The 56680-nt window shown below is 69.7% G+C and carries 48 protein-coding genes, 1 tRNA gene and 2 pseudogenes (2 of these 51 running past the window's edge); 29 read left to right on the top strand and 22 right to left on the bottom strand.

The features are described 5' to 3' along the window. Positions 1 to 1418 carry the 5' portion of a serine hydrolase domain-containing protein gene (locus D0Y53_RS06805; RefSeq protein WP_158550597.1) on the bottom strand. The gene continues 88 nt to the left of window position 1, outside the view, so 1418 of the gene's 1506 nt are visible here — the first part of the coding sequence; its start codon is at positions 1416 to 1418; its stop codon lies off the left edge, out of view. Between the two features lie 369 nt (positions 1419 to 1787). Between D0Y53_RS06805 and D0Y53_RS06800 the strand changes: the two genes are divergently transcribed. Further along, the gene (locus D0Y53_RS06800) at positions 1788 to 2423 is read left to right on the top strand and encodes a hypothetical protein (RefSeq protein ID WP_147319027.1); all 636 of its coding nucleotides are present in this window, start codon (positions 1788 to 1790) and stop codon (positions 2421 to 2423) included. 218 nt (positions 2424 to 2641) lie between these two features. On the opposite strand, the gene D0Y53_RS06795 is transcribed toward D0Y53_RS06800, so the two are convergent. Next, on the bottom strand, positions 2642 to 2971 hold the full coding sequence (locus tag D0Y53_RS06795) for a hypothetical protein (protein ID WP_147319026.1): 330 nt from the start codon (positions 2969 to 2971) through the stop codon (positions 2642 to 2644). Between the two features lie 244 nt (positions 2972 to 3215). Here D0Y53_RS06795 and D0Y53_RS13090 point away from each other — a divergent pair. From D0Y53_RS13090 to D0Y53_RS06785, 3 genes and pseudogenes are all read left to right on the top strand, one after another. Then, positions 3216 to 3293 (top strand): annotated as a pseudogene (locus D0Y53_RS13090) (transposase); the annotation flags it as partial. Next, positions 3259 to 3570 (top strand): hypothetical protein, encoded by a 312-nt coding sequence (locus D0Y53_RS06790; protein WP_117202448.1) that lies wholly within the window; start codon positions 3259 to 3261, stop codon positions 3568 to 3570. The pseudogene D0Y53_RS13090 and the gene D0Y53_RS06790, both read left to right, overlap by 35 nt. Before the next feature lie 120 nt (positions 3571 to 3690). After that, positions 3691 to 4494, top strand: coding sequence for an acetoin reductase (locus tag D0Y53_RS06785; protein ID WP_233511691.1), 804 nt, complete (start codon positions 3691 to 3693; stop codon positions 4492 to 4494). Positions 4495 to 4601: 107 nt separating this feature from the next. Here D0Y53_RS06785 and D0Y53_RS12640 read toward each other — a convergent pair whose 3' ends face one another. Next, positions 4602 to 5102 (bottom strand): hypothetical protein, encoded by a 501-nt coding sequence (locus D0Y53_RS12640; RefSeq protein ID WP_147319025.1) that lies wholly within the window; start codon positions 5100 to 5102, stop codon positions 4602 to 4604. Positions 5103 to 5210: 108 nt separating this feature from the next. Then, on the bottom strand, positions 5211 to 6110 hold the full coding sequence (locus tag D0Y53_RS06775) for a hypothetical protein (protein ID WP_117202445.1): 900 nt from the start codon (positions 6108 to 6110) through the stop codon (positions 5211 to 5213). Between the two features lie 226 nt (positions 6111 to 6336). Between D0Y53_RS06775 and D0Y53_RS06770 the strand changes: the two genes are divergently transcribed. Continuing rightward, positions 6337 to 7539 carry an FG-GAP-like repeat-containing protein gene (locus D0Y53_RS06770; RefSeq protein WP_233511690.1) on the top strand — a complete coding sequence of 401 codons (1203 nt, stop codon included), beginning with the start codon at positions 6337 to 6339 and terminating at the stop codon, positions 7537 to 7539. Positions 7540 to 7669: 130 nt separating this feature from the next. Here D0Y53_RS06770 and D0Y53_RS13190 read toward each other — a convergent pair. The 7 genes and pseudogenes from D0Y53_RS13190 to D0Y53_RS06735 form a co-directional block, all read right to left on the bottom strand. Then, positions 7670 to 7795, bottom strand: a pseudogene (locus tag D0Y53_RS13190) (DUF1153 domain-containing protein); the annotation flags it as partial. Positions 7796 to 8206: 411 nt separating this feature from the next. After that, positions 8207 to 8674 carry a hypothetical protein gene (locus tag D0Y53_RS06755; protein ID WP_117202544.1) on the bottom strand — a complete coding sequence of 156 codons (468 nt, stop codon included), beginning with the start codon at positions 8672 to 8674 and terminating at the stop codon, positions 8207 to 8209. Positions 8675 to 8986: 312 nt separating this feature from the next. Continuing rightward, a complete protein-coding gene (locus D0Y53_RS12635; protein WP_147319024.1) occupies positions 8987 to 10483 on the bottom strand; it encodes a P-loop ATPase, Sll1717 family in 1497 nt (498 codons plus the stop codon). 35 nt (positions 10484 to 10518) lie between these two features. Beyond that, positions 10519 to 14259 (bottom strand): methylmalonyl-CoA mutase family protein, encoded by a 3741-nt coding sequence (locus D0Y53_RS06750; RefSeq protein WP_117202443.1) that lies wholly within the window; start codon positions 14257 to 14259, stop codon positions 10519 to 10521. 73 nt (positions 14260 to 14332) lie between these two features. Further along, the gene (locus tag D0Y53_RS06745) at positions 14333 to 14803 is read right to left on the bottom strand and encodes a cupin domain-containing protein (protein WP_117202442.1); all 471 of its coding nucleotides are present in this window, start codon (positions 14801 to 14803) and stop codon (positions 14333 to 14335) included. Beyond that, on the bottom strand, positions 14800 to 15609 hold the full coding sequence (locus D0Y53_RS06740; protein ID WP_117202441.1) for an MBL fold metallo-hydrolase: 810 nt from the start codon (positions 15607 to 15609) through the stop codon (positions 14800 to 14802). The genes D0Y53_RS06745 and D0Y53_RS06740 overlap by 4 nt, the downstream gene beginning before the upstream one ends. Then, positions 15606 to 16292, bottom strand: a complete 687-nt coding sequence (locus tag D0Y53_RS06735) for a glutathione binding-like protein (RefSeq protein ID WP_117202440.1) — start codon at positions 16290 to 16292, stop codon at positions 15606 to 15608. The genes D0Y53_RS06740 and D0Y53_RS06735 overlap by 4 nt, the downstream gene beginning before the upstream one ends. 109 nt (positions 16293 to 16401) lie before the next feature. Between D0Y53_RS06735 and pdxR the strand changes: the two genes are divergently transcribed. Then, the gene (gene pdxR, locus D0Y53_RS06730) at positions 16402 to 17817 is read left to right on the top strand and encodes a MocR-like pyridoxine biosynthesis transcription factor PdxR (RefSeq protein WP_233511689.1); all 1416 of its coding nucleotides are present in this window, start codon (positions 16402 to 16404) and stop codon (positions 17815 to 17817) included. 28 nt (positions 17818 to 17845) lie between these two features. On the opposite strand, the gene D0Y53_RS06725 is transcribed toward pdxR, so the two are convergent. Next, positions 17846 to 19420, bottom strand: a complete 1575-nt coding sequence (locus D0Y53_RS06725) for a tetratricopeptide repeat-containing sulfotransferase family protein (RefSeq protein WP_117202438.1) — start codon at positions 19418 to 19420, stop codon at positions 17846 to 17848. Between the two features lie 313 nt (positions 19421 to 19733). On the opposite strand from D0Y53_RS06725, the gene D0Y53_RS06720 reads away from it, so the two are divergent. From D0Y53_RS06720 to D0Y53_RS06710, 3 genes are read left to right on the top strand one after another with little or no spacing between them, the layout of a single operon-like run. Next, positions 19734 to 20837, top strand: a complete 1104-nt coding sequence (locus D0Y53_RS06720) for a Glu/Leu/Phe/Val dehydrogenase dimerization domain-containing protein (RefSeq protein WP_117202543.1) — start codon at positions 19734 to 19736, stop codon at positions 20835 to 20837. A gap of 58 nt (positions 20838 to 20895) precedes the next feature. Further along, positions 20896 to 22053, top strand: a complete 1158-nt coding sequence (locus D0Y53_RS06715; protein WP_117202437.1) for an acyl-CoA dehydrogenase family protein — start codon at positions 20896 to 20898, stop codon at positions 22051 to 22053. A gap of 16 nt (positions 22054 to 22069) precedes the next feature. Then, positions 22070 to 22663, top strand: a complete 594-nt coding sequence (locus D0Y53_RS06710) for a GNAT family N-acetyltransferase (RefSeq protein ID WP_117202436.1) — start codon at positions 22070 to 22072, stop codon at positions 22661 to 22663. Between the two features lie 53 nt (positions 22664 to 22716). Here D0Y53_RS06710 and D0Y53_RS06705 read toward each other — a convergent pair whose 3' ends face one another. After that, positions 22717 to 25668, bottom strand: a complete 2952-nt coding sequence (locus tag D0Y53_RS06705; RefSeq protein WP_158550596.1) for an autotransporter serine protease — start codon at positions 25666 to 25668, stop codon at positions 22717 to 22719. Between the two features lie 144 nt (positions 25669 to 25812). On the opposite strand from D0Y53_RS06705, the gene D0Y53_RS06700 reads away from it, so the two are divergent. The 6 genes from D0Y53_RS06700 (at position 25813) to D0Y53_RS06675 (ending at position 30761) form a co-directional block, all read left to right on the top strand. After that, positions 25813 to 26988, top strand: a complete 1176-nt coding sequence (locus D0Y53_RS06700) for a thiolase family protein (protein ID WP_117202434.1) — start codon at positions 25813 to 25815, stop codon at positions 26986 to 26988. 130 nt (positions 26989 to 27118) lie between these two features. Next, positions 27119 to 27445 (top strand): hypothetical protein, encoded by a 327-nt coding sequence (locus D0Y53_RS06695; protein ID WP_117202433.1) that lies wholly within the window; start codon positions 27119 to 27121, stop codon positions 27443 to 27445. Positions 27446 to 27632: 187 nt separating this feature from the next. Next, the gene (locus D0Y53_RS06690; RefSeq protein ID WP_117202432.1) at positions 27633 to 27992 is read left to right on the top strand and encodes a hypothetical protein; all 360 of its coding nucleotides are present in this window, start codon (positions 27633 to 27635) and stop codon (positions 27990 to 27992) included. Positions 27993 to 28128: 136 nt separating this feature from the next. Next, positions 28129 to 29754, top strand: coding sequence for a carboxyl transferase domain-containing protein (locus D0Y53_RS06685; RefSeq protein WP_117202431.1), 1626 nt, complete (start codon positions 28129 to 28131; stop codon positions 29752 to 29754). 132 nt (positions 29755 to 29886) lie between these two features. Then, positions 29887 to 30402, top strand: a complete 516-nt coding sequence (locus tag D0Y53_RS06680; RefSeq protein WP_117202430.1) for a bactofilin family protein — start codon at positions 29887 to 29889, stop codon at positions 30400 to 30402. Continuing rightward, the gene (locus D0Y53_RS06675) at positions 30399 to 30761 is read left to right on the top strand and encodes a hypothetical protein (protein WP_117202429.1); all 363 of its coding nucleotides are present in this window, start codon (positions 30399 to 30401) and stop codon (positions 30759 to 30761) included. The genes D0Y53_RS06680 and D0Y53_RS06675 overlap by 4 nt, the downstream gene beginning before the upstream one ends. Before the next feature lie 22 nt (positions 30762 to 30783). On the opposite strand, the gene D0Y53_RS06670 is transcribed toward D0Y53_RS06675, so the two are convergent. Next, positions 30784 to 32721 carry an FTR1 family protein gene (locus D0Y53_RS06670; protein WP_117202428.1) on the bottom strand — a complete coding sequence of 646 codons (1938 nt, stop codon included), beginning with the start codon at positions 32719 to 32721 and terminating at the stop codon, positions 30784 to 30786. Between the two features lie 115 nt (positions 32722 to 32836). Between D0Y53_RS06670 and D0Y53_RS06665 the strand changes: the two genes are divergently transcribed. From D0Y53_RS06665 to efpL, 7 genes are all read left to right on the top strand, one after another. Further along, a complete protein-coding gene (locus tag D0Y53_RS06665) occupies positions 32837 to 33628 on the top strand; it encodes an enoyl-CoA hydratase-related protein (protein WP_117202542.1) in 792 nt (263 codons plus the stop codon). Next, entirely contained in the window at positions 33628 to 35643 is a 2016-nt protein-coding gene (locus D0Y53_RS06660) for an acetyl/propionyl/methylcrotonyl-CoA carboxylase subunit alpha (RefSeq protein WP_199492013.1), read from the top strand. Before D0Y53_RS06665 ends, D0Y53_RS06660 begins: the two co-directional genes overlap by 1 nt. Position 35644: 1 nt before the next feature. Further along, positions 35645 to 36556 carry a hydroxymethylglutaryl-CoA lyase gene (locus D0Y53_RS06655; RefSeq protein ID WP_199492012.1) on the top strand — a complete coding sequence of 304 codons (912 nt, stop codon included), beginning with the start codon at positions 35645 to 35647 and terminating at the stop codon, positions 36554 to 36556. Further along, positions 36553 to 39129 carry a sensor domain-containing protein gene (locus D0Y53_RS06650; protein ID WP_233511688.1) on the top strand — a complete coding sequence of 859 codons (2577 nt, stop codon included), beginning with the start codon at positions 36553 to 36555 and terminating at the stop codon, positions 39127 to 39129. Before D0Y53_RS06655 ends, D0Y53_RS06650 begins: the two co-directional genes overlap by 4 nt. After that, positions 39126 to 39617: a GNAT family N-acetyltransferase gene (locus D0Y53_RS06645; protein WP_117202427.1), complete on the top strand. Its 492-nt coding sequence runs from the start codon at positions 39126 to 39128 to the stop codon at positions 39615 to 39617. The genes D0Y53_RS06650 and D0Y53_RS06645 overlap by 4 nt, the downstream gene beginning before the upstream one ends. 337 nt (positions 39618 to 39954) lie before the next feature. Then, positions 39955 to 40725: an SDR family NAD(P)-dependent oxidoreductase gene (locus D0Y53_RS06640; protein WP_117202426.1), complete on the top strand. Its 771-nt coding sequence runs from the start codon at positions 39955 to 39957 to the stop codon at positions 40723 to 40725. An 8-nt stretch (positions 40726 to 40733) separates the two neighbouring features. Beyond that, the gene (gene efpL / locus D0Y53_RS06635) at positions 40734 to 41300 is read left to right on the top strand and encodes an elongation factor P-like protein EfpL (protein WP_117202425.1); all 567 of its coding nucleotides are present in this window, start codon (positions 40734 to 40736) and stop codon (positions 41298 to 41300) included. Positions 41301 to 41873: 573 nt separating this feature from the next. Here efpL and D0Y53_RS06630 read toward each other — a convergent pair. Further along, positions 41874 to 42458 carry an NUDIX hydrolase gene (locus D0Y53_RS06630; RefSeq protein WP_233511687.1) on the bottom strand — a complete coding sequence of 195 codons (585 nt, stop codon included), beginning with the start codon at positions 42456 to 42458 and terminating at the stop codon, positions 41874 to 41876. 166 nt (positions 42459 to 42624) lie between these two features. Between D0Y53_RS06630 and D0Y53_RS06625 the strand changes: the two genes are divergently transcribed. The 6 genes from D0Y53_RS06625 (at position 42625) to D0Y53_RS06600 (ending at position 47516) form a co-directional block, all read left to right on the top strand. Beyond that, on the top strand, positions 42625 to 44193 hold the full coding sequence (locus D0Y53_RS06625) for an amino acid permease (RefSeq protein WP_117202424.1): 1569 nt from the start codon (positions 42625 to 42627) through the stop codon (positions 44191 to 44193). A 101-nt stretch (positions 44194 to 44294) separates the two neighbouring features. Beyond that, the gene (locus D0Y53_RS06620; protein ID WP_117202423.1) at positions 44295 to 44939 is read left to right on the top strand and encodes a methylthioribulose 1-phosphate dehydratase; all 645 of its coding nucleotides are present in this window, start codon (positions 44295 to 44297) and stop codon (positions 44937 to 44939) included. Continuing rightward, entirely contained in the window at positions 44936 to 45496 is a 561-nt protein-coding gene (locus tag D0Y53_RS06615) for a 1,2-dihydroxy-3-keto-5-methylthiopentene dioxygenase (RefSeq protein ID WP_117202537.1), read from the top strand. Before D0Y53_RS06620 ends, D0Y53_RS06615 begins: the two co-directional genes overlap by 4 nt. Positions 45497 to 45512: 16 nt before the next feature. Continuing rightward, positions 45513 to 46211 carry an acireductone synthase gene (mtnC, locus tag D0Y53_RS06610; RefSeq protein ID WP_199492022.1) on the top strand — a complete coding sequence of 233 codons (699 nt, stop codon included), beginning with the start codon at positions 45513 to 45515 and terminating at the stop codon, positions 46209 to 46211. A 50-nt stretch (positions 46212 to 46261) separates the two neighbouring features. Then, complete coding sequence (locus tag D0Y53_RS06605) at positions 46262 to 46699, top strand: hypothetical protein (protein ID WP_147319023.1); 438 nt, start codon at positions 46262 to 46264, stop codon at positions 46697 to 46699. Continuing rightward, a complete protein-coding gene (locus D0Y53_RS06600) occupies positions 46692 to 47516 on the top strand; it encodes a hypothetical protein (protein ID WP_147319022.1) in 825 nt (274 codons plus the stop codon). Before D0Y53_RS06605 ends, D0Y53_RS06600 begins: the two co-directional genes overlap by 8 nt. Positions 47517 to 47592: 76 nt before the next feature. Here D0Y53_RS06600 and D0Y53_RS06595 read toward each other — a convergent pair whose 3' ends face one another. The 3 genes from D0Y53_RS06595 to hisS are packed head-to-tail and all read right to left on the bottom strand — an operon-like array spanning position 47593 to position 52357. Then, a complete protein-coding gene (locus D0Y53_RS06595) occupies positions 47593 to 49221 on the bottom strand; it encodes a calcineurin-like phosphoesterase C-terminal domain-containing protein (protein ID WP_117202419.1) in 1629 nt (542 codons plus the stop codon). After that, positions 49221 to 51008 carry an HAL/PAL/TAL family ammonia-lyase gene (locus tag D0Y53_RS06590; protein WP_117202418.1) on the bottom strand — a complete coding sequence of 596 codons (1788 nt, stop codon included), beginning with the start codon at positions 51006 to 51008 and terminating at the stop codon, positions 49221 to 49223. Before D0Y53_RS06590 ends, D0Y53_RS06595 begins: the two co-directional genes overlap by 1 nt. After that, complete coding sequence (hisS, locus tag D0Y53_RS06585) at positions 51005 to 52357, bottom strand: histidine--tRNA ligase (RefSeq protein WP_117202417.1); 1353 nt, start codon at positions 52355 to 52357, stop codon at positions 51005 to 51007. Before hisS ends, D0Y53_RS06590 begins: the two co-directional genes overlap by 4 nt. Before the next feature lie 124 nt (positions 52358 to 52481). Between hisS and D0Y53_RS06580 the strand changes: the two genes are divergently transcribed. Then, positions 52482 to 52558, top strand: a tRNA-Pro gene (locus D0Y53_RS06580). A gap of 579 nt (positions 52559 to 53137) precedes the next feature. Here D0Y53_RS06580 and argH read toward each other — a convergent pair. The 4 genes from argH to D0Y53_RS06560 form a co-directional block, all read right to left on the bottom strand. Continuing rightward, complete coding sequence (gene argH, locus D0Y53_RS06575) at positions 53138 to 54424, bottom strand: argininosuccinate lyase (RefSeq protein ID WP_117202416.1); 1287 nt, start codon at positions 54422 to 54424, stop codon at positions 53138 to 53140. Between the two features lie 106 nt (positions 54425 to 54530). Continuing rightward, complete coding sequence (argC, locus tag D0Y53_RS06570) at positions 54531 to 55544, bottom strand: N-acetyl-gamma-glutamyl-phosphate reductase (protein ID WP_117202415.1); 1014 nt, start codon at positions 55542 to 55544, stop codon at positions 54531 to 54533. Beyond that, positions 55537 to 56145, bottom strand: coding sequence for a GNAT family N-acetyltransferase (locus D0Y53_RS06565; RefSeq protein WP_117202414.1), 609 nt, complete (start codon positions 56143 to 56145; stop codon positions 55537 to 55539). Before D0Y53_RS06565 ends, argC begins: the two co-directional genes overlap by 8 nt. Further along, positions 56142 to 56680, bottom strand: partial view of an acetylglutamate kinase gene (locus D0Y53_RS06560; protein ID WP_233511686.1) — the 3' portion only. The gene runs 823 nt beyond the window's last position; only the last 539 of its 1362 coding nucleotides appear in the window; its start codon lies off the right edge, out of view — the gene reads right to left on this strand; its stop codon occupies positions 56142 to 56144. The genes D0Y53_RS06565 and D0Y53_RS06560 overlap by 4 nt, the downstream gene beginning before the upstream one ends.

The raw sequence follows: 56680 nt of genomic DNA, 5'->3' as shown, positions 1-56680 counted from the left end.
AGGGTCCCATCGGCCGCTGCGAACAACCCCGGCCGCACAGGCTCGAGCACGAGATGCCGGGCGCCGATGTCCGCGGTGAGTCCTTCGGCGCCGCTGCGCACCCAGAGGGTGCCGAACAGGTCGTCGTGGAAGCGACCCGTGCACGCCTGCAAGGCAGCCGCGTCCGGCTGCCAGGTCGACCCTGCTCCCGCCGCATCGGCACGCGACTCGACGAGGGCCTTCTTGCGCTTCGTCACCAGCGCCGCCAGCCGCGCCGGAAACGCGCTCACCGCTGCATCCAGGCGCGCGCCTTCGCCCTCACCGCCCGTCGCCAGGCCGATGAATGCCTTCATGACCTCCAGCTCGAAGCCTTCCATCGCGCTATCGCTGTTGACCACCAGCGACAGGCCGGCACGTGCGGACGGCACCAGTACGGTCATCGAGACCGTGCCCACGTAGGCACCCCCATGCATCAGGGCGTGTTGACCCTTGTAGGTGCACGTGTACCAGCCCAGGCTGTAGCCGCTGCAATCGATCTGGCCATCGGACAGCCTGGCGTCGGCGACGGGTTCCTGCGCCCGTGCGAAATCGCCTGGCTGCAGCGCGTCGCCGGCATCGGACAGCCCAAGATTGGCCTGCATCCACCGCGCCATGCCGTTCGCCGAGGCGAACAGCCCGCCGGCGGCGTGCATCAGCGCATCGGACTTGGGCGCGACGGGATGCCATGCATGTCCATCCCACTGGTAGTTCGAGACGATTCGCGCCGGCACGACCTGCGACGGCCGCGATGTCACCTCGTTCTGCAGCTGCAGCGGCGCGAGGACCGCTTCATTCAACCAGTCGTGCCAGTTGCGGCCGGTATGCGCCTCCAGCGCCGCCCCGTAGATGAGGTCGCCGATGTTCGCATAGCGGAAACCCGGGTCGCGCACCTGTACCTCGCTCTCCAGCCAGCGCGGATAGTCCGCTGCGGGGATGTCGCGCACGTAGGCAGTGACGAAGTTGAGCGTGTGGGTGGTCAGGCCTTCCTCGTGGGAAAGCAGGTCGGCTAGGGTGATCCGCCGGGGATCCGCCGGCGCGGGCAAGCGCAGGGACGGCCAGACCGCAGCCAGTGTCGTGTCCAACGGCAGCACGCCCCTACGGTCGAGCACCGCGCCGAGCAGGCCCATGAATGACTTGGTTTGGGACGCAATGTAGAACAGTGTGCGTGCGTCGGCCGGTGCAGCATCGCCGGGCCGGACCGGCCCGCGCACATGGAACCACGGCGGTGCATCGCCCTGCACCACCACGGCTGCGACGGTGGGATAGCTGCCAGGCATGCGCTGCACCGCATCCAGCGCTTTCGCGATCGGGGCGGTGATCGCAGGGTCTACTGCATTCCGCGGCGGGACGGCCGCCGAAAGCGGGAACATGGCACAGCCGGCAAGCAGACCGGCCAACATGGCGCAAAGGGTGTGAACAGACATGAGCGAACCGAATCCAGGCGAGCGGAGGTTCCTTCATGGATACCCTGCCCGGCCCATCGGTTGCAGCGAAGTAAAACTGCAGTCCACCCTTGCGGCCTGCGGCGCGGCCGCGGCGGAGTGGATGTCGGTGCCCGCCTCGCTGCTTCCAGCATGCGCGCAGGCTAACGCAGTGCAGTCTCAGGTCAAGAATGGGGTCGGGTTCCAGAATTAGCGCCCTGATCCCTGTTTTCGGGGTCAGGTTCCAGAATCAGCGCTCCGACCCCTGTTTTCGGACCCCTGTTTTGTTTTGCCGCCAGGCGGTTACAGTGGCCACGGTCTACGGCAAGACACAAGGGGAAGACGTCGATGTCGAAACATCTGGCCATGTGGGTCTTTGGACTGCTGCTGCTCCCGGAATTCGCATCGGCGCAATCGCAGTGCCTGATCCCGGAGCTGCCCGATACCGAGGTGGGCGGCTGGTATCAGAGCGAGTCCGGCAACACCGTCGTCGGCAGGGCGCGCTATCGCCTCGTTTCGGTCGCTTCCGAACACGGCACGGCCACGCTCGGGATCGCCTTCAGCCACACGTCCAACGATGAGTCGCACGCCACCGCCAAGCCCTCGGTCGGCGAACTTCCGGCACTGATGACCGCCAGCCTGCAGATCCGCCACACGCCGCAAGCCGGTGGTCCATCGCGCCGCTGGAGTGCCGATGCCGTGGATGTCCTGCTGGATGGCAAGCGGTTTCCCGGGCAGTTGAACATCGACGATCCGAAGGACGGAACCAGGCCTGTCGTGATTGGCTGGGAAGTCTGGTTCGGCGATGAGGACCTGTTTGCGGCGATGGAAACCGCGCGCCAGATGGAGGTCCGGCTGCGCAACACCGCCGCAGGCTCGCAGGTCGCGTTCCGCTTCGATATCTCGTCGTTCAAGGGCGTCCGCGCCCGCCTGGTCCAGTATTGGCGCTGCACCGCTGCGCCGCACCACGAACATCCGCATTGAACTGGCGAACGGGGCTGGCGAGACGCACCATGCTGGATCTGCAGAAGATCGGACGGCCGGGGAAGTCGGCGAAGGCCCAGCAAGAAAGTCGACTCTGACCCCTGTTTCTCGCGGCGCACGCCGCCCTCCTCGTCCTCGACGAGGATGCGGGGACCTGCTTCGAACAGCGGATGCGAGGGACCGCGTGGTCGCGCCGGGCGGCCATGCGCCCCTGCAGTTCAGTTCGCGGCCTTCCAGGTCACGTCGCTGCTGTCGCCCGTGCGCGACACCATGATCTTCTCGATCCTGGCCGAGCAGGCCTCGGTGGCCGCAGCGACGAGCTGCTTGCGCAGGCCGGGCACCTTCGTCGGGTCCTTGACGTCGAGCACGCGATGCACGTCGTCCATGGTCATCTCATCGGGCGTCTTGCACGACACCGTCACGAACTCCTCTGGCCCACCGTGCATCGCCACGACCCGCACTGCCGCCAACTCCGTGGGTTCGGGCTGCTGGGCCAGCGCCATGCTCGCCATCAGCAATGTCGGAATCGCAAATGCCCACCTGTTCATACCGTCCTCCATGTGATGGGCGGCGATCCGCCGCCCGTTCCGGTGGACCGGACCCGGCCCATCCAGTGGGGGCAACGCACGATATGGGACGCATCGGACGCAGGCGGCCGCGTCCGTCCCCGGGCTAACCCGGTAACCCGGGGTCAGAGTCAGCTTTTCCCGACACCAACCTGCGCTACCGCCTGATCGACGCAAGACGCCCCCATCACGAACCTGCGCTGTCCCTCCAGGCAGGCCAGCCCGAATGCCCCGCCCCCGCCGCATCGATCTCCCCGGCATCCCGCAGCATGTCGTCCAGCGGGGCAACGATCGCCAGCCCTGCTTATCTGGAACAGGCGCGCGCACAGGCCCGATGGCTCGCCGACTACCTCCGCGGGGAAACCGGAGAAGCGACGGCGGTCATCCCCGTCGTCTGCCTGCCCGAATGGTTCGTCCAAGCGAACAAGGAAAGCCTTGCCAGCGACGTGTGCGTCATCAATCCGAAGATGACCAGCCTGTTTACCGACGCCGGATCGCAACCGCAACTGGATTCCCGTCGCCGCAATCGCCTCAGCAACGCCTTGCAGAAGCGCTACCCGGATCTGGATCTTACGGATTAGAAAGACGCCGTGTTCACGGCTCGCGACGGATTCTCGCCCCTCCCCCGCCGGAGGTGTGCCGTGAACATGCCCAGCAACCCGACACAGGATCAGGCAGGCACCCGCAGCGCCCATCGCGCCGTGCAGAGAGCCGCCCGCGCGCAACCGGATACCCAGCGCGTCGCGGTGATCACCGGCGGCGCGGCCGGGCTGGGCAAAGGCATCGCCACGCGCCTGGCCGCCGACGGCCTCGCGGTGGTGTTGTCCGACATCGACGCGGACAAGCTCGCAGCCACGCGCAAGGCGTTCGAAGCGGCCGGCCACGCGGTGGAAACCTTCCAGGGCGACGTGTCCAAACGGGAGGACCAGCAAGCGCTGGTCGCCAAGGCCGTCGAGGCGTTCGGCCGGCTCGACGTGTTCGTCAACAACGCCGGCATCGAGCAGGTCAAGCCGCTGGACGAGGTCGGGCCGGACGATCTGGACCGAATCTTCCGGATCAACGTGCACGGCGTGCTCTACGGCATGCAGGCGGCGGCCGCGCAGATGCGCAAGCAGGACGACGGCATCGGCAAGATCATCAACGCCTGCTCGATCGCCGGGCACGAGTCCTACGAGATGCTGGGCATCTACTGCGCCACCAAGCATGTGGTGCGCTCGCTGACCCAGACCGCGGCCAAGGAGTACGCGCGCGACGGCATCACGGTGAACGCCTACTGCCCCGGCGTGGCCGGCACCTCGATGTGGGACCGCATCGACGCAGCGATGAGCCACTACCTGGGCACCGCGCCGGGCGAGGCGTTCGAGAAGTTCGCCGCCGGCATCCTGCTAGGCCGCACCCAGGAGCCGGAGGACGTGGCGAACCTGGTGTCCTTCCTGGCCTCGCCCGACTCGGACTACATCACCGGCCAGGCCATCATCACCGATGGCGGCATGGTCTTCCGTTAGGCGGGCGCGGCATTTCGCTGCGCGGCCATCGCCGGGGATCGGCACCGGCACCATTTTCATCGTGAGCAATCAGTACTCTGACCCCTGTTTCGCCTGTTTCGACGGTTTCACTTGACCCCTGTTTCACCCACGGTGGCAAAGTTGTACATCACCCGCACCTGGCCGGTGCCGCCCGAAGCCATTGCCAAGGTCGCGCTGCGGTCCCCCTTGCGGTAGTACATGCTCGCGCCGCCGCGCGTGTCGATCGGCGAATAGTGGCTCTCGGTCCAGCCTGCGGCCAGCATCGCGGCCCGCGCCTGCTCGGCAGTGGCGAACACCTCGCCGTGGGTCCGCAGTTCGACCGCGTGCGCGCCCCGGTCTTCGTTGACCTCGGCGACCACATGCTCCGCGGGCAGGTAGACGTCCGCGGGGAACCACCCGGGAAGGGCGGCGGGGACGGCCTCGGGCTCTGCAGCGACCACCTCCGCGGCGCCGACGGGGACCGCGGCGTCCGCGCCCGCGCCTGCGGCGTCCGGTGCCGCGCCCGCGACATCGGTGGCCTCCATGCGATCGCCGCCACAGGCGCCCAGGGCCACCGCCACCGCCAGCACGAGGAAATATGGACGCATGTTCGGACGGCTCGGTGAAAGGGTCCGGTGTTTCGCGCGCTTACGTGTAGGGGATACAACGTCGCGCGTTCAGGGGGGCCGGCCAAGGCGGCCCCGATCCGGCCCGGCTCACGGGCTGTCGTAGCGCAACTGCGCACGGAAGCTGGTGAGCGGGTCGTTCCCGGCGTCACGGGCAGGATCGCGCTGGACGCTCAACGGCACGTACAAGACTTCGAAGCTCAGGCGCCAGCGGTCACCAAGGTCGCGACCAGCCCCGGCCGCCACGTACGGAAGGACATCCCGCGCGACCAGCCGGGAGCGATCGCGGACCGACCCGATCAACAGCGCGTCGACCTGCACGAACGGCTCCATGCGCGCCACCCCCAAAGTCGCATGCCCGTGCCAGGGAGCGGTCCCCCAGGCGGCCGTCATGTCGGCGCCGTAATGCCGCAAGGCGATCCGATCCCGTGACGGCGCCACGCAGCCAGCCGGATTGATCTCGGGGTCACTCACGCCGACCACTTCCGCAGGGCAGGTGATGTCGCCTTCCGCCTCACCGTGCTGGCCGAAAACCCGGGCAGAGAGACTGAAGGAATCGGTCGCATACAGGTGTCGGCTCAACGCAATGGCGACCAGATTGCGCGTGCGTATGCCGTTGATGGCCAGCGGTGGCGTCCACCCGGCTTCGGCGACCCAGCCACCCTGGAGTCCAATCGCGATTCGCGCCCGGCCGAACACCGGCGACTTGTTGAGGTCTTCCTGCTTGGAGCCGCGAAACCCGACGCGCTGCTGCTCTTCGCTGAGGCTGGGGATCGAGCCGGCATCCAGCGCGCCGCTCCATTGTCCTGACGCCAATGCCGGAGTTGCGCCGAACGCCGTCATGAGCGTCGCCGCGCCGACGTAGTTCATCGCCCAGGCTTCGGGGCGGTCCGACGCGAGCAACTCATCTCCTGCCGTGAAAACCTGCGCGCTCACCGGACGCGCCAGCAGCAGACATGTCACACCGGCCACAAACCAGGACTTCCGCATGTCGAAGGCTCCGGGCGCGAGATGGCCGATAGTACGCCGGCCCCTGGACGAACCCGGCTCCAGGCCTGTTTTTTTCACGCAATTGCAACCCCGGCGCGACTATCGTTAGGTAGCGAGTAAGACGCTATTGCCCCGCTTTGGATTGGAGAATTCCATGAAGACTATGCGGTGGGCGCTTTTGACAGTTTTTGGGTGCTGCGGAGCCGCGTCGGCGGCCAACCACACGGTGACCGCGCAGCCCAACATGACCTTCTCCCCGAGCACGCTCACCATCGCCGTCGGCGATACGGTGACGTTTCGAAACGCCGGCGGGTTCCACAACGTCGAGTCACGTGCCCCCTCGGTGACGGTCTTCCGTTGCGCCAACGGCTGTGACGGCGCCGGCGGTAACGGCGATCTCAGCTCCAATGCCTGGTCGGCGACCGTCGCGTTCCCCACGGCGGGAAACGTCGACTACTTCTGCAATGCGCACGGCGCGCCGGGCGTTGGGATGTCCGGCAGGATCACGATCACCGGTGCGCCGCCGCCGGTCGCGGCCAGGCGGCACGATTTTGACGGTGACGGAAAGTCCGATGTCTTCTGGCGGAACACCAGCAATGGCGCCAACATGATCTGGAGGTCGGGCAACATCGCGACATCACAGACGACGACCGGCGTCGTCGACCAGAACTGGAAAGTGGTTGGGGTGGGTGACTTCAACGGCGACAGCAAGGCCGATGTGCTCTGGCGCAATGCCCTGAGTGGGGCGGATGCGATCTGGCGGTCGGGCAGCGCCTCCACGCCGCAGGCGATGACCGCCGTTACCGATCGGAACTGGAAGATCGTTGGTGTGGGGGACTTCAATGGAGACGGAAGGGCGGACGTGTTCTGGCGAAATACCGCCAGTGGTGCCAACACGATCTGGAAGTCGGCTACGTCTTCCACCCAGCAGGTGACAACTGGCGTCACGAACCAGAATTGGAAAGTCGTCGGGGTTGGCGACTTCAATGGCGATCGCAAGTCGGATGTGCTTTGGCGCAACACCAGCAGTGGGGCCAACGCAATCTGGCTGTCCGGCATCGCGTCTACGCCCCAGGCAATCGCCAGTGTGACCAATCTGAGCTGGAAAGTCGTCGGAGTAGGCGATTTCAACGGTGATGGCAAAGCCGATGTGGTCTGGCGCAACATCGCGAGCGGTGTCAATGTCATCTGGAAGTCCGCGAACGCAGCCACTCCGCAGGCGATGACGGGTGTCACCAATCAGAATTGGAAGGTCGTTGCCATTGGCGACTTCAATGGAGACGGCTCAGACGATGTGTTCTGGCGCAACACCAGTACCGGGGCCAACACGATCTGGAAGTCAGGACTGGCGACGGCTCAACAAGCCACTGCAACTGTGAGCAGTCTGGCGTGGACCGTGGTCCCTTACGAGGGCCAATTGCTTCAGTAATGGCCTTTGAGCGTCGCCTGGTTCCATTTGACAGGTCTGCGCTTGCGCGATTATTTGGACAAGCCGAAGCCGCTTTGCGGCTCGGCTTTTGAAACAAACTCAGCCCTCGCTTGCCCTCGTCGACCCAGCTTTCGATCTCCGAAGGCGTCAGATCGAACTGCCGGCTCGCCTCGGCCACCGTCGTCTTGCCCTGGATGATCTCCAGCACCAGCGCCGACTTCCGCCGGGCCGTCCAACGCTTGATCTCTTCTTCCATCACTTGGCTCATAAGTGCTCTCCGTGAAAAGTAGGCACCTGAGCAGGAAATCACTGGGTCATTACACTCCGAGCCTCGCGTTTGAGGGCTCCGAGGCTGGCGTTTGAGGCCCCGAGACTGGCGTTTGAGGCTCCGAGCCTCGCGTTGGAGGCTCCGAGCCTGGCGTTTGAGCCTCCGAGTCTCGCCTTTGAGGCTCCGAGCCTCGCGCTTGAGGCTCCGAGCCTCGCCTTTGAGGCCCCGAGCCTCGCGTTTGAGGCTCGGAGCCTCGTGTTTGAAGCCCGGAGGCTGGCGTTTGCGGCCCGGAGCTTCGGGCGCCAGCGGTTTTGCCTCGGCGGCGGAGCGCGGGGCTTCGAGGGGCAGGAAAAAAGCCCCGTCGCCGGGGCTTTTCGGGTCGCCGGCGGGCGCCGCTGCTCAGGCGGGTTCGGCTTCCGGCTGGCGGCGCCGGCCCTTGAAGCGCGCCGACAGGCTTTCGCGCAGGCCTTCCAGGCCCTGGTTCTTGCCGGCCACCTTGAGCAGCGCGTAGCCCTGCAGGGCGGTGCTGATGACGTCGCTGCCCAGCGCGGTTTCCGTGTCGGTCATGCGCTCGGTGAGCCGCTGCAGGCGTGCCAGCCGCGGGCGCAGCTGGTCGATGGCGGCCAGGTCGGCCTGCGCCTCGGCCAGGCCCAGGCTGGGCGGCACCACCTGCGGGTTCTGCGCCAGCAGCGTCAGGGCCTGCCGGCAGAAGGCCTCGGACTTGTCGCCCATCTTGTAGAGGTTGCGGCGCGCGTCGGGGTCGAGCGCGATCAGCTCGGCGCAGGCGCTTTCCAGCTGCTCCAGCGCCTTGTCGATGGCGGTCAGTTGGGCGGGGTCGAAGGACAGCGAAATCAGGTTCTGGCTCACATGCGTCTCCATGCATTGGGTTGGGAACATCCGCCGTATTCCGGGCGGACTCCTGCATGGTTGGGACGCGGCGCGCGGATTGCCGTCAGGCAACGCCGGGGCGTGGGGTAGGAAATTTCTGATGGGGCGGGAGGCCGCCGACCGCTCAACCGGCGATGCAAGGTGTGAGGGTTAAACGCGCAATGGCGCGAGCACCCGATCCTTTATCCGATTGCTTTGCTACGAGCCGACGAAATTAGCTACTCCACCCCTCTTCCTCGTGTGGAATTAGCACTCTGACTCCTGTTTTCAGACCCCTGTTTTCCCTGTTTTCTAGCGTGGCATCCTACGCGCGGCGTTACTCAGTTGAAGCGCTTGCCTGAAGCACGATGGAATTTCCCAACTTGCGCCAAGATCGTTTGCCCCGTCAGAGAGCAAAGTCGGCTCATCGAAGAACGAATAGTGGCGATAATCACCGCTTGAAAGTTCGCGCCTAGCGGTTAGAAAACCAATCTGAAAAAGAAAGCGAATCATCTCAGCTTCGGACGGTTTCCCTGAAATTCCGGCGATTCGCACATCACGCCCACTCAAATTGTTCTTCATGTGCCTAACAAGCTCGTCGGTACGAAAGCGCTCAGGCTTGCCCTTGAAAGACTGGATCATGAGCTCAATTTTGTCACACTGAGCGCGGAACTCCGCAATCAGGTCGTCAATTCGAGTTTTACCGAAATCCTCAAGCTTGGCAGTTAGGTCATCAAGCCCTATTTTTTGCTGCCTTCGTTTGATAGCGTTTGATGCCGCCAGCTTGCAGAGCTCGATCATCCAACGCGGCCGATAGCGTGCAAGTGTCGAAATGACCACTGCGGGCGAACGCTTTTTGTCGGCATGCTCATCATCAACCGCATAGCCCTTATCAATCTCTTTCTTTCCCCAAGGCATTGGGTCATCAAACGCAATGGCTACAAACTGTTGAGCGCTCATGCTGGGAATTTTCCCGCTAACAACAGCCGGCCCGTTATTGCGCGAAAGGTAGGACTTCACACGAGCAGCAAGCATGAGCTCCAGCTGTTCGCGAGACCACTGCAAATCCACAACATAAGGTTCGACTTTGGAAAGGGCCTCGTACTTTCTCTTGATGATGGCCCAAGTACTAGGACGGACCGAAGCTCTGAACCTTAATTCCTTGACCTCGTTGCAAAGCTGTCTCATTGCAACAAGCGCTGACATCACTTTCAAGCAATCACTTTCGACGTCTCGAAAGTTCTCATCCAAGTCATCAATAACAAGCCAAATCTGCAGGTCATTGGCACCAGCGATCCTTTGTAGAGCTGCAGCCGGGTCTGCCGCCCCAACGTTGCCAGGCTCACCAGGAAGTTTGCGGAGGCGAGCTAGGACCGCCGCGACAAATCCCCGCTCAACGTAGCCACCTCTTTCAGCTTCCTCCCGCAAAGATAAGACATCGTCGCTAAATTTAAAATCCAGCCGAGCACCAACCGCGGCAGCCGCCACCCTGATAAATGACTCTTTCCAAAGACGGATGCACTCAGCTTCTGACGCACCCGCAAGATTTGGTGCCAGCGAGTTCGCGTACGCGTTATGTGCGATGACGTTCTTGAACTCGCGCAGCTTCAGAAACGTCCACCGAAGTAGAGCTGACTTGCCTTCTCCCTTATAAGCCCGAACAACCTTGAGTTTTGTTGCAGGATTCAGGAAAGATTGAAATTCAACTCTCTCATAGGCGTAAGAAGTGAAAAGCCGCTCCTCTTCGTCTTCGGCCATCTCATTGCCGAATAGTTCTTCGTCAGACAGATCGACCAGCCAGTCACTCATTCCCGCCCCCTTTCCCAAACCTCTTTTTTCAGGAGTTACATATTCCGCCGATACTCCCCACCCACCTCATACAACGCATGGCTGATCTGCCCCAGGCTATGCGTCTTCACCGCTTCCATCAGCGATTCGAACACATTGCGGCGCTCGCGGGCGGTGGCCTGCAGGTAGGCCAGGCCCTTCGACTCTGCGCCTGACCCTTCGACTCCGCCCTGCGGGCTACGCTCAGGGCGAACGGTTGTTGAAAGGTCGTTGCGGTTGCGCTGGAACACGGCCACGTTAGCGATCTGCTGGGCCTTCTCTGCCGGGGTGGAGCGGATCAGTTCGATCGTGGTGGCCACGTCGGATTGGCCGTCCTTGCCGAGGAAGGTGTTGACGCCCACCAGCGGCAGGCTGCCGTCGTGCTTCTTGTGCTCGTAGTACAGCGATTCTTCCTGGATCTTGCCGCGCTGGTACATGGTGTCCATGGCGCCGAGCACGCCGCCGCGCTCGCTGATGGCCTCGAACTCCTTGTACACGGCTTCCTCCACCAGGTCGGTGAGGTAGTCCACGGCAAAGCTGCCCTGCCAGGGGTTCTCGATGAAGTTGAGCCCCAGCTCCTTGTTGATGATCATCTGGATGGCCACGGCGCGGCGCACGCTTTCCTCGGTCGGCGTGGTGATGGCCTCGTCGTAGGCGTTGGTGTGCAGGCTGTTGCAGTTGTCGAACAGCGCGTACAGGGCCTGCAGCGTGGTGCGGATGTCGTTGAACTGGATCTCCTGCGCGTGCAGGGAGCGGCCGCTGGTCTGGATGTGGTACTTCAGCATCTGGCTGCGGCTGGAGGCGCCGTAGCGCTCGCGCATGGCGCGCGCCCAGATGCGGCGGGCGACGCGGCCGATGACGGTGTACTCCGGGTCCATGCCGTTGGAGAAGAAGAACGACAGGTTGGGCGCGAAGTCGTCGATCTTCATCCCGCGCGCCAGGTAGTACTCGACGATGGTGAAGCCGTTGCTCAGGGTGAAGGCGAGCTGGCTGATCGGGTTGGCCCCGGCCTCGGCGATGTGGTAGCCGGAGATCGACACCGAGTAGAAGTTGCGGACCTTGTGGTCGACGAAGTACTGCTGGATGTCGCCCATCATCCGCAGCGCGAACTCGGTGCTGAAGATGCAGGTGTTCTGCGCCTGGTCCTCCTTGAGGATGTCGGCCTGCACGGTGCCGCGCACGGTCTTCAGCGTGTCGGCCTTGATCTGCGCGTAGACCTCCGGCTCGACCAGCTGGTCGCCGGTGACGCCCAGCAGGGCCAGGCCGAGGCCGTCGTTGCCGTCCGGCAGCGGGCCGGCGTACTCGGGGCGCTGCCTGCCCGCGAACAACTGCTCGATGCGGGCGTGGGCGGCGTCCCAGCGGGCCTGGTCGGCGCGCAGGTACTTTTCCACCTGCTGGTCGACGGCGGTGTTCATGAACATCGCCAGGATCATCGGCGCCGGGCCGTTGATGGTCATCGACACGCTGGTGGTGGGCGCGCACAGGTCGAAGCCGGAGTACAGCTTCTTCATGTCGTCCAGGGTGGGGATGTTGACGCCGGAGTTGCCGATCTTGCCGTAGATGTCCGGGCGCTCGGCCGGGTCTTCGCCGTACAGGGTGACGGAGTCGAAGGCGGTGGACAGGCGCGCGGCCGGCTGGCCGAGGCTGAGGTAGTGGAAGCGGCGGTTGGTGCGCTCGGGCGTGCCTTCGCCGGCGAACATGCGGATCGGGTCCTCGCCGCTGCGCCGGTAGGGGTACACGCCGCCGGTGTAGGGATAGGCGCCGGGCAGGTTTTCCTTCTGCAGGAAGGTCAGCAGCTCGCCCCAGGAACGGTAGGTGGGCGCGGCGATCTTGGGCACCGACTGGTGCGACAGCGTTTCGCGGTAGTTGTCGACGCGGATGGTCTTGCTGCGGACCTGGTATTCGTTGACGTCGGCGGTGATGGATTGCAGCCGCGCCGGCCACTCGCGCAGCAGCTTGAGCGCCTCGGCGTCGAGCGACTGCAGGGCGTCGTTGTAGCGCTGGCGCAGGGTGAGCAGCGAGCGGTCGGGGCCAGGAGCGCCCCTCATCTGCCCTTCGGGCATCTTCTCCCCGCTGGCGCGGGGCGAAGCAACGTCAACAGCGCCCCTCATCCGCCCTTCGGGCACCTTCTCCCCGCTGACTGGGGGCGAAGGGAGGCCTTGTGCCTTCTCCCCGCTGGCGCGGAGCGAAGAGGAAGTATCGGTGGCCCGGGGTGCGTCGGCACTGCCCTTCGCCCCGCTTGCGGGGAGAAGGTGGTCCGCAGGACCGGATGAGGGGCCGAGCAGGTCGCCGGAATCGTAGAGGTCCAGCGCCTTGGGCAGCTTGTCGTCGCCCAGGTCGCGCAGCGACTGCCAGTAGGACTGCGCGCGGTCGGCGACTTCGGCCTGGGTCTCGATCTGCCGGTTGATCGCCCGGCCCTGCTCGGCAATCTCGGCCAGGTAGCGCACGCGGGCGCCGGGGATCAGCACGGTGGCGCGCGGCTCCTTCAGCGAGGTGTCGAGCTGCGGTGTCCACAGCTCCGCCGGCAACTGCAGCTTGTCGCGCAGCACCCGGCACAGGTTGACGAACATCCAGCTGATGCCGGGGTCGTTGAACTGGCTGGCGATGGTCGGGTAGACCGGCACGTCCTCGTCGGCGACCTTGAAGGCGACGTGGTTGCGCTTCCACTGCTTGCGCACGTCGCGCAGCGCGTCCTCGGCGCCGCGCTTGTCGAACTTGTTGAGCACGATGAGCTCGGCGAAGTCGAGCATGTCGATCTTCTCCAGCTGGCTCGGCGCGCCGAAGTCGCTGGTCATCACGTACATCGGGAAGTCGACCAGGTCGACGATCTCCGAATCGGACTGGCCAATGCCGGCGGTCTCCACGATCACCAGGTCGTAGCCCAGCGACTTGAGGAAGGCGATGCAGTCCTTGAGCACCACGTTGGTGGCCGCGTGCTGGCGGCGGGTGGCCATGGAGCGCATGAACACGCGCTGGGAGCGCAGCGAGTTCATGCGGATGCGGTCGCCCAGCAGCGCGCCGCCGGTGCGGCGGCGGGTCGGGTCGACCGAGATCACCGCGATGTGCATCTGCGGGAAGCTGGCGAGGAAGCGGTTGAGCAACTCGTCGGTGACCGAGGACTTGCCGGCGCCGCCGGTGCCGGTGATGCCGACCACCGGGGTCTTGCCACCGGCCAGCTGCCACTGCTTGCGCAGGCGCGCGAGCTCGGCCTCGTCCAGCGCCTGCTCCTCGATCGCCGAGAGCATGCGGCCGATCTCGATCTCGTTGTCGAACCCGACCTGGTGCGGGGTGTCGACCGGCTGGCGCGCGGCCGCGGCGCGCCGCACCACGTCCTCGATCATCGCCACCAGCCCCATGTGCATGCCGTCGTTGGGGTGGTAGATACGCTCCACGCCGTAGGCTTCGAGCTCGCGGATCTCCTCCGGGGTGATGGTGCCGCCGCCGCCGGCGAACACCCGGATGTGGCCGGCGCCGCGCTCGCGCAGCATGTCGACCATGTACTTGAGGTATTCGATGTGGCCGCCCTGGTAGGACGACAGCGCGATCGCGTCGGCGTCCTCCTGCAGCGCGGCGCGGACCACGTCCTCGACGCTGCGGTTGTGGCCCAGGTGGATCACCTCGGCGCCCTGCGACTGGATCAGCCGGCGCATGATGTTGATCGCCGCGTCGTGGCCGTCGAACAGGCTGGCGGCGGTGACGAAGCGCAGCGGCGTGGTCTCCGGTTGCGGGCTCGGCAGGTGGGCGGCGGGGGTGCTCATGGGGCGCGCTCGGATACGGAAATTGTCGATTCCGCATTGTAGCGCGCGGGTTTCGGCCGCCCCAGCGGCCGGGTCAGCGCTCCGACAGGTCCTGCGGCAGCAGTCCGTGCGCGCGGCAGTGGCGCGCGTAGTCGGCGCGCTGCGTCCGCACGTCGGCGCGGGAACGGACCTCGCCGCCGGGGCCGAGAAACTCCACCGTGCCCATGACCACGGCCAGCGCCAGCAGGTCCTCGTCGCCCACCGCCTGCCACCAGTCCACGTTGCCGGCCGGCTCGAACACGTAGTCGCCCGGGCCGAGCAGCTCGCCGCTGCCCAGCCGCCGCCGGCCCGCGAGCTGGTACACGTGCACCTCGCCGGTGTGGCGATGCAGCGGCATGAGCGTGCCCGGAGTCATGCGCAGCAGCTCGACGAAGCCGCGCTCGCCGAGGAAACGCAGCGGCTTGGCCCACTTGCCGGGCGTCGCCGCCGGGATCCACGGCAGCGCGTCCAGGGCCAACGTGTGCGCCGGCATCCGCCCGGGCCCGGTCTGCGGCAGGCCGTTCATGCCGCCACCTGCTGCAGGTAGCGCGCGAACGAGGCATCCACCGCCGCGCGCCCGCCGCCGAGGATGTTGCGCCCCCAGCTGTAGCCGTACACGTCTTCGAACGCCAGGCCCTCCAGCAGCACCCGCATGCGCCGCACGTCCGTCGGCGGCATCGGGATGTGGTTCGGGTAGCTGTACATGAAGGCGACGTGGCGGCGGTCCTGCGCCACCTGCGGCGCGTCGCCCGGGAACAGCGCCCCGCCCGGCCGCGGACCCGCGCGCCAGTGCAGCGCGGTGCTGCCGGGGAAGTGCCCACCGACGTTGAGCAGGGTGACGTCGTCGGACAAGCGCAGGCGCGTGCCCGACCAGAAGCGGACCCGGCCGGAGCCGCGCAGCACCCAAGCGCGGTCCGCCTCGTGCAGCAGGATTTCCGCGCCGCCGAGCGCCTCGCTCCACTCCACCATCGCGCTGTAGAAGTGCGGATGCGAAATGACGATGCGGTCGACCCCGCCGCGCGCGCGCAGCGCCGCGACCGCCTCGTCGGTCACCAGGCTGAGGCACTCCCACAGGATGTTGCCGGCGTCCGTGCGCAGGTGCACGGCCCGCTGCGGGATGGCGAAGCCGCCGGCGATGGCCAGGCCGAACACGCCGTCGTCGTCGCCCAGGCGCAGGCGATGGCGCGCCGCCAGTTCGGCCATCGTCGTCCATTGCTGCCCGTTCCAGCCGACGTACTGGCGTTCGTCCTCGCAGATCCGGCAGGCCGCGGGCGGCGTTGCGGACGGCGCGTACTGGGTGCCGCAGGTGGCGCAGATCCAGGCGCTGCTCATGCCGTCACCTCCCTCGCCGACGGGTGCCGGACGCGTGCGTAGGGATCCGCGTAGCCGACCAGGGCGCGCTGCGTGGCGGGGCGCCGGCCGACGGCGCGGAACCAGCGTGCGAGCGCCGGGAACTCGTCCAGCGCCTGCCCGTGACCCGCGTGCGAGAGCACCCACGGCCAGCAGGCGATGTCGGCGATCGAATACGCGTCGCCGGCGATGACGTCGCGACCGGCCAGGCGCCGGTCGAGCACGCCGTACAGGCGGCGCGTCTCGCGCACGTAGCGCTCGGCGGCGTAGTCGTCGCGCTGCGGGGAATGCACGCGGAACCAGCCGGCCTGGCCGGCCATCGGCCCGAGCCCGGCCACCTGCCAGGTCAGCCACTGCAGCACGTCCCAGCGCGCGCGCGGCGCCGCCGGCAGCAGTCGCCCGGTCTTGTCCGCGAGGTACTGCAGGATCGCGCCGGATTCGAACAGCGACAGCGGCGCGCCGCCGTCGGCGGGCGCGTGGTCGACGATCGCCGGGATCTTGCCGTTGGGGGAGATGGCGAGGAACGCCGGCGCCTGCTGCTCGCCGGCCGACAGGCGCACGGGGAGCAGGCGGTGCGGCAGCGGCGCGCCGAGGTCCGCCAGTTCTTCCAGGAACAGGCGCGGCTTGAGGCCGTTGGGGGTGGCGGCGAGATAGACGTCCAGCATGGGGGCTCCGGAGACGGTGTGCGGAGCGACAGGGTGCGCGTAATCTGGCCCCCTGTTTGGACCAGTTTCCGGAGGAAATGTGGAGCCAGTCCTGTCCGTTCCGCTGACCTTGCCCGCAGGCGCCGGCCGCAGCCGGCACCTGCACCGGCAGTTGCGGGCCGCCATCCTCGATGGCCGGCTGGCGACGGGCACCCCGCTGCCCTCGACCCGGGCGCTGGCCGCCGACCTCGGCGTGGCCCGCAACACCGTCGCCACCGCCTACGACCTGCTGGTCGCCGAAGGCTACGTGCTGCCGCGGCGCCGCGCGCGGCCGGTGGTCGCCACGCTGCCCGCGCGGCACGGGCCGACGCCGCCGCCCGCGGGCGGGGAGCACCGCCTGGCCCCGTTCTGGCGCACGCCGTTCCACGCCGCCGGCGCCCTGCCGCCCGCCGCCAGGCCGGACTTCCGGCTCGGCGTGCCGGACCATCGCCATTTCCCGCACGCGCTGTGGCGGCGGCTCACCGCGCGGGCGCTGAGGCAATTGGCGCGGCAGCCATTCGCCTATCCGCCGTCCGAGGGTCTGCCGGAGCTGCGCGCGGCGATCGCGGGGCACGTGGCTTTCGCGCGTGCCGTCGCCTGCGACGCCGACGCGGTGGTCGTGACCTCGGGCGCGCAGCAGGCGTTCGACCTGCTCGCGCGCCTGCTGGTGACGCCGGGAACGACCCGCGTCGCGGTCGAAGAGCCGGGCTATCCGCCGCTGCGCGCGGCCTTCGCGGCGGCCGGGGCGCGGCTGGTGCCGGTGCCGGTGGACGGGGAAGGCCTGGTCGTCGCGCGCCTGCCCGACGACGTGCGGGTGGTGAGCGTGACTCCCTCGCACCAGTCGCCGACCGGCACCGTGCTGTCGCAGCGGCGGCGGATGGCGCTGCTGGCGTTCGCGCGCGAGCGCAACGCCGTGGTGATCGAGGACGACTACGACGGCGAGTTCCGCTTCGGCGGGCGGCCGCTGGACGCGCTGCAGACGCTCGACCGCGAAGGCCGGGTCTTCTATGTCGGCACCTTCTCCAAGAGCCTGTTCCCGGCGCTGCGCAAGGGCTTCGTGGTGGCCCCGGCGTGGGCGCGCGCGCCGCTGGCCGCCGCCAAGCACTGCGCCGACGCGCACAGCGATGCGCCGACCCAGGCGGTGCTGGCCGCCTTCATCCGCGACGGCCACCTCGCCCGCCACGTGCGCCGGATGCAGGCGCTGTACGCGGCGCGGCGCGCTGCGCTGCTCGAGGGACTGGCCGCGCTGTCGCCGTGGCTGCTGCCGATCCCGTCGGAAGCGGGCCTGCACCTGGCGGCGCAGCTGCGCGATCCGGCACAGGAGGCCGCCCTGCTCGGGCTGCTGCGCGAGCACGCGCCGGGGGCGCAGTCCTGCGCGGAGTACGCGCTGGCGCCCCTGCCGCGGCCGGCCGTGGTCTTCGGCTACGGCGCGATCGAGGTGGACGCAATCCGCGCGGGATTGACGGCGCTCGCCGCCGCGCTTCGCGCGCGCTTGCCGCCGCGGTGACGGACAGCCGCAGCGCGCGGTGGGGCAGTCAGTAAGCGAGCGCGCCGAGGCGTTCGCGCAGCGGGCCGAGATGGTTTTCGTAGCGCCGCCACTGCTCCAGGAACCGCTGGTGGATCGGCTCGCGCACCTGCGCGGCGCTGGCGGTGGCGACGGTGCCGGTGCGCTCCTCGATCGCCGTCATGCCCTCGTGCCAGGGCAGGTCGCAGAACGCCAGCACCTCGCGCACGACCTTCTCCGGCTCGGTGACCAGCTCGTCGTAGCGCACATCCAGGATCCGCCCCGGATACAGCGCGCGCCAGTGCGCCATCAACGTGCGGTAGCGGCGGTAGTGGTCGGCCATTTCGGTCTGGTCGTAGCTGTGCGGATAGGCGCCGGCGAACCATTCCTTGAGGTTGGAGAAGCAGGTGTCCATCGGCCCGCGCACCATGTGCAGGATCCGCGCCTGCGGCAGGGCGCGGGCGATGTAGGACACGTTGAGGAAGTTGGGCGGCATCTTGTCGGTGTACACGGCGCGGCCGCGCGCGCGCCATTGCGTGTGCGCCAGGTAGCGGCGGCCGAGCTCGGCGAAATCGATGGCCTCGGCGCGCTGCGCCAGCGGCAGGTCCAGGTGGGACGCGCCGCCGAGATCGCACATCCAGCGCAGCTGCCGCACCAGGTCGCGCAGCTCGCCGGCGTCGGCGACCTCGGGGTGGTTGCCGAGGATGCGTTCCAGCAGGGTGGTGCCCGAACGCGGCATGCCGACGATGAACACCGGCCGCGGGCCGTCATCGACGTGGCCCCGGGTCGGTGCCGGTTTCAGCGCGCCGAGGTAGTCGAACAGCGCCTGTTCGGCAGCGCTGTCGTAGCGGACCTGGCTGCGGCGCAGGCGCATGCCCTCGGCCAGCACCTGCCAGGCGGGCTCGATCTCGTCGCGGCGGTCGAGTTCGGCGAACAGCGCGTACAGCAGCATTGGGGCGTCTGCGTGCTCCTTGCCGATGCGTCCCAGCACCGCTTGCAGTCGCTCGACGCAGCCATCGCCATCGCCCGGGCGGCGCCGCAACCTGGTCAGCGCACGCAGCGCCGGCACCGAATCGGGGTTGCCGCGCAGGCTGGACTCCAGCTCGCGCTCGGCCACCTCGTCGTCGCCGGCATACATCCGGCACAAACCGATGAGGTAGTCCAGGGTCGGATTGCGGAAACCACGGGCACGGGCGCCTTCGAGCAATTGCAGGGCATCGTCCGGGAAATAGGCGTTGGCCAGCATCCTGCCCAGTTCGGCCAGCACCGGCACATTGCTGCCGCGCAATATGGACGGGTCGCTGGCGCAGGTCAGCATCGCCTGCGACTCGCCCAGATACGCCAGCCGCCTGGCCAGGCCCTGCAACAGATCCGGCTCGGCGATGCGGGTCTCGAACGCGGCCATTGCCTCGTCCACTGCGTCGCGATATCGCCTCTTGGTTCCGGCCAGCAGCGACAGCTGCAGGTGCGCGGCAGGCGCGAGTTGTCGGTTGTGGAACAACTGGCGGTAGATCGCGGCGGCGGCGTCCGATTGCCCGGCGGCGAACAGGCGTTGGGCCTCATGCCAGCGCAGCAGGTCGTCGGATTGCGAAATTGGGGTCGACATTCGGGAGATTGCTCCGACAGCCTGCCGATCCGGCACGCCTGGATGGGGAGTTTGTTTGCAGCGACGACTTAGGATAAGCGCAACCCCCTAATGCCAGTCCGTAGCCTGGCTGCGTCCTGCAGTAAGGGTCTCCGTACCGGTTTCCGAACCGTCGGGTACGGGCTTTTGCCGGCGCAGGCGCGTAAAATACGGCGGCTGCGGTCGGGAGAGAGCGCCCGTCACGCCGTAGACTTCCGCTTAATCAAAGACTTACCAAACATTGTTGGCGTCGCTCGCGATGCGCGATCCGGCCGCCGGCGTTCTGGAGCACGTGATGATTTTTGAAACCCTCGACACCTTCGGCCACGAGCAGGTCGTGTTCTGCCACAACAAGGATGCCGGCCTGAAGGCCATCATCGCGATCCACAACACCGTGCTCGGGCCGGCGCTGGGCGGCACCCGCATGTGGCCGTACAAGACCGAGGCCGACGCGCTCAACGACGTGCTGCGGCTGTCGCGCGGCATGACCTACAAGAACGCGGTCGCCGGGCTGGACATCGGCGGCGGCAAGGCGGTGATCATCGGCGACCCGGCCAAGGACAAGTCCGAGGCGCTGTTCCGCGCCTTCGGCCGCTTCGTGGACTCGTTGGGCGGCCGCTACATCACCGCCGAGGACGTGGGCATCGACGTCAACGACATGGAGCTGGTGTTCCGCGAGACCGAATACGTCACCGGCGTGCACCAGGTGCACGGCGGCTCGGGCGATCCGTCGCCGTTCACCGCCTACGGCGCGCTGCAGGGCCTGATGGCGGCGCTCAACAAGAAGTTCGGCGACGAGGAAGTCGGCAAGTACAGCTACGCCGTGCAGGGCCTGGGCCACGTCGGCATGGAATACGTGAAGCTGCTGAAGGAGCGCGGCGCCAAGATCTTCGTCACCGACATCAACAAGGGCCTGGTCGAGAAGGCGGTCGGCGAGTACGGCGCCGAGGCCGTGGCCCCGGACGAGATCTACGACGTGCCGGCCGACGTGTACTCGCCGTGCGCACTGGGCGGCACCGTCAACGAGCAGACCCTGCCGCGCCTCAAGGCCCGGGTGATCTGCGGTTCGGCCAACAACCAGCTGTCCAGCGATGCGGTCGGCGACGAAGTCGAGAAGCGCGGCATCCTGTACGCGCCGGACTACGCGGTGAACGCCGGCGGGGTGATGAACGTCGCCCTGGAGATCACCGGTTACAACCGCGAGCGCGCGATGCGGATGATGCGCACGATCTACCACAACCTGGCGCGCATCTTCGAGATCGCCGAGCGCGACAGCATCCCGACCTACAAGGCCGCCGACCGCATGGCCGAGGAGCGGATCCAGGTCATGGGCAAGCTGAAGCTGCCGCTGGGCCGGACCTCGCCGCGTTTCCAGGGCCGCATCCGCGGCGGTCACTGAGCCGCAGCGACGGGGCCACGGCCCCGTCGCGCCGTCGGCGACAACGCACGGAGCGAGAATGCGCGCTTTTCCGCTGGGTGAGGACATCGATGCGCTGCGCGAGGCGGTCCGCCGTTTCGCCGCGGCCGAGATCGCGCCGCGCGCGGCGGCGATCGACCGCGACAACGCCTTCCCGCAGGACCTGTGGCCCAAGCTCGGCGAGCTGGGCCTGCTGGGGATGACGGTGCCGGGCGAGTACGGCGGCAGCGGCATGGGCTACCTCGCCCACCTGGTGGCGATGGAGGAAATCTCGCGCGCTTCCGGTTCGGTCGGCCTGAGCTACGGCGCGCACTCCAACCTGTGCGTCAACAACCTGTACGCCAACGGCAACGAGGCGCAGCGCGCGAAGTACCTGCCGAAGCTGTGTTCGGGCGAGTGGAAGGGCGCGCTGGCGATGAGCGAACCCGGCGCGGGCTCGGACGTCGTCGGTTCGATGGCCTGCCGCGCCGAGCTGCGCGACGGCGTCTGGATCGCCAACGGCAACAAGATGTGGATCACCAACGGCCCCGAGGCCGACGTGCTGGTGGTGTACATGCGCACCGCCGGCAAGGACGCCGGCAGCAAGTGCATGACCGCCTTCATCGTCGAAAAGGGCATGCCCGGCTTTTCCACCGCGCAGAAGCTCGACAAGCTCGGCATGCGCGGCTCCAACACCTGCGAGCTGGTGTTCGAGGATTGCGCGATCCCGGCCGGGAACGTGCTGGGCGAAGTGCACCAGGGCGTCCGGGTGCTGATGTCGGGCCTCAACACCGAGCGCCTGGTGCTCAGCGGCGGCCCGCTCGGGCTGATGCAGGCGGCGCTCGACATCGCCCTGTCCTACGTGCGCGAACGCCGGCAGTTCGACGCGCCCATCGGCACCTTCGAGCTGATGCAGGCCAAGCTCGCCGACATGTATACCGCGCTGCAGTCCTCGCGCGCCTTCGCCTACCAGGTGGCGCGCGACTACGACGCCGGGCACAAGTCGCGGGTGGACGCGGCCGCCTGCCTGCTGCACGCCAGCGAGGCCGCGGTGCAGGTCGGCCTGGAGGCGATCCAGACGCTGGGCGGCAACGGCTACATCAACGAGTTCGACACCGGCCGCATCCTGCGCGACGCCAAGCTCTACGCCATCGGCGCCGGCACCAACGAAATCCGGCGCATGCTGATCGGCCGCGAGCTGTTCGAAGGGCGCGCCTGAGGCGACGGCCGAGGCGATGCGGGCGAGCGGCCAGCCAGCCATCGACACGCGACCGTTGCGCCGCGACGACTGGCCGCTGATCGCGGCCCTGTTCGGCGACAACGGCGCCTGCGGCGGCTGCTGGTGCATGTGGTGGCGGGTGCCGATGGGCGGCAAGACCTGGGAGGCGGCCAAGGGCGCGCCGAACCGCGCCGCGTTCCGCGCCCTGGTGGAAGCCGGCGAGGCCTCGGGCGTGCTGGCCTTCGCCGACGACCAGCCGGTGGGCTGGTGCGCGGTCGGCCCGCGCGCGGACTTCCCCCGGATCGAACGCAGCAAGGCGCTGCAGCGCGACTGGGACGCGGGCACCTGGTCGCTCAACTGCCTGTACGTGCCCGCGCGCTGGCGCGGCCGCGGCGTGGCCACGGCCCTGGTCGCGGCCGCGGTGGCCTTCGCCCGGAGACAAGGCGCGCGCGAACTCGAGGCCTATCCGCAGGCGGTGGCGGCCGGCGAACGTCTGGCCGGCGCGTTCGCCTGGACCGGGGTGCCCGCGTTGTTCCTGGCGCAGGGTTTCCGGCCAACGGGCGGAAGCGGCCGCGGCCGCAGCCTGTACCTGCTGCCATTGCGGCCTTGAGCGGTTCGCCGCGGTGCGGCATGCGGCCGCACCGCAGGCTCCGCCGTCACGCGTCAAAAGCGATAGAAGCCCTGCAGCGAGACGGTGTTGTTGCCGCCCAGCGGGCTGGAACGACGGACGGCATCGAGGCGCAGCAGCGCGTCGTCGCCGAACAGCGCCGACAGGCCGGCACCGAAGGTGACGCCGTGCTCGGCCAGGCCGATGCCCTGCACCGGCGCCCATTGCGACAGGCCGGTGAAGCTGGCCTGGAACAGTTCGCCCTGCGAGGCCAGTGTCCGTTGCCATTCCGCGCGCGTGTCGGCGCGCAAGTCGACGCCGCCCAGGCGCCAGCCGCGTTGCGCACGCAGGCCCGCGAAGCCCTGCCAGCGGCGGCTGTTCCAGGCGTCCGCGCGCAGGCCGAAGCCGGTCTCGCCGCGCTCGGCGAAGCCAGCATTGTCGATCTGCGCGTACTGGCTGCCGGCATAGGGACTCAGCGCCACGCCGGCGACGTCGAAGCGGCGCCCGACCTCGGCGAATGCGCTCTGGTAGCGGCCCAACAGGGTCGTCGCCACCGTGTCCTGGCGCGCGCCCAGCAGCAGGTTGCGCTGCATCTGGCGGTCGAACCCGCCCAGCGCCAGCTGCGCCTGGCCGTACCAGTCGCCGTGCCAGCCGGCAGCGTACAGCTGGACCTCGCGCTGCTCGCCTCGGCTGCGGTCGCCGAAGGCGCCCAGCCAGTTGGCCTGCCGCACCCGGCTCATGGCGAGGCCGAAGACCGCATCGCCGCCCGCCGCGCGCCAGTCGTTGCCGATCATCTCGCCCTGGGCATCAAGCGCCACGCCGTCGTATCCGGCTTGCGCCAGGGTGCCGCTGGTGGCGAGGTCGCGGTACCAGCCGCCGGCGGCATGCCGACTCGTGCCCAGCCGCTCGACGCGCGCGTCCAGCGCGCGGCGCGTGGCGTCGATGCTGTCGAAGGTCAGGGCCGAGGAGGCCGCATGCAACTGCCCCGACAGGCTGCGCAGCGACAGGTCGGCATTGGCCACGCTGGTCGAATGCTGCAGGGCGCCCGCGGCATCGATGAAGGCGCCGTCGATGCCGGCTGGCGCGATGCCGGCGAGCTGACTGTCGATGGCGCCCATTGCCGTCTCGACCCGCTCTGCCGACGCCATGGTGATGCCGGACAGCCCCATGCCGGCCACCGCCTTGGTGACATCGATGCGCTTGATGTCGAGAAAGACGTTGTTCGGGTCGTAGCTCAGCGACGCGTCGAGAAACACGTTCGGCGCCGCCTTCAGGCTGTCGAAGGTGCCGCTGATCGAATGCGCGTTGAGCAGCGTTTCCCTCGACGCGGTGACGTAGCCCTGCTTGACGCCGAGGACGCTGACCTGGCCGTCCAGTGCGGCCGGCCCGGTCACGAGGAAGGTGTTGCCCAGCCACACGCCGAGGTTGCCGGTCGCGCCCTGGGTGAAGCTGCGTGCGCCCACCGTTCCCGATGCGCCGGCGAGATAGGTGCCGTCGTTCTGCAGGGCCATTGCGAAGCCCCCGGACCACACCGTAGCCCCCTGGCTGACGAAGATGTCCGAGAACCCGGCGCCGCCACTGAGGTAGAGGCCACCCTCAAGCACGCGGGTATCGCCAAGGTATCCGCCGATCTGGGTCAGGATCAGCGTGCCGGGGCCGGACTTGACCAGCCCGCCGTCGCCGCTGATCTGGTTGCGCCAAACCGATGTCCCGCTGAACGACACGCTGACGTCGCCCCAGGCGAATTTGCTGGGTCCGTTCGCGGCCTTGGTCACGTCCAGCAGGCCCCAGCCGAACACCGGGTCCACGCCGAACTCGCCGAGGTCCTTGGCGGCGCCGAGGATCGTCTGCCGCACCAGGTCGTTGTCGAAATAGGGGAATGCCGACCACACGACCGCGGCCGCACCCGCCACCTGCGGCGCGGCGAACGAGGTGCCGCCGCCGCGGTACAGCCCGCTGGTCGCCTGCGAGGTCGCGTCGGGATCGATGAACACCACGTTGCCCGGTGCCACCAGGCAGTAATTCATCGCCGACCCGCATTCCTGCGAATAGCTGGTCAGCTGGGTCGGGTTGTCCGGATCCAGCGCGCCGACCGTCAGCCAGCCGCTTTCCAGCTGCGCGTCGTTCGCCAGCGTGGGCAGGCGCGCGTTGTCGGACGGCTCCAGCCGCAGGGCCGGGTCCTCGCCGGCGTTGCCGTTGGCGAACACGATGATGCCGCCGCGGGCGACCACGAAATCCTTCCAGGCGTTGGCCAGCTCGGTGGTCAGCGCGGGGTCGTTCCAGTACAGGCCGCCCCAGGAGTTGTTGATGATCTTCGCGCCGGCGTCGGCCAGCTCCGCGTTGATGGCCTTGAAGAAGTCGCCATAGCCCTGGCCCGCGCCGATTTCGTTGCCTTGGCCGGAGCCGTCGTCCACCGGCGGCGTGTCGCCGATGATGCGCGAGGACACGATGGTGGCCTCCTGCGCGACGCCGCCGCCCCATTGCCCGGTCTGCCCGGAGTTGCTGCCGTCGGGATTGAGGTAGTTGCCGATGGCCGGCTTGCCGGCCGCGAGCGAGGCGACGATGGTGCCGTGGCCGATCTTGTCGTCGACGCTCAGGTCGTTGGCATCCGGATCGACATGCACGAAATTGCGGGTCACGCGCCCGGACAGCGTCGGGTGGTTGCGGTTGACGCCCGAGTCCACCAGACCAATGGTCACGCCCTTGCCCTTCAGGCCCGCACCCAGCGCACCGGCCGCGTTGGTCAGGATCAGGTGCCCGCTCAGGCTCGGGCTGGAGAACGTCACCGGCGCGCCCCGCGAGGGCACCGCGGGCGGGTTCGCCTGGGTCAGCGAGCTGTCGGTGGCGACAGTGGGGGTAAAGCCGATACCGGGAGCGGCCGGCGGGGCCGGTGGCGGCGCTGCACGGACGTTGGAACCGCCGCCGCCGCAGGCGGACAGCGCAAGGGCGATGGCGCACGCCAGCGCGGACAGTGCGGACGAGTTCGACAGGCGATCGTGCTGAGGCATTCCCCGGACATCCCCGTGCGCCATCCGCCCCCGCGGAACCGCTGCGCACCCGGCCCATTATGCAAGCTCCTCGGGTGCACGGCGGAGGTGCGATAATCGGGGTCTTTCCGGCGCTCTCCGCGCCGCCCCATCACGGAGTCCCCCATGACCGACATCGTCATCGTCGGCGCCAAGCGCACCGCCATCGGTTCCTTCCTGGGCCAGTACACCGGCGTGCCGACGCCGGTGCTGGGCACCGCCGCCATCGCCGGCGCCCTGGCCCATGCCAACCTGGCGCCGGACCAGGTCGACGAGGTGATCATGGGCTGCGTGCTGCCGGCCGGCCTGGGCCAGGCGCCGGCGCGGCAGGCCTCGCTGGGCGCGCAGATCCCGGCGTCGGCCGGCTGCACCACCATCAACAAGGTCTGCGGCTCGGGCATGAAGGCGGTGATGCTGGCGCACGACATCATCAAGGCCGGCTCGGCCAGGGTGGTCGTCGCCGGCGGCATGGAGTCGATGACCAACGCCCCGCACCTGCTCAACGGTTCGCGCACCGGCATCCGCTACGGCAGCGCCGAATTCCTCGACCACATGGCCTGGGACGGCCTGACCAACCCCTACGACGGCAAGGCGATGGGCGTGTTCGGCGACATGGCCTGCGCCAAGTACGGTTACGACCGCGCCGCGCTGGACGCGTACTCGGCCGAGAGCGTCAAGCGCGCGCAGGCCGCGCAGGCGTCCGGCGCGTTCGCCGCCGAGATCGTCCCGGTCACGGTCAAGAGCCGCAAGGGCGAAGTGGTGGTCGACCAGGACGAGGAGCCGGGCAAGATCGACGTCGCCAGGATCCCCGGCCTGCGCGCCGCCTTCGGCAAGGACGGCGTGCTGACCGCAGCCTCGTCCTCCAAGATTTCCGACGGCGCCGCGGCCACCGTACTGATGGCCGCCGACGAGGCCGAGCGCCGCGGCCTGAAGCCGCTGGCGCGGATCGTGGCCCATGCCACCCACTCGCAGGCGCCGGAGTGGTTCACCACCGCACCGGTCTCGGCGATCCGCAACGTGCTGGACAAGGCCGGCTGGACCGTGGCCGACGTCGACCTGTTCGAGATCAACGAGGCCTTCTCCTGCGTGGCGATGGCGCCGATGACCGACCTGGGCATCGCCCACGACAGGCTCAACGTCAACGGCGGCGCGGTCGCCCTGGGCCACCCGATCGGCGCCAGCGGCGCGCGCCTGCTGGTGACCCTGCTGCATGCCCTGCAGGCGCGCGGCGGCAAGCGGGGGGTGGCCTCCCTGTGCATCGGTGGCGGCGAAGCCACCGCAGTCGCCGTCGAGATGGCGTGAACACAGGGTCGTTAAAAACGGCTTTACAAAAAAATTGCGGCCAACCGCTTGACAGGCGACACGGGCTTGTCATCATGTTATAGGCGCGCAGTTGCGCGTTGCCAAACTCAACGACGAGGAAACACCGATCATGATCATCAATAAGGCGCTGCTCGCCCTGGCCATGGGCCTGGCCCTGGCCGCGTGCACCAACCAGCAGCAGGCCGAGGATTCGGCTGCCGAAGCCGCCACCGCCGCCACCGAAGCGGCCGACGCTGCTGCCGCCACCACCGACGCCGCTGCGGACGCTGCCCAGGCTTCGGCCGACGCCGCCGCCGCCGCCGCCGATGCCGCCGGCACCTCCGCCGACGCCATGGGCGAGGCTGATGCCGCCGCCGACGCCGCTGCTCCGGCCGACGCCGCTGCTCCGGCCGAAGCTCCGGCCGAGGAAGCTCCGGCCGAGACCCCGGCCAACTGATATCGGCCGGGTTCTGCTTTGAAATCGGAAAAAGCCGTCGGCATCCCCGGCGGCTTTTTCCTTCCCGGCCCGCATGGCCGGACCCCTGTCGGTTGACGACAGCCCGTCGGCGGATGCCGACCCCGCAGCGCGAAAAGGCGTTGCCTGAGCCCACCAGCTCCATCAGACAACCCCTTCGGAGATCGCCATGAACACCAAGCTTTTCGTCATCGCCGCCGCCGCCGTGCTCGCCCTGTCGGCGTGCAAGAACGAGACCCCGGAAGCCCAGCAGCAGGCCGCCGAGGCCGCCGCCGCCGCCGATCAGGCTGGCGCCGCCACCGCCGACGCCGCCCAGCAGGGCGTGGAAGCCGCGGCCGCCGCCACCGGCGAGGCCGCCGGTGAAGTCGCCGCCAACGTCGACCAGGCCGCCGACGCCGCCAAGGCCGCCGCCAACGAAGCCGCTGCCACCGCTGCCGACGCCACCGCCGATGCCGCGCAGGCCACGGCCGACGCCGCGCAGAACGTCGCCGACAAGGCCGACGCCGCCGCCGAAGAAGCCAAGAAGTAAGCGTCTTTCCACGACGTGCAGGAAGACCCGCTGCGGCGGGTCTTCTTGTTTCTGCGCCCAGCGCGCACATCGACCCGTCATCGGCACCCGGCGACTAACGGTATCCTTGCGGCTCCGCTGTCACCTGCCGCACCGCATGCCCGCCATCGCCTCGCAACTGGATCCGCGCTCGCCCGAATTCCGCGACAACGTCGCCTGGCACCGCGCCCTGGTCGACGAACTCGACCGGCGCCTGGCGCACGCGGCCGAGGGCGGCGGGCAGAAGGCCCGCGACAAGCACACCCAGCGCGGCAAGCTGCTGGTGCGCGAGCGCCTGGTCGCCCTGCTCGACCCGGGCTCGCCGTTCCTGGAGATCGCGCCGCTGGCGGCCGAGGACATGTACGACGGCAAGGCGCCGGCGGCCGGCATGGTCTGCGGCATCGGCCGGGTGTGCGGCCAGGAAGTGGTGGTGGTCGCCAACGATGCCACGGTGAAAGGCGGCACCTACTTCCCGATCACGGTGAAAAAGCACCTGCGCGCGCAGGAGATCGCGCGCGAGAACCGCCTGCCGTGCATCTACCTGGTCGACTCCGGCGGCGCGTTCCTGCCGCTGCAGGACGAGGTGTTTCCGGACAAGGAGCACTTCGGCCGGATCTTCTACAACCAGGCGCGGATGAGCGCCGAGAACATCCCGCAGGTCGCGGTGGTGATGGGCAGTTGCACCGCCGGCGGCGCCTACGTGCCGGCGATGAGCGACGAGTCGGTGATCGTGAAGGAACAGGGCACGATCTTCCTCGGCGGCCCGCCGCTGGTGAAGGCGGCTACCGGCGAGATCGTCGATGCCGAGACCCTCGGCGGCGCCGACGTGCACACCGCGATCTCCGGCGTCGCCGACCACTTCGCCGAGGACGACCGCCACGCGCTGCAGATCGCGCGCGACATCGTCGCCAACCTCAATCGCCGCAAGGCGCTGCCGCTGGCGGTGCGCGAGTCGCGCGAGCCGCTGTACGCCAGCGAGGAGCTGTACGGGATCGTGCCGAAGGACACGCGCCGCCCGTTCGACATCCGCGAGGTGATCGCGCGCATCGTCGACGGCAGCGAGCTGCAGGAATTCAAGGCGCGCTACGGCAAGACCCTGGTCACCGGCTTCGCCCACCTGCACGGCTATCCGGTGGGCATCGTCGCCAACAACGGCATCCTGTTCTCCGAATCGGCGCTCAAGGGCGCGCACTTCATCGAGCTGTGCAACCAGCGCGGCATCCCGCTGGTGTTCCTGCAGAACATCACCGGCTTCATGGTCGGCAAGAAGTACGAGCAGGCCGGCATCGCCAAGGACGGCGCCAAGATGGTGACGGCGGTGGCGTGCAGCCACGTGCCCAAGTTCACCGTGGTGATCGGCGGCAGCTTCGGCGCCGGCAACTACGCGATGTGCGGCCGTGCCTACGGCGCGCGCTTCCTGTGGATGTGGCCCAACGCGCGCATCTCGGTGATGGGCGGCGAGCAGGCGGCGAGCGTGCTGGCGACGGTCAGGCGCGACGGCATCGAGGCCCGCGGCGGCGACTGGCCGGCGGCGGAAGAAGAGGCATTCAAGGCGCCGATCCGCGAACAGTACGAATCCCAGGGCAGCCCGTGGTACGCCACCGCGCGGCTGTGGGACGACGGCATCATCGACCCGGCCGACACCCGGCGGGTGCTGGGACTGGGGATCTCGGCGTCGCTGAACGCGCCGATCGAAAGCGCGCCGGGCCGCGCGGGCACCCGCTTCGGCGTGTTCCGGATGTAATCGCGCCAGACCCGGCACGGCCGCGACCGGAAATTGGTGATGCCGCGCACAGGCAATGCGCGCAACCGGCGTGCTAGTCTCGATGGTGCAGGGGGCATCATCACAACGCAGTCACACGAGGATTTTCTTGCCATGGCGATCTTCAACCCGCAGAGCACGGCCAAAAAGGAAGCGGCCCCGTTCACCCCCGACCCGCCGCCCTACCGTGAGATGCCGGCCGCCACGGACACCTCCTCCCCCAGTCCCGGAATCCCGCCGCGCCGCGCCGAGCCGGTCGCGGCCAAGGAATCGCTGATCGCGGCCGACTTGACGATCGAGGGCAAGATCGAAGGCTCCGGTCACGTCCGCATCGCCGGCAAGTTCAAGGGCGACGTCAACGTCCAGGGCGATCTGACCATCGAGCCCGGCGCCCGCCTCACCGGCGGCGTGCGCGCCAAGCGCGTGATGATCGCCGGGGAGCTGGAAGGCAACATCGAAGGCGCCGCGCAGGTCGAGCTGCTGCAGGGCGGCGTGCTGGTCGGCGACGTCAAGGCCGGCTCGCTCACCGTGGCCGCCGGTGCGCGCATGCGCGGCCAGGCCGATTTCGGCTGGGACGACAAGGGCGCCGCGAAACCCGCCGGCAACGTGGAAAGCATCTCCGCGTCATGAGCAGCGCGCGCCCGGGGACCGCGGGCGCGACGCGCCCGTGCCCCCACTGCAAGGCGACCATCCTCGAAAGCGCCAGCGTGTGCCCCGCCTGCCGGGGCCACCTGCGCTACGACGAGGCCTCGCTGCAACGCGAGAAGACCCGCATCTCGCCGCTGCGCATCGAGGGCACGCTCGCGCCCCCGGCAGGCGAGAAGGTCTACGAGTACTCGATGGTGCTCTCCCTGCGCAACGAGCGCGGCGAGGAGATCAACCGCCAGATCATCGGCGTGGGCGCCCTGCACCCGGACGAATTGCGCGTGTTCACCCTGCAGGTCGAGATGACCGAAGCCACCGACACCAAGGTCCGCCGCAGGCATTAGACGACGGCGACGCTCCGTCTCCTCAGCGCGCGGCAATACGTGCGCCGCGCGCATTCCAGGCGAAGCCCGCGACCAGCACCAGCAGCACCGCCAGCTGCGCCAGCAGGCCCTGCGAGGTCGGATGCACCCCGAGCAGGTCGATGCTCGGCGCGGGCACCAGCGACACCGGCAGCCAGCCCGCCTCCTGCAGCGCGGCCACGCCCTTGCCTGCCAGCACCACCGCCAGCACCGCCATCAGCAGCGCGCTGACCGCGAAGAACTGCCCGAACGGCAGCTTGCGGCTGTAGCGCAGCATCAGCCAGCCGATCGCCGCCAGCGCCACCACCGCGGTCGCCGCCCCCGCCAGCACCGCCGAATGGTTGCCCTGGCTCCACAGCGCGGCATAGAACAGCACCGTCTCGAACGCCTCGCGATAGACGATCACGAACGCCAGCAGGAACATGAACCAGGCCGACCCGCGCGACAGCGCCTGCGACATCTGCTCGCGGACGTAGCGTTGCCAGGCGTTGGCTTGGCTCTTGCCGTGCATCCAGATGCCGACCGACACCAGCACCGCGGCCGCGAACAGCGCCGCGAAGCCCTCGGTGAGTTCGCGGCTGGCGCCGCTCACCTCGACCAGATGGGTGGCGACCAGCCAGGTCGCGCCGCCGGCCAGCAGCGCGCCGATCCAGCCGCCATGGATGTAGGGCATCGCGTCGGTGCGATCGGACTTGCGCAGGAACGCCACCATCGCGATCACCAGCAGCAGCGCTTCCAGGCCCTCGCGCAGCAGGATGGTCAGCGCGCCGACGAAGGCCGCGCCGGCGCCGGTCTCGGCATCGCCGCCGCCGATCGCGATCTCGGCGCGATCGAACAGGGCCGCCACCTCCGTCACCCGCGCCTGCACCGCGGCAACATCGGCGCGCGCGCCGACCTGCGCGCGCAACGCGATCATCGCCGCTTCGACCTCGGCCAGCAGCGGCTTGTCGCGCGTGGCCAGCATCGGCTCGACCGGTTCGAAACCGTCGAGGTAGGCGGACAGGAACTTGTCGCGCGCCGCGTGCGCGTCGCCGGCGGCGTAGGCGACCATGCCTTCCTGCAGGCGGCTGCGGGCGAGCGTCAGGGGGGCGACGCCGCCGGCAGCGCTCCCGGCTGCGACCGCCTGCGGCTGCCGCCGCAGGTACGCGGTCAGGTCGTCGGCCTGGGCCTGGTCCAGCCCGGCGATGCCGCCGGGCAAGGTCTGCACCAGTGCCGCGAGGTCCGGCACCGCGGTGCGCACGTCGGCGCGCTGCAGCCACAGCGCCTCGCCGCGGGACATCCGCGCCTGCGGGAAGGCGAGTTGCCCGACGTAGAACGCCAGCGCCCAGCGGTCGGTTTCCGGCAGTCGGGCATAGCTGGCCATCGCCGTGCCGGCGAGGCCCTGTTCGATCACCTGTTGCAGCGCGAACACGCTGCGCTGCCGCGCGCGCGCGGCGTCGGTGAAGTCGATCGGCGGCGGATCCAGGGCGATGCCGGCGGGGCCGTCGCCGGCGCCGGTGGCGCCGTGGCAACTGGCGCAATGCTGCTGGTACAGCGCGGCCGCCCCGGCCAGGTCGGGGACGCGGTCGGGCGCACGCGGCACCGGATAGGCGCGCAGCAGGTCGTCCGCCAGCGCCCGCGCCAGGCGTTCGACCTCGGCCGGCGCGGCCTTGGCGGCCACCGCGGCCTGCAACGCCGCGGCTTCGGTCTGCAGTCCGCTGCGCGCCGGATGCGCAGGCAACTGCGCGAGGCGTTCGCCCACGGTGGCCGAGAACTCCTGCATCTCCTGGTACTCGATGGCGCTGATCACCTTGCCGTCGCGCACCGCGCCCGGGTAGTCCACGGCGATGTAGTCGAGCAGCTGCCACAGCATCTGCGCCTGCGGATTGGCCCGCGCCGCAAAGGCGCCCAGCACAAGCGCGGCCGCCAGCAGCGGGAGGAACAGCCAACGGAATCGGGACATGGAACCTGGCCTGGCAGGGGGATGGCGGATCGGTCATCCTATGATAAACGAGAATGGATCGCATTCTCCCTGTCGCCGCCCGGTATCATGACCGCCCGAATCGGGGGATGTGGGCGTGAGCGAACCCTTGCCATTGCTGGCCCAGCGCGACGGCGCCGTGGCCCGCCTGCGGCTGAACCGGCCGCAACTGCACAATGCCTTCGACGCCGGTCTGGTCGCGGCGCTGACCGCCGCGTTGTCGGCCCTCGGCGCCGATCCCGGCGTGCGCGTGGTGGTGCTGGAAGGCGCCGGCGCCTCGTTCTCCGCCGGCGCCGACCTGAACTGGATGCGCGGCATGGCCGCCGCCAGCGAGGCCGAGAACCGCGACGACGCGCTCGCCCTCGCCCGCCTGCTGCGCACCCTCGACGCACTGCCCAAGCCGACCATCGCGCGCGTGCACGGCGCCGCGTTCGGCGGCGGCGTCGGCCTGGTCGCGGCCTGCGACATCGCCATCGGCGTGGCGGGAGCGAAGTTCGGCCTCACCGAAAGCCGGCTCGGGCTGCTGCCGGCGGTGATCTCACCGTACGTGATCGCGGCGGTCGGCGCGCGCCAGGCGCGGCGCTGGTTCGCCAGCGCGGAAATCTTCGACGCTGCCGAAGCCCGGCGCATCGGCCTGCTGCACGAGGTGGTCGACGCGGCCGCGCTGGACACCGCGGTGCAACGGCAGATCGAGCTGTTGCTGAAGGCCGGACCGGTCGCCGCCGCCGGCGCCAAGGCGCTGGTGCGCGAGGTCGCCGCCGCCACCGACACGGCCGCGGTCGATGCCGCCAACGCCGCCCTGATCGCGCGCCTGCGGGTCTCGCCGGAAGGCCAGGAAGGCATCGCCGCGTTCCTGGAAAAGCGCAAGCCCGCCTGGACCGCGCACTGATGGCCTCCGCCCCGCTGTTCGACAAGATCCTGATCGCCAACCGCGGCGAGATCGCCTGCCGCGTGATCCGCACCTGCCGGCGCCTGGGTATCCGCACCGTGGCGGTGTATTCGCAGGCCGACACCGACGCCCAGCACGTGCGCCAGGCCGACGAGGCCTGGCCGATCGGCGGGCCGCAGCCGCAGGACAGCTACCTGCGCGGCGATGCCATCATCGAAGTCGCCCGGCAATCGGGCGCGCAGGCGATCCATCCCGGTTACGGCTTCCTCAGCGAGAACGCCGACTTCGCCGCGGCGGTCGTGGCCGCCGGACTGGTGTTCATCGGCCCGTCGGCGGCATCGATGCGGAAGATGGGCAGCAAGGCCGGCGCCAAGGACCTGATGGCCGCCGCCGGGGTGCCGGTGGTGCCGGGCTACACCGGCGCCGAGCAGTCGCCACAGGCGCTGGCGCGCGAGGCGGCGCGGATCGGTTTTCCGCTGATGATCAAGGCCGCGCACGGCGGCGGCGGCAAGGGCATGCGCGTGGTGCGCACGCTGGAGGAGTTCCTGCCGCACCTGGAAAGCTGCCAGCGCGAGGCCGCCGGCGCGTTCGGCCGCGACCGCGTGCTGCTGGAGCGCTACGTGCAGTCGCCGCGGCACATCGAGATCCAGGTGTTCGCCGACACGCACAGCAACGCGATCCACCTCAACGAGCGCGAATGCTCGGCCCAGCGCCGCTACCAGAAGGTGCTGGAAGAATCGCCCTCGCCGTTCCTGACCCCGGAGCTGCGCGCGGCGATGGGCGCGGCCGCGGTGCAGGCGGCGCGCGCGATCGACTACGCCAACGCCGGCACGGTGGAGTTCATCGTCGCCCCGTCGGGCGAGTTCTACTTCATGGAGATCAACACCCGGCTGCAGGTCGAGCATCCGGTGACCGAGATGACCACCGGCCTGGACCTGGTCGAATGGCAGCTGCGGGTCGCCGCCGACAAGCCGCTGCCGCTGGCCCAGGAGCAGGTGCCGCAGCGCGGCCACGCGATCGAGGTGCGGCTGTACGCCGAGGATCCGGAAGCCGGCTTCCTGCCCGGGTCCGGCACCCTGGAACGGCTGCGGCTGCCGGCGCCGGGCGCGCACGTGCGCATCGACTCGGGCGTGGTCGAAGGCGACACCGTCAGCATCTTCTACGACCCGATGATCGCCAAGCTCATCGTGCACGACGCCGACCGCCCGCGAGCGCTGGCGCGGCTGCGCGAGGCGCTGGCGCAATGCGACGTCGTCGGGCCCAAGTCCAACATCGCGTTCCTGGAACGGCTGGTGCGGCACCCGGCGATCGTCGGCGCCAGCATCGACACCGGCTACCTGGACCGCCATCTCGACGAATTCGTCCCTGCCGCCGACGCCGCGGTCGACCCGCAGCAGCTGTTCGCCGCGGCCACCGTGCAGTTGCTGCTGCAGGAGCAGGCGCAGGCGGCGCGGGCCGCCGGCTCGGCCGACCCCGGGTCGCCCTGGGCGCTGGCCGACGGCTGGCGCCTGGGCCATGCCGGCAAGCGCCACCTGGCTTTCCTGCACCGCGGCCAGCGCCTGCTGCTGACCGCCCAGGGCAGCGGCGGCGAGTACCGGATCGAGGCCGGCGGGCACGCGGTCACGGTTTCCGGGGCGCGGCTGGAGGACGGTGTGCTCGGCGCCCGTTTCGACCAGCGCGCGCAGCGGTTCCTGTACCGCGCCGGGCCGCGCCGGCTGCTGCTGCACGACGGCCAGTCCCGCCTGCAACTGGAGCCGGTCGAGGTGTATCGTCGCCAGGGCGAGACCCAGGGCGCCCAGGACGACCGCCTGCGGGCACCGATGCCGGGACGCGTGGTGGTGGTGAAGGCCGGCCCGGGAGAGAGCGTCGTGGCGGGGCAGGAACTGCTGGTCATCGAGGCGATGAAGATGGAGCTCGCGCTCAAGGCGCCGCGCGACGGCGTGGTCGCGAGCGTGGGCGCGGCGGCCGGCGAGTTCGTCGAGGCCGACACCGTGCTGATCACCCTGGAGCCGTGACATGGCCCTGGCGTCGCCGCTGCCGGCGCGGGTGCGGATCGTCGAGGTCGGACCGCGCGACGGCCTGCAGAACGAAAAAACGATCGTCCCCACGGCAGCCAAGATCGAGCTGATCGACCGCCTGTCCGCGACCGGCCTGCAGTGCATCGAGGCGACCAGCTTCGTCAGTCCGAAATGGATCCCGCAACTGGCCGACGCCGCCGAAGTCTACGCCGGCATCACCCGCCTGCCCGGCGTGCGTTATCCGGTACTGGTGCCCAACCTGCAGGGCTATGAACGCGCACGCGCCGCGGGCGTCGAGGAAATCGCGATCTTCACCGCGGCCTCGGAAGCCTTCAACCAGCGCAACATCAACGCCAGCATCGACGAGTCGCTGGCGCGCTTCGCGCCGGTGATGGAGCGCGCGCGCGCCGACGGGGTGCGCGTGCGCGGCTACGTCTCCACCGTGCTCGGCTGCCCCTACCAGGGCGCGGTGCCGTTGGCGGACGTGGTGCGGGTGGCGCGCGCGCTGCACGCGCTGGGCTGCTACGAAGTGTCCCTCGGCGACACCATCGGCATCGGCACTCCCGGCAAGGCGCGGGCGATGCTGCGCGCGGTCGCGGCGGAAGTGCCGATGGCCGCGCTGGCGGTGCATTTCCACGACACCTACGGCCAGGCGCTGTCGAACATCCTCGCCTGCCTGGAGGAAGGCGTGGCGGTGGTCGATTCCTCGGTCTCCGGCACCGGCGGCTGTCCGTACGCGAAAGGCGCCAGCGGCAACGTCGCCAGCGAGGACGTGGTCTACATGCTGCACGGCCTGGGCATCGACACCGGTATCGACCTGGGCCGGCTGGTCGACACCGGACGCTGGCTGGCCGCGGTGCTCGGCCGTGCCAGCGGCAGCAAGGTCACCCGGGCGCTGGCGGCGACGTGAACGCCAACGCGCCCGCGCCGGCCTCCGCGACCCCCGCGCAGCCGGAGATCGCCAAGATCCTGGCCGCGCTGCAACGGGCCGCCGACAACCCCACCCTGCCGCGCGGGCTGCGCTCGCTGCTGCAACAGGCCGCCGCCGCGCTGCGGCTGGAGTCCGCCGCCGGCGCCGCGGAACGCAACCGTTACCGCGCCCTGTTCGACGCGGTCCCGGACCCGGTCAGCGTGATCGCCTGGGACGGCACCGTGCTGGATCTCAACAAGGCCGGCATCGGCGCCTACCGGCGCGCGCCCGCGGAGATCGTCGGCCAGCCGCTGCACGTGCTCAACCCGGATCTGCCGCGCGATTACCTGGGTCCGGTCTGGAGCGCCCTGAGCAGCGGCGGCAGCTACGTGGTGGAAGTCACCAACATGCGCGCCGACGGCACCCGCTTCCCGGTGGAGGTGCACTCGGCCAACTTCGAGTACGACGGCCGGCCCTGCATCGTCGCGGTGGCGCGCGACCTCAGCAGCCGGGTCGAGGCCGAACTGCGCTACCGCGAGCTGATGGAGGTGATCGACAAGGGCATCATCGTGCGCAATGCGCAGGGCCGCATCGTCTACGCCAACGCCGCCGCCACCCGCATGCTCGAGGTCGAGGACGGCCTGAGCCTGGACGAGGAGCTGCGGCCCGGGCGCTGGCGGGTGGTGGACGAGAACGGGCACGAACTGCAGGAGCAGGACCTGCCCGCCTTCCAGGCGCTGCGCAGCGGGCGGGTGGAAGACAGCACCGTGCTCGGCTTCTACAACGAGCGCCGGCGCCAGCTGACCTGGCTGTCGGTGACCTCGGTGCCGCAGTTCGCCCCCGGCGCCGACAAGCCGCACCAGGTGCTGTCGCTGTTCACCGACGTCACCGAGCTCAAGCGCGACAGCGCGCTGTTCGAACGCGTGCAGGCGCTGGCGCACATCGGCGGCTGGCAATGGGACGCCGGCCGCGGCCAGCTCTACCTCAGCGACGAGGGGCAGCGCATCCTCGGCTTCGGCGACGCCGCGGCGACGATGGAACAGCTGCAGGCCACCCTGTCCGAGTCCGACCGCAACCGCCTGCGCGACGCCCTCGAGCGCACCCTGGCCGGCGGCGGCAGCTTCGACCTCGAACTGCACGGCCGGCGCGGCGACGGCCGCCCGTTCTGCGTGCGCGTACTGGGCGAACCCGAGGATGCGCAACCGCTGTCGCGGCACGTCACCGGCACCCTGCAGGACATCACCGAGCGCAAGCAGGCCGAGGAAACCCTGCGGATCCAGGCCCGCAGCGATCCCCTCACCGGGCTGCTGAACCGCGACGCCGCGCTCGGCGAACTGCAGACCCGCCTGGGCGATGCGACCACCACGCGCATCGCCGTGCTGTACATCGACCTGGACCGCTTCAAGGTGGTCAACGACGTGCTCGGCCACGGCGCCGGCGACGATCTGCTGGTCTCCGCGGCGCGGCGCATCATCCATGCCGTCGGCACCGAGGGCCTGATCGCGCGTTTCGGCGGCGACGAGTTCCTGGTGACGTGCAGCATCGACGACGACCCCGGGCGCCCGGAGCGGGTGGCCGAGGCGATCCTGGAGGCCTTCGGCGACAGCTTCCGCTTCGACAACGAGGAATTCACCATCACCGCCAGCATCGGCATCGCCCGCGCGCCCGAGGACGGCGACACCCCGCAGGCGCTGATCCAGAACGCCGACGCCGCGATGTACGACAGCAAGCGCCGCGTCCGCAACGGCTGGCAGGCGTTCACGCCGGCGCTGGCGCTGGCGCAGCAGGAGCGCCTGCGGGTGGAGACGCAACTGCGTCGCGCCGTGGAGAACGGCGAGTTCCACCTGGTCTACCAGCCGCAGGTGGACCTGCACCGCGGCCGCATCGTCGCCGCCGAGGCGCTGATCCGCTGGCACAACCAGCACCTGGGCGAGATGCGCCCGGACCGCTTCATCGGCCACGCCGAAACCACCGGCGACATCGTCCGCATCGGCGGCTGGGTGCTGCGCGAGGCCTGCCGCCAGGCGCGCGCGTGGCGCGACGCGGGCCTGGGCGTGGTCCGGATCGCGGTCAACGTCTCCTACCGCCAGTTCCTCGGCGACGACCTCGCCGACAGCGTGCGCGCGCTGCTGCAGGAGTTCGACCTGCCCGGCGCCGCGCTGGAACTGGAATTCACCGAGCGCGTGCTGATCGAGGACGCGCCCGACACCCTGCGCACCTTCGCCGAGTTGCGCGCGCTGGGGGTGCTGCTGACCATCGACGACTTCGGCGAGGGCTACAGCGCGCTCAACTACCTGCGGCGGCTGCCGATCCACGGCCTCAAGCTGAGCCAGCTGTTCCTGGAAGGCGTGCCGCACAACAAGTCCGACGTCGCCGTCTGCCAGGCGGTGTCCGGGATCGCCCGCAGCCTGGGCCTGGGGCTGGTGGCCGAGGGCGTGGAATCGGAAGCCCAGCGCCAGTTCCTGCTGCAACTCGGGGTGCCGGTCGGTCAGGGCTTCCTGTTCGCGCCCGGGCTGCCGCCGGACGAATTCGCACTGCGGCTGGAGCAGGCCGGCACGGAGGCGACGCCATGACCGGACCGGCCTGGTCGCTGCGCCCGATCGCGCCGGGCGACGATGCGGCGATCGCCGCCATCATCCGCACGGTGATGCCCGAGTTCGGCGCCGGCGGCGAGGGTTTCGCGATCAAGGACCCGGAAGTCGACTGGATGAGCCGCGCCTACGCGGCGCCGCGCAGCGCCTACTTCGTGGTCGAGCGCGACGGCCGCGTGCTCGGCGGCGGCGGGGTCGCGCCGCTGCAGGGTGGCGATGCCGACACCTGCGAGTTGCGCAAGATGTATTTCCTGCCCGAACTGCGCGGCCTCGGCGCCGGCAGCGCGTTGATGGCGCGCTGCCTGCAGGCCGCGCGCGGCTTCGGCTTCCGCCAGTGCTACCTGGAGACCCTGCGCGGCATGGACGCGGCGATGAAGCTGTACGATCGCAGCGGCTTCCGGCGCATCCCCGCGCCGCTGGGCGCCACCGGCCACGGCGGCTGCAACGCCTTCTACCTGCGCGACCTTTGATCCTCGCCCCATCGCTGCGTCCTCGCCCCCGCCGGAATAGCTTCCGCCGCTCCGCCGGCCCCTCATCCGCCTTCGGCACCTTCTCCCCGCATGCGGGGAGAAGGAACCGCCTTGCCCTCGCCCCGCTGGCGGGGAGAGGGACAGCTTCGCGCAGCGAAGCAGGGTGAGGGTGCGGCGGTTGGCAAGGTCGCACTGCAAAAGCGGCGTCCCTCCTCCACCCCGCGGGCAGCCTTCGACAGGCTCAGGGCAGGTGCCTCTCCCCGCAAGCGGGGAGCAGGAGCGGGCGAAGGGCGCGGCATCGCTTAAAATCGCGGCTTTCCGCCCGCAGGACCCCCCCATGCAGCTTTCCGATACCCGTGCCATCGTCACCGGCGGCGTCTCCGGCCTCGGCCTGGCGGTCGCCCGCCACCTGGTCGCCCACGGCGGCAAGGTCGCGCTGTTGGACCTCAACGACGACAAGGGCGCGGCCGCGGTCGCCGAACTGGGCGCCGGCAACGCCCGCTACCTGCGCACCGACGTCAGCGACGAGGCCGCGGTGTCGGCCAACGTCGCCGCGGCGCGCGAGTTCCTCGACGGGCTCAACGTCGCGGTCAACTGCGCCGGCATCCTCGGCGCCGGGCGCGTGCTGGGCAAGGATGGGCCGATGCCGCTGTCGCGCTTCCAGGCCACGGTGATGGTCAACCTGGTCGGCAGCTTCAACGTCGCCAAGACCGCCGCCGCGCTGATGCAGGACAACGCGCCGGGCGCGGACGGCGAACGCGGGGTGATCGTCAACACCGCCTCGGTCGCCGCCTACGAGGGCCAGATCGGCCAGGCCGCGTACTCCGCGTCCAAGGGCGGCGTGGTCGGCATGACCCTGCCGATGGCGCGCGAGCTGGCGCGCTTCGGCATCCGGGTGATGACCATCGCCCCGGGCGTGTTCTGGACGCCGATGGTCGACGGCATGCCCGAATCGGTGCAGCAGTCGCTGGCGGCGACGATCCCGTTCCCCTCGCGCCTGGGCAAGCCGGAGGAGTTCGCCGACCTGGTCGCCTGCATCCTGCGCAACCCCTACCTCAACGGCGAGACCATCCGCCTCGACGGCGCCACCCGCTTGGCCCCCAAATAAGGACATCGATGAAAGCCTACGACATCAAGAAAGGCAACGTGGTCGAGCACAACGGCAGCGTGTACCAGGTGCGCGACATCGAACGCAGCTCGCCGCAGGGCCGCGGCGGCAACGTCAAGTTCCGCTTCACCATGTATTCGGTGCCCGGCGGCAGCAAGTTCGACCTCAGCCTGGGCGCCGAGGACGAGTTGAAGGAAGTCGAGCTCTCGCGCCGCCAGGTCACCTACTCCTACCGCGACGGCGACGCTTTCGTGTTCCTCGACGACGAGGACTACACGCCCTACACCCTGGACGCCGACGTGGTCGGCGAGGCCGCCGGCTACATCGTCGACGATCTGACGGGCTGCTACGTGCAGATCATCGACGAGTTGCCGGTGGCGCTGCAGCTGCCGCAGAGCGTGGCGATCGAGGTGGTGGAGACGCCGCCGGAGCTCAAGGGCGGCACCGCGACCAAGCGCCCGAAGCCGGCGAAGCTGTCGACCGGAATCGAGATCCAGGTGCCCGAATACATCGCCAGCGGCGAGAAGGTATGGGTCAACACCACCACCGGCGAATTTGCCGGCCGGGCGGATTGAGCCGCGGCGAGGAAGGTTCTTCTCCAAATTGCGCAGGTCGGCTCCGGAGGGAGTCGCCGCCCGGCGGACTGGGGGTGCTGCGCCCTCCTGACGACCTCCTGTCTTTAAGTCGGGGCGTTGGGGCTATGCCTGGCCATGACGTCGCGTCATGGCCTGCGCTCGAGAGATCGGCTTCGGACGGAGTCGCCGCCCGGCGGGCTGGGGGTGCTGCGCCCTCCTGACGACCTCCTCTCTTTAAGTCGGGTCGTGGACCATCCATGGTCCACTCTCCGCACCCCCAGCCCGCCGGGCGGCGCCTTCGCGAGATTGGAATTCCTCGCTTCGTGGGCTTTTCTACAAGCGCCGACTCACTGTGCAGAAGCCGGTGGCCCGGCCTGTGCGGGACCGTCGGCGGCATGGATGCCGCCGAGGAGCCTACAGGGATGTATTCACGGCGTGTCCCGCACAGGCCGGGCCGCCGGCTTCCCCCACGGAAGCTGCCGCACTTGAAGTAAGTATTCGCGGTCCGGACGACTTCCCCCACAGGGATTCCGCAATCGGGAGAAGCGCCAGGAAAAAGGGGGGCGACGGGAGTCAAGCGCTCCTGCCTTTCTCCATCCCCTGGCGTTCGAGCCACTTCCTGGCCATGCGCCGGACCGATGCGTCCGCCGCATCGTCGTCTGCCAATGCCGTGATGTCCCGCCACGCCAGCGCGTGCGACTCGGCACTGACCACGAAGGCTTCGTCGGCGCCGGCGCGCACCACGTAGCGCACGTCGTAATGCCAGTGCGCGGGTACGTCGCCGTGCACGGGGATCCGGTGCCGGTCCAGGTCGAAGATGCCGGGTTCGATGCGCAATTCCGGCAGCCCGGACTCCTCTTCGGCTTCCTTCAGCGCCGTGCGCATCAGGTCGCGGTCGCCGTCGGCATGGCCGCCCAGTTGCAGCCACAGGTTCAGCTTGCGGTGGTGGGTCAACAGCACGCGTGCGCCGGTGCCGTCGACCAGCCACGCCGAGGCGGTGAAGTGTCCGGCCAGGCGCGCACGCACGAACGGGTCCACGGGTTCGCGCAGCAGCGCCAGGAAACGATCCACCGTGTCCGCCTCGGCCGGCCAGCGCGCCCGATACGCCCGCAACGCGCGCGCCAGCGGCTCGATGTCGTCGCCTGCCTGTCCGTCCAATGCCTGCCTCGCCCGCTTCCGGATCGTCGCTGGCGGCGATTATCGCCTGCCGCGGTCGCGGGGTGCCGTACGGCGCTTGTGCACCTGCCGGGTGGGCGGTAAGGTCGGCGACTTGCCGCCCACGCACGGATTTCCGTGCCCATTCGCATTGCCTGGGGAGAAAACGATGCTTTTTTGGCGCGTCAAGCCGCTCGACAAGATCCTGGAAACCGCCGGCAAGAAGGCCTTGACCCGGCAACTGGGCGCATTCCAGCTGACCATGCTCGGCATCGGTGCGGTGATCGGCACCGGCATCTTCGTGCTGACCGCCGAAGCCGGGCAGAAGGCCGGCCCGGCGATGATGATCGCCTTCGTCATCGCCGCGGTGGTGTGCGCGCTGGCGGCGCTGGCCTACGCCGAACTGGCCTCGATGGTGCCGGTCTCCGGCTCGGCCTACACCTACACCTACGGCGTGCTCGGCGAGGCCCTGGCCTGGATCGTCGGCTGGGCGCTGGTGCTGGAATACGCGGTCGCCGCCGGTGCGGTGGCGGTCGGCTGGTCCGGCTACATGAACGGGCTGCTGATGCACACCAACCTGTTCGGGCTGGTCGAACCCGGAGCGCTGGCGCTGCCGCGCTGGCTGCAGACCGGCCCTTACGACGGCGGCACCTTCAACGTGCTGGCCTGCCTGATCGCGCTGGTGATCACCTGGCTGCTGGTGATCGGCACATCCAAGTCGGCCAAGGTCAACGCGGTGCTGGTCTCGATCAAGGTCGCGGCGCTGATCGCGTTCATCGCGATCTCGGTCCCGGCGGTGCAGAGCGAGAACTTCGCCCCGTTCTTCCCGACCGGCTGGGGCAGCCCGATGGGCGGCATCGGCGTGCTCGGCGCCGCGGCGTCGATCTTCTTCGCCTACGTCGGCTTCGACGCGGTCTCCACCGCCTCGGAAGAAACCAAGAACCCGAACCGCAACATCCCGATCGGCCTGATCGGTTCGCTGCTGATCTGCACCATCTTCTACCTGCTGGTGGGCTACGGCGCGGTCGGCGCCGCCGGCTCGGCGCCAATGGTCGGCGCCAACGGCCAGTTCCTGCAGCCCGGCACCCCGGAGATGGCCGCCGCCTGCCTCAACCACCCCGAAGCGCTGGTCTGCAGCAAGGAGCCGCTGGCGCACGTGATGCGCATGGTCGGCTTCGGCGGCATCGGCAACCTGATCGGCCTGGCCGCGGCGCTGGCATTGCCGTCGGTGGTGCTGATGATGATCTACGGCCAGACCCGCATCTTCTTCACCATGTCGCGCGACGGTCTGCTGCCCGAGGTGCTGTCGCGGGTGCACCCGAAGTACCACACCCCGCACGTGATCACGGTCATCACCGGCGTGTTCGTGGCCCTGTTCGGCGCGATGTTCCCGGTCGGCATCCTCGCCGACATCTCCAACTCGGGCACCCTGTTCGCCTTCATCATGGTGTCGATCGGGGTGATGATCCTGCGCAAGCAGCAGCCCGACCGCCACCGCCCGTTCCGCACCCCGCTGGTGTGGGTGGTGTGCCCGCTGGCGATCGCCGGCTGCCTGCTGCTGTTCTTCAACCTGTCGCTGTACACGATCAGCCTGTTCTTCGGCTGGGCGATCATCGGCCTGGTCGTCTACCGCTTCTACGGTTACGGCCACAGCGACCTGGGCCGCGGCATCACCGGGCCGGAAGGCGGCGTCAGCCCGCCGGCGGAACCGGCGTTCCACGAAGGCCCGGAAGCCTGACCGCACGCCCTGCGGCCACCGGAACGGCGCGGGCGACGAGCCCGCGCCGTTTCCGTTTCCGGGCGCCTGTCGCGGCCATGCGGCCGCGTTAAACTGCGGCCATGAGCGCTCCCCCGCCCTACGACGCGCAGCAGCTGCGCCACCTCGCCGGCGAAATCATCACCCACGTGCGCGAGCTGGCGGCCGCCGGCTGGACGCCGGCCACCAGCAGCAACTTCTCGCGCCGGCTCGACGCCCACCACGTCGCGATCACCGTGTCCGGCCGCGACAAGGGGCGGCTGACCGAGGACGACATCATGGTCGTGGACCTGGACGGCCAGGCCGTCGGCAGCGACCACCGCCCGTCCGCCGAGACCCTGCTGCACGCGCAGCTGTACCGCCGCTTCCCGGAGGTCGGCTGCGTGCTGCACACGCACTCGCGGGTGCAGACGGTGGCCTCGCGCCTGTACGCGGGCGCCGGCCGGGTGCGGCTGGAAGGCTACGAGCTGCTGAAAGCCTTCGCCGGCAACACCACGCACGAGACCGCGCTCGACCTGCCGGTGCTGCCCAACAGCCAGGACATGCCGACCCTGGCCGCGCAAGTCGACGCGCTGCTCGACCAGCACCGGCTGTGGGGCTACCTGATCGACGGCCACGGCCTGTACGCCTGGGGCCGCGACATGGCGCAGGCGCGCCGCCACCTGGAGGCGTTTGAATTCCTGCTCGGCTGCGAGCTCGACCTGAGGAACCTGGGATGCACCCGATGAACAGCCGCCTGCGGATCTTCGACGAAGCGCATCCGGACCGGCCGTTGCTGGCCACCGGCGACCGCGCCGCGATGGCGCGCGAGCTGGCCGCGATCGGCGTCGCCTACGAGCAATGGCAGGCCGCGCAGCCGGTCGCCCCCGGCGCCTCGCCCGAGGAGGTGCTGGCCGCCTACCGCGCCGACATCGACCGCCTGGTCGCGCAGCGCGGCTTCCGCAGCGTGGACGTGGTCAGCATCGCCCCGGACCACCCGCAGCGCGAGGCGATGCGCGCCAAGTTCCTCGACGAGCATTTCCACAAGGAGGACGAGGTCCGCTTCTTCGTCGCCGGCTCGGGCCTGTTCACCCTGCACGTGGGCGACAAGGTCTACGAGGTCCTGTGCACCCGGGGCGACCTGATCGCGGTGCCGGATTCGACCCGGCACTGGTTCGACATGGGGCCGGAGCCGAGCTTCGTCGCGATCCGCTTCTTCACCGCGCCCGACGGCTGGGTCGGGCACTTCACCGGCACCGATATCGCCGCGCGCTTCCCGCGCTACGAGCCGGGACAGGCGGACTGACATGGCAGCCACCCGCATGCGCCCCGTGATCCTCACCGACATCGAGGGCACCACCAGCTCGATCGCCTTCGTCCGCGACGTGTTGTTCCCGTACGCGCGCCGCGAACTGCCGCGTTTCGTGCGCGAGCGCGGCGGCGACCCCGAGGTGCGCCGCTGGCTCGACCAGGTGGCCATCGAGCACGGCGCCATGTGCAAGGACGAGATGATCGTGGAGACGCTGCAGGGCTGGATCGACCAGGACCGCAAGCACACCGCGCTCAAGGCGCTGCAGGGCCTGCTCTGGCGCGATGGCTACCTGCGCGGCGAACTGCAGGCCGACATGTACCCCGACGCGGTCGCCGGGCTGCGCCGCTGGCACGCCGCCGGCCATCGGCTGGCGGTGTATTCCTCGGGCTCGGCGCCGGCGCAGAAGCTGCTGTTCGGGCATACCGACGCCGGCGACCTGGCGCCATTGTTCGACGCCTTCTTCGACACCGAGGTCGGCAACAAGCGCGACGCCGACAGCTACCGCCTGATCGCCGACCAGCTGCACCGCAGTCCCGGCGACATCGTGTTCCTGTCGGACGTGGTCGAGGAACTCGACGCCGCCTTCGCCGCCGGCCTGCGCACCGTGCTGCTGGACCGCCGCAGCGACTACCCGCAACCGCGCGACGCCGCCGCCTGCCACGGCCATCCGCGGGTGGAGTCCTTCGACGCCGTCGACGCACTGCTGTAGGCGGGCCGCAGGCTGCGATTCGGATCACCCGAGCCAGGAGGCGAAAAAACATGACCGCCATGAAACCCGCCGTGGCAGCTGCTGCCGCATGCATGATGCTCGCCTTCGCGGTGACCTCCACGGCACAGGCCAAAACCGCAGACGATGCGGCAGCAAAAGCGGTATCCAGCGCGGGCGACACCGCTGACCTGCCGATCCGCTCCCACGCGCAGTTGGAGGCATGGCTGCAAATGCATGCCGGCAAGCAGACTCCGCTCGATCGCATGCCTGCAGGTGCACGAATGCGTTTCCTGGCCAGCCTGCGGTTCGGCGAACGCGGCCTGGGTGGATTCGACACGGCCGACCTCAGCGCAACCTTGACTCCCGACGAAATCCGCGCCGTGCTCGCATTGTTCGGGCCGGAAACGGAAGCCTACGCCGCACATATCCCCTCCACTGGGTCGCCTGACGGCCGATACCCCGGCGCCTGCGCTCGGCAGTGTGATTGAGCAACGCTTCAACGAGCTGTATCTACTTGAATTGCGCCTCGGTGATGCAGCGGACCTTGAGCGCGGGAAAGCCCTCGCATCACGCTACCTTGCACTGTTTCCGAATGCACGCGATGCCGACTACCTGCGCGGCACCAGCGATTCCGATCTGAAGCTGCTGTATCGCGCTGCATCCCTGGCGAACTCCGGCAACCCCGGTCCCGTGACGTCAGCAGCGATGGCGGCGACGATCGAGCACATGGCTGCGCGCGGGATCGCCGCTCCAGCCGAGCTGCTGAGTGCCCGCGATGCCCTGCTGGTCGCACGCCAGTTCGACCGTGCGCGTCGTTTCACCGATGCGCACGCAGCCGCACAACTCACGCCGCTACCCGGGATCCTCGGCGCCGATGCCGACTTCGACGGCCAACCGACGCTGTGGCAGATGGATGTGGACGGCGACACCCTCGAGCGCCGGCCCATGGATACCGGGCCCTTGCAGATCGTGGTGCTTGCCGGCTGTCATTTTTCCGCCGATGCCGCGCGCGACATCGTTGCCGACCCGGTCCTCGGACCACTGTTCCGTCAGCACGGGCACTGGCTGTCATTGCCGCCGGGACAGGAAGACCTGCAGGCGGTGCGGGACTGGAACCGTGAACACCCGCAGACGCCCATGGAGATGCTGTACGACCGCTCGGAATGGCCGATATTCACGGACTGGAGAATGCCGACGTTCTACGTGATCCGCGATGGCAGGACGCTCGGCAGCATGGCCGGCTGGTCATCGTCCTCACGGGCGGAATTGACCGCGCTGCTGCGGCGGACCGGGTTGCTGCCGTAGGCACGGTGCAAGCCGAGATTCCGGCCTGCGATCCCGCCCTGACCGGATCGCGCCTCATATCGCTCCGATGGGGGGGTTACGGGGTGGCTGCCTCGAGCCGATAACCGGTGCTCGCGCGTTGTTCGCCGCGCCAGGGATCGAAGTAGCGGACCTCGATGCGATGCTGGCCGAGGGCAAGGTCGGTCGGCAGCGTGCCGCGCCACAGGTGCGGGGACGGGGTGGCTTCCACCGCGCGGTCGTAGCCGCGCAGGGCATCGGCCAGGTCGTCGCGCGCGTTTTCCGCCAGCAGGCGCGGGTCCGGCTGCAGCACCTTGCGCATCGGCTGCCACGCGCCGTCGTCGATGCGGTATTCGATCCGGCTGCGGTCCGTGCCTGCGCCGTCGAGTCCCCGGCTCTCGAATCCCCGGCTTTCGAATCCCATGTACACGTTGGCGTAGACGCCCCAGGCGGGATAGGCGCCGCGGCGCAGGACTTTCGGCGCCCACAGGCCGACCTGCGTGTCGGTCGCGTCGCGCGCGTTGTGCCAGGCCAGCGCGTAGTCGCCGTGGCCGGCGACGGTGAGCACCGCGTAGCCGTTCGGGGTGCCGTCGCTCATCACGCTGTCGGGGATTCCGGCGGCGTCCCCGACCCCGGACCAGTAGCCGCCGCAGGCCGCGCCGAGGTTGTATTCGTGCAGCGGCCGCGCCCCGTGCCAGCCGTCGCCGGCGTCGTGGAACACGTGCTGCTGGTTGTGGGTATGGCCGCTGAGCAGCAGCACGTGCGGAAAGTCGCGCAGCAGCGCGAACAGGCGCGTGCGGTCGGCCGGGCGGAACGTCGGCGGCGCACCGGGTGCGGCGGTGTCGAAGAACGGGATGTGCGCGCCGAGCACCAGCAGGCGGTCCTTGCGCAGCGTCGGCAGGTAGGCCTCGAGGAAGGCGAACTGGTCCTCGCGCAGGCCGCCGACGTAGGCCGGAGACCGGCCGGGCATGGCGATGACATCGTCCAGGCCGATGAAGGTGGCACCCGGCTCTTCCCAGGCGACCGTGTCCGGGCCGTAGCCGGCGTGGAAGGCGCGCAGCGAGGTGACGTCATCGCCGGCATCGGGGTCGACGTCGTGGTTGCCGGCCACGTGCAGCCACGGCACCCCGAGCGCGGCGGTCGCCGCATCCAGCGCCGGATACAGCGCCGGGACGTCGTTGACCAGGTCGCCCAGGGTCAGGCCGAGCGCGGCGCCGGTGCCGCGCAACGGCTCGACGATGTCGCGGCGGTAGTAGTCGACATCGACCAGCGACTTCACCTGCGGGTCGGTGAACAGCAGCACCTGCAGCGGCCCGTGTGGCTTGCGGCGCGGCGACAGCGCGACATCGAAACGCAGATCGGGCAGTGCGACCGGCCCTGGCGCGGCACCGGAGGGCGCCGCCGACCGCAAGTCGAACCAGAACGCGGGCAGCCCGTTCGCGCGCATCCCGAAACGGCGGTCGGCGGGCTTGATCGCGAACACCACATCGTCCGGCCGCGCGGCGATCGCGTAGCCGCCATCGGCGCCGCTGCGGACGATCCGGCGACCATTGGACAGCACCACGCCGGCGATGCCGGCTTCGCCCGGCTCGCGCGTGCCATTGCCGTTGGCATCCTCGAACACGGTGCCGCGGACCTGCGCCTGGGTCGCCGCGGCCGCCGGCGCCAGCAGCGCGAGCGCCAGCAGCAGGCCGGGCCGCAAGCGCATTAGTCCGCCGCCCGCGCCGCCGCCAGCACGCTGCCGCCGGCCAGCATCTGCATCGCCGCGCGCACGTCGCCGTCGAGCGCGCGGTCGCGGTCGAGGAAGGCGATGCGTGTGCGGATCGCCGCGTGCGCCGCCGCCACGGCGCGGCCGGGGTGGAAGCTGCCGGCGTCGCGCAGGTCCGCGCGCAGTGCGTCGACCCCGGCGCGGAAAGCCGCACATGCGGCGTCGTCGCCGGCCGGCCCGCCCTGCACACGCGCCGCGAACGCGTCCGCATCGCCGGCCAGGTCGCGCGCAGCCGCGAGCATGCGCAGGCGCAGCTCCAGCGCCTGCGCCGCGGTGAACAGTTCCAGCGCCAGCACCTTGCCCAGATCGTCGGCCATCGCCAGCACGTGGCGCGCCTCGTTGGCGCCCATCGACACGTGGTCCTCGGCGTTGGCCGAAGTCGGGATCGAATACACCGCGGCCGGCATCGCCCGGCTGGCGAGGTCGTTGACGATCGCCGCGGCGGTGTACTGCACGATCATGAAGCCGGACTCGGTGCCGTCGGCGTTGCCGACCAGGAACGCCGGCAGGCCGTCGTTGGTCGCCGGGTCCACCAGCTTGTTGAGGCGGCGCTCGGCAATCGAGGCCAGCACCGGAATCGCGGCCTTGACGTAGCTCATCGCCAGCGCCAGCGGCATGCCGTGGAAGTGGCCCGCGGAAACCACCGCCTGCCCGTCCCCGGCGTCCGGGAACACCAGCGGGTTGTCGGTGACCGCGTTGAGCTCGATCTCGAGCACGCGCGCGGCCTGCGCCAGCGCGTCGCGCACCGCACCGTGCACCTGCGGCACGCAACGCAGCGAGTAGCTGTCCTGCGGCTGGCGCTTCTTGCCGCCGTGGATGCGCTCGCCGTCCCAGCGCCAGGCCAGGTCGAAGCGTTGCGCGCCCAGCGCGCCGGGCGCGAAGCGCGGCACCAGGTCGTAGTCGATGTCGATCAGGCTCGACCCGGCCAGCAGCGCGCGCAGGCGCGCGGCCACGTGCACCTGGCCCGGATGCGGGCGCAGCGCGTGGACCGGCTCCGCGAACGCGCCGCTGCGGCCGGCGAAGGCCTCCAGGGTCATCGCCGCGGCCAGGTCGGCGGTGTCGGCCAGCGCTTCCAGCTTCGCCAGCGCCAGCACGCCGGTGGCGAGCATCTGCGCGGTACCGTTGTTGAGCGCCAGGCCTTCCTTGATGGTCAGCGTCGCCGGCGCCAGGCCGGCGCGGCGCAGGGCCTCGTCGCCGGGCAGGCGCTCGCCGTCGAAGAACGCCTCGCCGCCGCCCAGCAGCACGATCGCCAGGTGCGACAGCGGCGCCAGGTCGCCGGAGGCGCCCACCGACCCCAGTTGCGGCACCACCGGCACCACGCCGGCGTTGAGCATCGCCGCCAGCGCCTGCAACGTGGACACACGGATGCCCGAGTGCCCACGCAGCAGCGTGTTGATGCGGATGCACAGCATCGCCCGCACCACGTCGGGCGCGAACGGCTCGCCCACGCACACCGCGTGGGTGACGATCAGGTTGCGCTGCAGCTGCTCGCGCAGCGGGCCGTCGGCGGCAAGCAGCTTGTCGGCATTGCTGCCGAAGCCGGTGGAGACGCCGTAGATCGGCTCGCCGCGCGCGACCTGCGCGGCGAGGAAGTCGGCGGCGCGGGCCACGTCGCGCAGCGCCCCGTCGTCGAGTTCGACCGATGCGCCGCGGGCCACCGCGACCAGTTGCGCGCGGGTCAGCGACTTGCCGTCCAGGCGCACGGTTTCCGCCGGGGCGGCGCTCATGCCAGCGCCTCGCGCAGCGCGTCGGCAAGCCCGGTCCGGGGCACCTCGAACTGCTCGCCGCGACGCAGGTCCTTGACCGCGACCACGCCGCGCGCGGCCTCGTCCTCGCCGCGGATCACGGCGAAGCGGATCCCGGCACGGTCGGCGTACTGCAGCTGCTTGGCCAGCTTGCGCGGTTCCAGCTGGGTCTCGACCTTCAACCCGGCCGCGCGCAGCTGCTGCGACAGCGCCAGCGCCTCGGGCAGATCGGCGTCGTCCAGCAGCGCCACCAGCACGTCGACCGAGCTCTCCGCCGCGCCGACGATGCCGGCTTCGCGCAGCTGCCAGAACAGCCGGGTCAGGCCGATCGAGATGCCCACGCCCGGCAGTTTCGACTTGCTGTAATAGCTGGCGAGATTGTCGTAACGGCCGCCGGAGCAGATCGAACCGATTTCCGGATGCGCGTCGAGCAAGGTCTCGTAGACGATGCCGGTGTAGTAGTCCAGGCCGCGCGCGATCGACAGGTTCAGCGCGTAGCGATGCTCCGGCACGCCCAGCGCCTTGAGCTGCGCCAGCACCTGGCGCAACTCGTCGCGGCCCTGCTCGAACAGCGGCGTGCCGGCGCCCAGCGCATCGAGCCTGGCCAGCGCATCGTCATGGCCGGTCGAGCGCACGCGGGCGAACGCCAGCAGCCGCTCCACCACCTCCGCGTCCAGGTCGAAGCCCTCGCCCGCCAGGGTCGCCGCCACCGCGGCCTCGCCGCGCTTGTCGAGCTTGTCCAGCTCGCGCAGCACCAGCAGCTGGCGCTCGCCGTCGATCCCCTGCCCTTCGAAATAGCCGCGCAGCAGCTTGCGATGGTTGAACTGGATGGTGAACTCGCCGATCGCCAGCTTCTCGAACGCGGCGTTGATCACTGCCGGGATCTCGGCGTCGAAGCGGATCGACAGGTGGTCCTTGCCGATCACGTCGATGTCGCACTGGTAGAACTCGCGGAAACGCCCGCGCTGCGCGCGCTCGCCGCGGTACACGCGCTGCATCTGGTAGCGGCGGAACGGGAACGCCAGCTCGTGCTCGTGCTCGGCCACGTAACGCGCCAGCGGCACGGTCAGGTCGAAGCGCAGGGCCAGCTCGGGCAATGCCGCGCCACTTTTCTCCAGGGCCCCGGTCGACTGCACGAAATACACCTGGCGCTCGGTCTCGCCGCCGGACTTGGTCAGCAGCACCTCGGTCAGCTCGAACACCGGCGTCTCCACCGGCAGGAAGCCGTAGGCCTCGAAGGTGCCGCGGATCGCATCGAGCATGCGCTGGAAGGCGATCTGCTCGCGCGGCAACAGCTCCAGGACGCCGGGCGGGGTGCGGGGCTTGATCACGCGGGGGAACTCCGGGCACGGGCTCAGCTGAACAGTGTAGCGGGCGGCCGCCGATTCGCCGATCCGGCCCGCCGGGGCCTTGCCCGCGCCCCGGGCCAGTCCTTACAATGCCGGGCTCACCTGTCGGGGTGTAGCTCAGCCTGGTAGAGCGCTACGTTCGGGACGTAGAAGTCGCAGGTTCAAATCCTGTCTCCCCGACCAAGATCCTGGAACCGGCCCCTGCGGCCGGTTTTTTCATGGCCCTTCTCCCGAATGCGGGAACCCCTGCGAGGGAAGCCGGCGGTGCTGCGTTTGCCGGAGACGCCGCGGATCCATTCCCGAGTGCGGAAGCTTCTGCAGGGGAAGCCGGCGGCCCGGCCTGTGCGGGACACGCCGTGAATACGTCCCTGTAGGCTCCTCGGCGGCATCCATGCCGCCGACGGTCCCGCACAGGCCGGGCCACCGGCTTCTGGCAAGTGAGTCGGCGCTTGAAAAGAGAGCCGCCCGAAGCGACGGACTCCAAGCTTGCGAAGTCGTCGGCCGGCGGGCTGGGGGTGCGGAGAGTGGGCCATGGATGGCCCACGACCCGACTTAAAGACAGGACGTCGTCAGGAGGGCGCAGCACCCCCAGCCCGCCGGGCGGCGACTCCCTCCGAAGCCGATCTCAAGAGGGCCGGCCATAGATGGCATGCCCTCCGACTTGAGACACGATGTCGTCAGGCGGGCGCGGTACTCCCCGGCCCCGTCGAGCAGCGGCCCTCTCCGAAGCCGACCCCCCGGAGCTCTCTTCATCGGATCGGGCTACAGGGCATCCAGGCGATGGCGCAGCACTTCCAGGCGCAGGTCGCCGGCCGCGCCGGGGGAGGTGCGCGCCGCCAGGCTGGCCTGCGGGTCGCCGGCGGCCCAGCGTGCGGGATCGGCGGCCTGGCGGTAGGCGTCGCGGAACGGCACGCCCTGCCGGGCCAGGTCCACGGCCAGGTCGGTCGCGTACAGCGACGGGTCGAGCGCGGCGCGCATCGCCTCGGGCTGCCACTGCATCCGCCGCAGCAGATCCGGCAGCAGCGCCAACGCCTGCAGGCCCTTGCCGAAGCCGTGGAAAAGCGCGCCCTTGGAGAGTTGCAGGTCGCGGTGGTAGCCCGAGGGCAGCGACAGCAGGTGCTCGATCTCGGCCTTGGCGGCGGCGACGCTGGCGTAGGTGCCGCGCAGCAGCTCGACCGCGTCCGGGTTGCGCTTGTTGGGCATGATCGAGCTGCCGGTGACGTATTCCGGCGGCAGCGCGACGAAGCCGAACTCGGCGCTGGTGAACAGGCTCAGGTCCCAGGCCAGCCGACGCAGGTCGAGCATGGCGCTGCCCAGCGCCTCCAGCGCGGCCAGCTCGAACTTGCCGCGCGAGAGTTGCGCGTAGGTGGCGGCGAGCTGCAGCCGGCCGAAGCCGAGCGCGGCGGTGGTGTGGTCGCGCTCCAGCGGCAGATTGACGCCGTAGCCGGCGGCACTGCCCAGCGGGTTGGCGTCGATCCAGGCGCGGGTGTCGCGCGCGCGCAGCGCATCGTCGATGAACGCTTCGGCCCAGCCCGCCCACCACATTCCGGCGCTGGACACGACCGCGCGCTGCAGGTGGGTGTAGCCGGGCAGCGGCAGGTCGGCCTCGGCCTCGGCGCGCGCGAGGGCGACGCCGGCGGCGTCGCGCGCGTGGCGCTGCGCGTCGGCGAGCCGGTCCTTGAGCCACAGGCGCGTGGCCACCAGCACCTGGTCGTTGCGGCTGCGGCCGGCGTGGATGCGCTTGCCGGCATCGCCCAGGCGCTCGGTCAGGCGCGCCTCGATCGCCGAATGGCCGTCCTCGTAACGATCGTCGAGCACGAACGCGCCGCGGCGGAAATCGTCCGCCAACACCTCGAGTTCGCGCTCCAGCCCGGTGAGTTCGTCGGCGGCGAGCAGGCCGATGCGCTGCAGGCCCTGCGCATGCGCGCGGCTGGCGGCGATGTCGTGCAGGAAGAATTCGCGGTCCAGGACCACGTCGTCGCCGGCGAGGAAGGCCTGGATCCGCGCATCGACCGCGATACCGGGTTTTTGCCAGAGCAGGTCGGACATGGGCTGGGTTCCTGTGGCTGCGATTTGGAGGGGCTGCGCGCTGCGTGCTTTTCGTAGGGGTGCGTCCGCCGCGATCGGAAACCACCATGTCGTCGCTCCGGGAGCGTCATCGCGGCGGACGCCGCTCCTGCGCCCGGGGAACGGGGATGCCGGCGAATTCGGGTAGGCCGAAGGCCAGATTGAGGTTCTGCAGCGCCTGGGTGGCCGCACCCTTGAGCAGGTTGTCCTCGGTGGCGACCACCACCAGCCGGCGGCCGTCCGCGGACAGGGCGAAGCCGCCGATCTCGTCGTGGTGCCGGCCGGCGATGCGACTCACCCACGGCGCCTCGTCGACCACGTGCACCAGCGGCTCGCCGGCGTAGCGGTCGCGGTAGCGCGCCTGCACCTCGTCCAGGGTGAAGGGGCGCGACAGGTGCAGGTTGGCGGTGATGGTGATGCCGCGGAAGTGTGGGGCCACGTGCGGCATGAATTCGACCGGATGGCCGAGCCGGCGCGAGACCTCGCGCTCGTGCACGTGGCCGGTGAGCGCGTACGGCATCAGGTTGTCGCGCAGCTTGTCCGGATCGTTCCGGTCCGAGGGCGTGGTGCCGGCGCCGGAATAGCCGGACACCCCGAAGCACTGCACCGCGCCGTCCAGCGCGTCGCGCATCGGCGCGATTGCCAGTTGCATCGCGGTCGCGTAGCAGCCGGGATTGGCGATCCGGCGCTGGCCGCGATAGTCGCCGCGGGTCAGCTCCGGCAGGCCGTAATACCAGGCCTCGTCGAAACGGTAGTCCGCCGACAGGTCGACGAGTACGGGATTGGAGGCCGCGGGATCGGCGCCGGCGGCGTCGAACGCGGCCACGCAGGCCGCCGCCTTGCCGTTGGGCAGCGCCAGCACCACCGCCTCGGCGCCCAGGCCCGGCAACTGCTCGTGCGTCGGCGCGCTGTAGCGCAGCTCGCCCAGAGGCGCGGCGAGGCCGGGGTCGGTGAGGTGCTCGGCGACGCGCTGCCCCGCCAGTTCGCGCGAGGAAACGAACACCAGCCCGAACCGCGGATGCGCGGCCAGCAGCCGGACCAGTTCCGCGCCGGCGTGGCCGCGCGCGCCGACGATGCCCACCCCGATGCGCGGCTCAACCATGGGCGTGCGCCTCCAGTTTCTGCCGCAGCCCGGCTTTTACCGCCGGCCATTCGCGGTCCAGGATCGAGAAGTTGACGGTGTCGCGCAGGCTGCCGTCGCGATGCCGCAGGTGCTGGCGCAGGATGCCTTCCTCGCGCGCGCCCAGGCGCGCGATCGCGGCGCGCGAGGCGGCGTTGCGGGTGCTGGTCTGCAGGCCTACCGAGGCGCAGCCCAGCGCCTCGAACGCATGCTCGAGCAGCAGCAGCTTGGCCTCGGTGTTGAGCCCGGTCCGCTGCACCGAGCGCGCGTACCAGGTGTAGCCGATCTGCAACCGCGGCGTGGCCGGCAGCAGGTCGTAGTAGCGGGTGCTGCCGACGATGCGGCCCTGCGCGTCGCGCACGACGAAGGCGAGCGCGCTGCCGGCGGCCTGCATCGCCAGCGCCGCCGCGATCCACGCCTGCGTCTGTTCCGGTTCCGGCACGTTGGTGTACCACAGCTCCCACAGCCGGCCGTCGGCCGCGGCCGCGCGCAGGCCGTCGGCATGCGCCGGCTGCAGCGGTTCCAGCGTCACGTGCCGGCCCCGCAGCGTCGGCGGCGTGGCCCAGTCGGCCGGGGCGCTCATGTCCGCTCCTGCTGCTGCACGGGTTCCTCCAGCGTGGCCGGGCGCGTGCGGCAGTGCTCGACGCAACGCGCGATCGTCGCCGGGTCGTCGAAACCGTACCAGAACACCTTCCAGCGCGGCTGCTTGATGCAGCCGTCGCACTCGGCGAAGTAGAACGCATTGACCGGGTTGCCGAGCCGCGAGCGCCAGAACAGGCGCGGTACCTGCGCGCGCATCACCTGCCACACCGCGCGCCCCAGGCCTTCGCCCTGGGCCTCGTCGAGCACCGCGAACTTGTCCAGGTAGACGCCCGGCTCCGCAAGCCCGAGGTCCTCCTGCGTCAGGATCACCGCGGCGCGATAGTTCTCGCTGACCCAGGCGCGGTACAGCGCGGTGCGCTGGAAGTAATCGGCGGCCAGCCGGCGTCCGAACGCGGATTCGATCAGCGCGCGCAGCCGCGGCAGGTCGAGCTGCTCCCAGGACGCCGCCTCCAGCACGCGCTCGCCGCGCCGCACCAGGGTGCCCGAGCCCTTGTGGGTGAACAGCTCCTTGGCCA

Origin of the sequence: Cognatiluteimonas weifangensis (assembly GCF_003416885.1) — a bacterium.
Lineage (GTDB): Bacteria > Pseudomonadota > Gammaproteobacteria > Xanthomonadales > Xanthomonadaceae > Cognatiluteimonas > Cognatiluteimonas weifangensis.
The sequence above is the reverse complement of the archived record's forward strand: the minus strand, read 5'-3'. Positions and strand labels throughout refer to the sequence as shown.

Coding starts and splice junctions, on each gene's coding strand:
- D0Y53_RS06705 (WP_158550596.1), bottom strand. CDS start 25,668: ATGCCTCAGCACGATCGCCTGTCGAACTCGTCCGCACTGTCCGCGCTG.
- D0Y53_RS06740 (WP_117202441.1), bottom strand. CDS start 15,609: ATGAGCAGCGCCTGGATCTGCGCCACCTGCGGCACCCAGTACGCGCCG.
- D0Y53_RS06745 (WP_117202442.1), bottom strand. CDS start 14,803: ATGAACGGCCTGCCGCAGACCGGGCCCGGGCGGATGCCGGCGCACACG.
- D0Y53_RS06675 (WP_117202429.1), top strand. CDS start 30,399: ATGAGCAGCGCGCGCCCGGGGACCGCGGGCGCGACGCGCCCGTGCCCC.
- D0Y53_RS06660 (WP_199492013.1), top strand. CDS start 33,628: ATGGCCTCCGCCCCGCTGTTCGACAAGATCCTGATCGCCAACCGCGGC.
- D0Y53_RS06590 (WP_117202418.1), bottom strand. CDS start 51,008: ATGAGCGCCGCCCCGGCGGAAACCGTGCGCCTGGACGGCAAGTCGCTG.
- D0Y53_RS06795 (WP_147319026.1), bottom strand. CDS start 2,971: ATGAACAGGTGGGCATTTGCGATTCCGACATTGCTGATGGCGAGCATG.
- argH (WP_117202416.1), bottom strand. CDS start 54,424: ATGTCCGACCTGCTCTGGCAAAAACCCGGTATCGCGGTCGATGCGCGG.
- D0Y53_RS06690 (WP_117202432.1), top strand. CDS start 27,633: ATGAACACCAAGCTTTTCGTCATCGCCGCCGCCGCCGTGCTCGCCCTG.
- D0Y53_RS06625 (WP_117202424.1), top strand. CDS start 42,625: ATGCTTTTTTGGCGCGTCAAGCCGCTCGACAAGATCCTGGAAACCGCC.
- D0Y53_RS06695 (WP_117202433.1), top strand. CDS start 27,119: ATGATCATCAATAAGGCGCTGCTCGCCCTGGCCATGGGCCTGGCCCTG.
- D0Y53_RS06615 (WP_117202537.1), top strand. CDS start 44,936: ATGAACAGCCGCCTGCGGATCTTCGACGAAGCGCATCCGGACCGGCCG.
- D0Y53_RS06720 (WP_117202543.1), top strand. CDS start 19,734: ATGATTTTTGAAACCCTCGACACCTTCGGCCACGAGCAGGTCGTGTTC.
- D0Y53_RS06710 (WP_117202436.1), top strand. CDS start 22,070: ATGCGGGCGAGCGGCCAGCCAGCCATCGACACGCGACCGTTGCGCCGC.
- argC (WP_117202415.1), bottom strand. CDS start 55,544: ATGGTTGAGCCGCGCATCGGGGTGGGCATCGTCGGCGCGCGCGGCCAC.
- D0Y53_RS06645 (WP_117202427.1), top strand. CDS start 39,126: ATGACCGGACCGGCCTGGTCGCTGCGCCCGATCGCGCCGGGCGACGAT.
- D0Y53_RS06605 (WP_147319023.1), top strand. CDS start 46,262: ATGACCGCCATGAAACCCGCCGTGGCAGCTGCTGCCGCATGCATGATG.
- mtnC (WP_199492022.1), top strand. CDS start 45,513: ATGCGCCCCGTGATCCTCACCGACATCGAGGGCACCACCAGCTCGATC.
- D0Y53_RS06700 (WP_117202434.1), top strand. CDS start 25,813: ATGACCGACATCGTCATCGTCGGCGCCAAGCGCACCGCCATCGGTTCC.
- D0Y53_RS06680 (WP_117202430.1), top strand. CDS start 29,887: ATGGCGATCTTCAACCCGCAGAGCACGGCCAAAAAGGAAGCGGCCCCG.
- D0Y53_RS06595 (WP_117202419.1), bottom strand. CDS start 49,221: ATGCGCTTGCGGCCCGGCCTGCTGCTGGCGCTCGCGCTGCTGGCGCCG.
- D0Y53_RS06685 (WP_117202431.1), top strand. CDS start 28,129: ATGCCCGCCATCGCCTCGCAACTGGATCCGCGCTCGCCCGAATTCCGC.
- D0Y53_RS06775 (WP_117202445.1), bottom strand. CDS start 6,110: ATGCGGAAGTCCTGGTTTGTGGCCGGTGTGACATGTCTGCTGCTGGCG.
- D0Y53_RS06640 (WP_117202426.1), top strand. CDS start 39,955: ATGCAGCTTTCCGATACCCGTGCCATCGTCACCGGCGGCGTCTCCGGC.
- D0Y53_RS06800 (WP_147319027.1), top strand. CDS start 1,788: ATGTCGAAACATCTGGCCATGTGGGTCTTTGGACTGCTGCTGCTCCCG.
- efpL (WP_117202425.1), top strand. CDS start 40,734: ATGAAAGCCTACGACATCAAGAAAGGCAACGTGGTCGAGCACAACGGC.
- D0Y53_RS06620 (WP_117202423.1), top strand. CDS start 44,295: ATGAGCGCTCCCCCGCCCTACGACGCGCAGCAGCTGCGCCACCTCGCC.
- D0Y53_RS06670 (WP_117202428.1), bottom strand. CDS start 32,721: ATGTCCCGATTCCGTTGGCTGTTCCTCCCGCTGCTGGCGGCCGCGCTT.
- D0Y53_RS06790 (WP_117202448.1), top strand. CDS start 3,259: ATGTCGTCCAGCGGGGCAACGATCGCCAGCCCTGCTTATCTGGAACAG.
- D0Y53_RS06725 (WP_117202438.1), bottom strand. CDS start 19,420: ATGTCGACCCCAATTTCGCAATCCGACGACCTGCTGCGCTGGCATGAG.
- D0Y53_RS06655 (WP_199492012.1), top strand. CDS start 35,645: ATGGCCCTGGCGTCGCCGCTGCCGGCGCGGGTGCGGATCGTCGAGGTC.
- D0Y53_RS12640 (WP_147319025.1), bottom strand. CDS start 5,102: ATGCGTCCATATTTCCTCGTGCTGGCGGTGGCGGTGGCCCTGGGCGCC.
- D0Y53_RS06735 (WP_117202440.1), bottom strand. CDS start 16,292: ATGCTGGACGTCTATCTCGCCGCCACCCCCAACGGCCTCAAGCCGCGC.
- D0Y53_RS06565 (WP_117202414.1), bottom strand. CDS start 56,145: ATGAGCGCCCCGGCCGACTGGGCCACGCCGCCGACGCTGCGGGGCCGG.
- D0Y53_RS12635 (WP_147319024.1), bottom strand. CDS start 10,483: ATGAGTGACTGGCTGGTCGATCTGTCTGACGAAGAACTATTCGGCAAT.
- D0Y53_RS06715 (WP_117202437.1), top strand. CDS start 20,896: ATGCGCGCTTTTCCGCTGGGTGAGGACATCGATGCGCTGCGCGAGGCG.
- D0Y53_RS06750 (WP_117202443.1), bottom strand. CDS start 14,259: ATGAGCACCCCCGCCGCCCACCTGCCGAGCCCGCAACCGGAGACCACG.